Raw genomic sequence first — 57,671 nt, forward strand, 5'->3', positions numbered from 1 at the left:
TCGCCTGAACGCCATTATGTTTACCGTGGTGTTTATCGGCATGGCAGTAGGTGCAACGCTGGGTAGTAAAGCGCTGGAAACCTTCGGCTGGACGGGAATGGTTGGGCTGGCAACGTTCGCGGCACTGTGCGGATTGCTTATCCGCTTAATGGGGCGCTCCGCCAAATAAACAATCACCACCTCTACGGGAGGTGGTGATTCGCCAATGAGCTTCCAGCAATCACAATCGTCGCGGTAACAGGAATTATTGCGTCTCAGTCACCGCGTGAATTTGGCCAGTAAATCCTGTTTTAGCAATCGCCGATAGCAGTTGTTGATTATCAAAATTGTCCGGAACAATGACTTGTGCCTGATGCGTTTTTAATGACGCCTTTGCTTTGATAACCCCATCGGTACTGCGCAAAGCCTGATTTATCGAAATCACGCAGAGCGGGCAGTTCATCTGCCCTATATCTATAGTGACCATTTTATTGGCCGCCCAACTTAGAGGCGTCAACAAAAGCAGCCCCAGGCATAAAAATCTCTTCATTCCATACTTTCCCAAATCCAGGGTAAGACATACGGATAAGTGGTCAGGAACAGTACCAATGGCACTGATAACCAATACAACAAGACCAGCACGCGGCGGCTGACAACACTTGTGCATATTGGCTTAGGGGACAAATAGAGCCGCCAGAATCCACGAACCATCAATCCCAGGGAGACAATTACCATGGGAATTTGTAACCAGGGTAGCGTCGGGATCCCTGTGAGTCCTGCAGCTGAAATACCAAACAACAGATACAGCAACGGCCCAATGCAGCACAGTGTTGAAGCGCCAGCGGCAATTAATGCCGCCAGCAACGTGACTAAATTACCCTTAATGCTGTTCGGTGCTGACGTAGTCATAGCTAAATGCTGCCGGGTCGTAGAAGTTTAAAGGATCGCCATCTACTTCGGCATATGGGTAACCCAGATTGTTGACATCACCTTGTTCTGCTGCTGGATAAAGCGCGAAATCACGTGCATGATTAAAGCCCACCCAGTTCATTTCCCAATTGCCAAAGAGATAATCGCTAACCGCTTTTACAGCCGGATCACCATTCTCTTTCTTCTCGGTCAAACGCATTTTAGTGACATCTGCCGGGTCAGCCGGGATCCATCCAAAGCCCGCCAGCCAGAACATCGCGCGGCAATGCTGGCCACCATTTATTTTTGCAATACCCTGCTCATCTGCGCTGCCGAAAGCTTTCTTCGAATACTGCCCCAAGAGGCGGCTGGCACCAAGGCGAATACCGAACATTTCGCGCGCAGGAATCCCAACTGCGCGACACAGCGCGACAAAGACGGAGTTAATGTCGGTGCATTTACCACCCAATTTACCCGCTTTCAGTATTTCGCCCACATCACCTGTACCGCAACCAATCACAGCATCATCGCGATGCATGTGTGTGCTAACCCAGTCGTGAATCAAACGAGCTTGTTTTATCGGTGCTTTTTCGCCACCAACAATTTTCAGTGCAGTCTCTTTTACGATACCGTCGACAGGAATATGGGGAGTTGCCAGCAAGAAAGGTTTAATTTCGTCCGGGATGACTGCGTCTTGCTCAGGCAACAACCAGTCGGCTAGTTTATTGTCTTTTAGCACTTCCCAATCATGGGTTTCGACCGTCATATCAACGCGAATATCCAGCGAGCCTTCAGAGTCCGGCCAGGTAACAAATAACATTCTGGCACCATAACGGTTATTAGCCGTCAGGCTGGCTTTCTGGTAGTTACCGTTGAAGGAAAGGTCGAGCAAGGTCTGAAATGAAGTGTCTTCTGGTACAGGTATCCACAAATTAACTTTGCCCTGGGAACCTGCCGGCGCTTTGAGACTATACGTTTGTGTGACCACAAAACGGCGGGAGGTATCAGAAGATGCAATTGCCGGATCATCAACACGTTTGGTTCCTGAAAATGCCGGACGAACCAAACCAATAGTTGATAGTGCTGCAACGCTTTTCAGAAAGTTTCGCCTTTCCATTGAGATATACCTTCGGTCGCCAGAAAAAGCTGGCGCTTAACCCCGCACCTGCGGAGGTCGGCCAGTATTATGCAGTTTAGTATTCTGCTCAATTATAAACTGGATCAATTGGTCGGCTGTTTATTGCCTCTATTCCTGCTTTGGAATGGGCAGGCTTGCCACCCTCTTATGCCGCATCGGGTTTGCCGTTACGCCGAGGTCTCGCGTTTCCGGCAGCAACGACATCGCGCACAAGCTGACGGCTGCAGCAAACAATACATAATAGGCAGGGGCCACAGGATGATTAGTCCACGCAAGAAGTGCCGTCAGAATAAAATGTGTTGTCCCACCAAATAGTGCCGACCCGAGCGCATAGATAAGCGATGTGCCAGTGCTGCGATAACCGGCAGGCAAAATCTCCGGCACAATAACCAACACGGCGGTAGTCGGGAAAACAATCAGAGCCGATATGACGAAGGTCACCGTCAGCAAACGTGTCGCATCCGGTGCTTCATGCAGCCATGAAAACAGTGGCACGACTACGATGCACAACACAACTACCGGCAAGATTAGCACCTTCTTACGCCCATATTTATCGCACAACCTTCCCGCTGCCAACGCGCCAAAAAACGACATTAGCCCGGCAATAAGGATACTGGTTTGGGCAATACTCGGATCAAGATGAAGCGTTTTGATGGCATAAGATGTCATGTAGTTTATCAACTGCGATGTGACGTTGACGACGAGCATGACACCCAACCCGATAATCAGAAAACGGCGATGGTCACGCCACATGCCTTTGAGCATATCAACGGTTTTATCTTCCTTTTTATCCTCCGCATGCAGCGTCTCGGGAACATTGCGACGAATATAAATGGTCAGTGGAACCATCAGCAAACTAAAGATAAACGGAATACGCCAGCCATAACTTTGCAAATTCTCAGGCGACATCGCAAGCGTAATAATCACGCCGATCAGCCCCCCGGTAGTGACCGCAATACCCTGACTTGCTATCTGCCAACATGCATAGCGGCCACGTTTGTCTGCCGGGGCTGATTCGATTAGCAACGATGTCGCTGGGCCAATTTCGCCGCCCAGAGCAATCCCCTGTAACAGGCGACAGCACACAACAATCACCGGAGCAATCATACCGATACTGGCGTAACTGGGCGTGAGTGCTATACCCATCGTACCTAGCGTAATCAGCGATACGGTAAGAATCATCGCGGGTTTACGCCCGACACGGTCTGCGTAACTACCAATAAGTAGTGCGCCCAATGGACGCGTGAAGAATCCGACCCCGAAGGTCGCCGTTGCCACCAGCAGGCTGCCATAATCCCCGGTAATTGGGAAAAATGTCTGTCCAATATAAACAGCAAAATAGGCATAAATAACAAAATCATAAACTTCAAAAGCATTGCCTGCGACGGCGGCTACAATCACCCGCCAATGAACTGGCTGTGCTGGTACTGCGCCACCACCCTGCGCCAAACGCTCGGTATTGTGATTCATGCGACTCTCCAGGAATATGTCAGTCTTGATTACGATTAATACCCGCTACGGCTTGTTGGAACACCAGTTTCCCCTGGGCCCAGATAGCCTCCTGCCACCAGGGATCTTGCGGGTTAAAAGCATCTTTTAGCGTCTGACGGATAGCGGCACATTGTCGTGGGTCATCGCTACCATAACGTGTTAGCCAGTGTGCTCCGCGCATTGCCAGTACCGTTTGTGATTGCGGATAAGTGCCATATTCCAGACAAATATTGGTCTGTTGTGCCTGCTCACACTCACGAAACAGAGCGGCTTGAATCGGCCCCGTTAACGGAACGCTGGTAGAACTACCGGTATTCACCGAAGTAATAGTGTCGCCCCACCAGTCACGAGCCCGCTTAACAGAAATCCCTTCATCTTCACAACCAAAAATCCGCTCACCATAGCCATAAGGGCCAAGCCCAGTATGAATATCCAGTGAGCCTATCCGACGGCAGCGTGTTGCATAACGACGCAAAATCGCACGGAAGGTATCATTGCTCCAGGTCGGTTTATCTCCGCCATAGTGAAGCCCATCAGCAAAACGATATTGCCCAAGACTTACCGCACACTGGAAACCCTTAGCACCCCACAGTTTTGCCAATTCTCGAAGTTTATCTTCGCTATCTACCGGTGGAGGCCAACTTGCAGGTAGCAACAGATCGTGAATCTCGCTGTAACGTTCGTTAGCGGGTAGTGTTTGATTGAAATCGACAAAGTTGCGGTTCAAATCGACGTTTTCCTGAGTGGTACGATGCGACCAGGAAAATCCCCACGGATTGATTGCATGAACATGCAAAACAGCGGTATTGCGCTCGTTTAATGGCCCCATCTCCAACAACCCTTTTTGGATTGCCGAGCCAGGATATCCCTCTACACCATGAACACCGCTGATGGTAATAATCAAATTCTCCGCATCTTCCGGGCCATCAAGCACCACGTCTGTCGCCAGCGTTTCTCCCTCAACACCGGGCAAGTCCAAAATGTAGCTATCAACAGCGAGTCCTCGGGCTTGAGCAGCAGCAAGGAATGCCTGCCGTGACATCGCATAGTTCCTGCTAAACAGCGTATGCGCTAATGAACTCATCATTGTCTCCTGTCGATTTAGTGGAAAGTCTGGATTGCTGACGGTGGCGGCATGAGTCGCCAAATGTTGTGAAGAGTTGTTGTGCAAGCGGACTGTGTCCAAGCGACATTTCGGGATGCCACTGTAATCCGAGCACAAGACCAGGGGCCTCAGGTGCGGTAAACGCTTCTACCAGTCCATCAAGCGCAAAAGCCTCGATACACAATCCTTGCCCGAGGCGATCAACCCCCTGGTGGTGTAGTGAGTTCACCCTGACGGCCTGAGTTCCTGATAACGTTGCCAGCAACCCGCCCGGCGTAACGCTGACCAGATGACTGTCTCTGTACCATTCCTCAATGGCACGCGCGTGATCTCCCTCCCTGTGGTCTATCGCGTCCGGCCTTTCATGGACGGCACGATGCAAAGTGCCGCCATAAAAGACATTCAACTCCTGAAATCCTCGGCAAATCGCCATCAAGGGAATGCCCTGCGCAATAACCGACGGCAAGAGTGAGAAGACCGCCTCATCGCGATGCAGATCCGTGAGTGTTTCTACGGGAAGCGGCTCAGCTTTATAGCGTTCCGCCGCCACATTCGAGGGGCTTCCAGGCAGCAATACACCGTCAACAGTGGCTAGCAGTGTTGTTAAATCCAGCAGATCAGGACAGGCTGGAATAAGAACAGGCATAACTCCTGCTGCCTCATGCAAAGCGCGCAAATAGGTTTCAGGTACAGCATGAACATTGTGCTGGAAGTAGCTAATTCGATCGCAGATCACTGCTACCACGGGACGGGGTAATTCGGGTTTGACCGTTTGCATAGGGGATTCCCATTGAACAAAGATTAATTAAATGTTAATGGTTTGTTTTGATTGCGTGAAATGCAGAATCAGGACGGTTTCCATGCATAAACTGCAAGTGGAGGAAGTATGAATACCCGCCAGCTACAGCACTTTATTGCACTGATGGAGAACATCTCACTCAGTGCCGCGGCGGAGGCTGTACATCTAAGCCAACCCGCACTTTCACGCAGTATCAAAGCACTGGAAGAGCAGCTAAACGTGCCGCTTTTTATCCGTACTGACCGCCGGTTGCGCCCAACACCCTACGCGCAAGCATGGTTGGCGACGGCACGTCGGATGCTGATGAATGAGAAGGAGGGCAAACGTTTATTGAAGATGATGCAATCAGGGGAAACCGGGCGCGTTGCGTTGGGAATGGGATCGTCACTCATAGATGAATTACTTGGCCCGCTTATCGAGACGATGCTCAAGACGCTTCCGGAAGTACAGATTAAAGTCAGCGTGGAAACATCAGGCCCGTTGCTAAATTTGCTACGCGACCGACAAATTGACTTCTTCGTGGGGGATACAAGTATTGCGCGCCATCAACAAGACCTCGCCGTAGAAGCTCTTTTTACCTGCGGGTTTGCATGGTACGCCAGTCGCCAACATCCTATCGCGCAGCAGAAGAACATTGATATCGCCCAGCTCAAGTGCTGGCCAATGGTGATTGCTTCAGGGTATTTTGACCCTGCTGTAGTTGAACATATGGAAGAGCTGTACGGGTTATCATCGGGGCTTTACGACAATTTCGATGTGCAAAGTAACGACTTCCAAATTGTCAAATACTTGCTCAGTTCAAGTAACGCTATCCTCGCCGCCACTGATATCTCAATGATCAATGACGTGGGGGCAGGAAAAGTGGTGAAACTTCATGTTACTCCCCCACTTTCTCTGACATTGACGCTCGGAATACTTCGGCTTACGGATAGAGTTCTGCCACCGGTCACAGAACGCGTGATGACACTCATTCGTAACCGACTTAAACAGACGGAAATTCGCCGCACTCAGCTTTAGTTCGTCATCTTATTATGTATAAATGAAAACCCCGTCCCCACAGTGCCTGGTATCAAAACGAGCCTGGTAGCTGAAATGATTCCACTAAACTTTGGTTCACCCCAGATGTATTAACCTCTCTGCTCGGTTAAGGCTTCAGTGATTAAAGTTGATAGTTTTTCAAGTTTGAGAGCAAGTTGAAGGCTCAACCAGACATACCCGTGGATAGCATTTTCAACGAGTTCATCCCCGGAGTGGGCTACTAACAATTCATGCAATTCTTTCGTTATGTCATTCAAGCGCTCACTATTTGCCGTTGCGGGTGATGGATTTCCCTCATGCAGCGCCAAGGCCAGTGTTTGCAACGTTTGCTGAGTCATCTGCTGCACTTGTGCAAGAGTGTGCGAATTCAGAATAAGAAAGCGGCTGCTGCGCGAGGCCCAATGAGCGTTAGCCTGTAATCCTTGTGTAGCAATCATATCTCGGGCAATGGACTGAATCTCATTTAGAAGCGTTTTAGATATTCCTGCCTCTCGACTGACCGGCATAAGCAGGCTGCGCATTTTCACCACATTTCCGAGTATTCGTGAGTCCAGTTTCGTCAAATTCGGGCGGCTCAGAACATTCCAGGAGAAGCCCGTAGCACTTATTTTCGAAAAATCAGTCAAAAAGTCCGCTAGCTGAATACGCCAGTGAATAAAGGCCCGTTGCGGGTAGATACTGGTAAAAACCATCGCCAGAATGCAACCAAGGATAATATTTGTACTTCGCCATAACGCAGTTTGGAAATCACCAGCCGGAGCACTACTCACCACTGCCATTGTGATACCAATAAGTAAGGCGGCATATGGGCGCTTACTCATTGTTAAATAACCACATATAAATAGTGCACAACCACACCATGCCATCATTAAAGGCAAGGAGTACATTTCAATATGCAAGGCGATGATACCCAATATCGCACCGGTTAACGTACCTGCAATACGTTCAAATGCGCGAGGAATAACATTCCCCCAAAAGCTTATTGGCCCCATAACCACCACGAGTGTAATAAGTGGCCAGGAGTGGTCTGGTAAATTCGCCATCCTGATTATCAGGAATGTCAGTACGAATGCTACGGCGATCCGGATGCCATGAATTATGCGGTAATTGTGATGGATATATAATTCACGGGGAGTTAATGGCCTGTCACGACGCACTGCAAAGATAGATTTTTTCATTCACTCTTTACTCTGGATAAACAGTGCCCTGGCAATAAAAACTGACAAGCACATTGGGTTACCCTGCACTTAAGCTATTGCTTTATATTTCATAGATTGAACGACACCTGTCAGACATAAGACAGATACCGTTTTTATTGATATATATTATTAAGTTGATATTTTTATTTGCCAGCAATTATTTCAGCCTGTGTTGCAGCGACATTATTAATAAACTTTTTCACAATTGGCGAGCGCTCATGTACCCGGCTGACTATCGACAATGGAATATAAGCGCCCTCTTCCTCGATATCATAAAATGCAACACCGGAGGATGAATGACTCATGGCTTTCATTGAGGAGGGAACAATCGAGACCCCAATGCCTGCAGAAACCAGATTAATAATGGATGATAATTGTGGTGCAGTTTGCTTCACCGTAGGCACACAACCTGCTTTTTCAAACAACGCAACTATAGTGTCGTGCAGGTGCACACTGTAATCTCGCGGACACAAAATCATCTCTTCGTTTGCCAGCTGATTCAATGTGATATGGCTTTGCGCGATATACGAATGCTGCTCAGGTAACACAATGGTCAAAGGCTCCTGGAGAATTAAATGCAGCTCCAGTAGCTCACTATATAGATGGTCAGTACGAACAAAAGCCACATCAATAGCGCCATTTTCGACGGCTTTAATGAGATTATCGGTATGTGCCTCATCTAATTGCAGACTGACATTTTTGTAATCGCTTTTGAATTTCTTAATACTGCGCGTGACCACGGAATTAAATGCCGAAGATGAAGTAAAACCAACTTTAAGCACCCCCAGTTCGCCTCGCGAAGCGAGAAGTGCTGATGATTTTGCTTCTTCTACCAAACCCGGCAACACTTTTACCGCATCATAAAATGCGGTACCCGCGGAGGTTAATTCAACGCCTCGGGCGATGCGATGAAACAATTTGGTACCAATTTCATTTTCCAAATCTCGTATTTGTATACTGAGAGGCGGTTGGCCAATACCCAGCACTTCTGCTGCATAGGTAAAACTTTTGGCATCGGCAACGGCCAGAAAATAACGAATATGTCTTAACTCCATTCGCATGCCTATTGAATCAATATTAATTAAAGCGGATCAGATGCTTAAAGGTTCTATTGCAACCAGATGATGATAGTATATCTGAAACAAAATTATAGATGGCTCGAAGGCATATATTTAACCCAACACTCTTCGTGCTTATCGGTAGTAGGTTCTTTTTTGTAAACACGATAACCAATTGAAAACGCCCATTCTAATGCGGAATTATAATCATCAAATGTCGATAACTGTTTATCTTCTACACGAACGACAATGTTTCCTTCACTATTTTTTTCCACGAATGCATTTTTAATCATGAAAATTAACCTCGTTACATCTGCGTAATATAGTTAAAACCGCGTATTTATCACACCGGTAGGCGATGAGCTGAATATATATATCCCCCCATCCTCAAGCAATGATATGGCGCATAGCTTTGGTATATATATTTTATATGGATGGTATGATTTTGATACAGATCATGAATGCTCATTTGTTGTGATTCCGTGAATATAGAAAGCATTTTATGTTAACCACCTTTCACTTGAGCATTAAACAATGGCAGCCACATTACCTCCGTGCATGCCATATCTGGCAGAGTATACGGTTCGCTATGGATACGCTGCTTGTAACCCCCTCTTTGCAGAATTCAGGAATAATCCCAACGCCTGCGCCGTCTATGATTAATAGTTCGTTATAAAAATTTGAGCATCGCAGAGAGTTCCATTTTCCTGGTGCAATCTTTCGAACACTGGAGGCGGTATGAGCAACCATGACCATGAAGCGAATAAAAGGCACTTGTATAGTGCAAGCAGCAACAGGAGCGGTAATCACTACCTTAATATTGAATATTATGGCTTTCGCCTAACAAGGCGGGAGCTTCTCAAGGTCGGTGTTGTGTCGGCCGCAACCGTGGCGATGACGCCAACTCATGCTTTTGGAGCGGGCGCGAACGCCACCACTCCCTCGCCTGAATTAGCGCGCGTAACGTTAAATGTTAACGGCGAATCCCACCAACTGGACGTTGATACACGAACCACACTTTTGGATGCGCTGCGCGAAAACCTGCACCTTACCGGGACCAAAAAAGGGTGCGACCACGGCCAGTGTGGCGCATGTACGGTTATCGTTGACGGTCGCCGGATAAACGCCTGCTTGACCCTTGCCGTGATGCAGCAGGATGCCGAAATCACCACCATTGAAGGTCTCGGTAAACCGGATAACTTACACCCTATGCAGGCCGCCTTTGTCAAGCATGACAGTTTTCAATGTGGGTACTGCACACCAGGGCAAATTTGCTCCTCTGTTATGGTCCTCAAAGAGCTCGAAATGGGCATTCCAAGCCACGTCACCTGTGATTTGAATTCCCCCCCTCGGGCCACCGCCGAAGAAATACGTGAACGTATGAGCGGCAACATCTGCCGTTGCGGCGCTTATTCCAACATTCTTGCTGCCATTGAAGATGTCGCCGGGGGGCAAAAATCATGAAAGCTTTTACTTTTGAGCGAGTGAAAACCCCGGCCGAAGCGGCAGCGAGCGCCCAGCGTAATCCTGGTGCCAAATTTATTGCCGGGGGAACGAATCTTCTTGATTTGATGAAGTTTGAAATAGAGACGCCACCCCATTTGATTGATGTGAACGCTCTTACGCTCAACAAAATTGAGCCAACGGACGAAGGTGGCCTGCGCATTGGTGCGCTGGTACGCAATACAGATCTCGCGGCAGATTCGCGTATTCGTCGCGACTATGCGGTACTTTCCCGAGCGCTACTCGCGGGCGCGTCAGGCCAGCTGCGTAATCAGGCAACCACTGCCGGTAATTTGCTCCAGCGCACTCGCTGCCCCTACTTTTATGATACCAACCAACCTTGTAATAAGCGGCTTCCCGGCAGTGGATGTGCCGCTCTTGAGGGTTTTAGCCGCCAACATGCGGTGGTCGGGGCCAGTCGAGCCTGTATCGCAACCCATCCCAGCGATATGGCCGTCGCCATGCGCCTACTTGATGCGGTGGTAGAGACGGTCAGCCCGAACGGCCAGGTGCGCAAAATCCCGTTGGCAGATTTCTATCGTGCACCGGGTAACACGCCACATCTGGAGACGGCACTAACTTCAGGTGAATTGATCACCGCCGTTACCTTGCCTCCACCGCTGGGCGGCACTCATATCTACCGCAAAGTTCGAGACCGCGCCTCCTACGCTTTTGCTCTGGTTTCGGTTGCCGCCATTGTGCAGCCCGATGGAACCGGACGTGTCGCTCTTGGTGGTGTTGCACACAAACCGTGGCGGCTTGAAGAAGCTGACCGGCAATTGAGCAACGGTAGCCAGAGCGTTTATGAAAGGCTGTTCGCTGATGCGCGCCCTACTCCTGAAAACGAATTCAAGCTGATACTGGCGCAGCGCACGCTCGCCTCGGTATTAATGCAAGCACGGGGATAAACCAATGAAATTTGATACTCCGGAAAAAGATAACCCAATAGACCAGCTCACCGTTGTTGGGCAGCCCCATGACCGTATTGATGGCCACCTGAAAACGACCGGCACTGCTCACTATGCCTACGAATGGCATAACGAAGCAGCCAATGTGGCATATGGCTATGTGGTGGGCTCCGCCATTGCTAAAGGGCATATCAACTCAATTGATTTAGAAGCAGCGCGCAATGCCCCGGGCGTGATAACTATTGTGACGGCGGATAATGCCGGCCCGCTTGGAAAAGGTGAAAAAAACCCGGCAAAGCTACTCGCAGGCCCGACGATTGAACACTATCACCAGGCTATTGCCGTGGTGGTCGCAGAAACCTTCGAGCAAGCTCGTGCGGCGGCAGAATTGATTAAGGTCGATTATCGCCGCGAACAGGGTGCATACAATCTTGCCGAGGAAAAACCCCGCGTTACCACAGCAACTGAAGAAGAGCCTGACAAATCAACCGGTGATTTTGCCAGTGCCTTTGCCGCATGTGCGGTGCAGTTTGATGCCACCTACACCACCCCGGATCAAAGCCACATGGCGATGGAACCGCACGCCTCAATGGCTGCGTGGGATGGAAATAAACTAACCCTATGGACTTCCAATCAGATGATTGACTGGTGTCGTAGTGACCTGGCAAAAACCCTGAAGCTCGCCAAAGAAAATATACGGGTGTTTTCGCCCTATATTGGCGGTGGTTTTGGTGGGAAGCTGTTCTTACGTAGCGATGCGCTGCTGGCGGCCCTTGGTGCTCGCGCGGCAAAACGCCCCGTCAAAATTGCTTTGCAAAGACCCTTTATTCCCAATAACACCACTCACCGCCCGGCAACTATTCAACATCTTCGCATCGGCACGGATAACACCGGGCGGATTAGCGCAATCTCACATGAGAGTTGGTCAGGTAATCTTGCTGGAGGTCCATCGGAAACAGCCGTTCAGCAAAGCGAGTTGCTGTATGCCGGTGCCAACCGCCATACCGGGCTGCGTCTGGCAAAACTTGACCTGCCAGAAGGCAATGCCATGCGCGCACCAGGAGAAGCGCCGGGATTGATGGCACTGGAAATCGCTATTGATGAGGTGGCAGCAAAAGTGGGTATCGACCCGGTTGAGTTTCGCATTCTCAACGATACCCAGGTTGACCCTGCAAACCCTGAGCGATTCTTTTCACGCCGCCAGCTGGTTGAATGCCTGCGTACCGGAGCCGACCACTTTGGCTGGAAGCAGCGCAACGCTCAGCCTGCACAAATCCGCGATGGGCGTTGGCTTGTCGGCATGGGTGTTGCGGCAGGTTTTCGTAACAACCTGGTGATGAAATCGGGCGCGCGCGTTCATCTTGATGCACAAGGCATCGTCACCGTTGAAACCGATATGACGGATATCGGCACCGGCAGTTACACCATCATTGCCCAGACAGCCGCGGAAATGTTGGGCGTGCCGCTGGAAAAAGTCGTGGTGCGGTTGGGGGATTCAGATTTCCCGGTTTCGGCAGGTTCAGGCGGTCAATGGGGTGCCAATAGTTCAACGGCTGGGGTTTATGCTGCTTGTGTGAAGTTGCGCGAGGGCGTGGCAAACAAACTGGGCTTTGATCCGCAACACGCGGTGTTTAGTCATGAACAAATACGCGTAGGTGACCGCTCAGCCCCTCTTAATGAGGCTGCTGCAATAGGGACGCTGACGGTTGAGGATGACATAGAATTTGGTGAGCTCGAAAAAAAATTCCAGCAATCCACTTTTGCAGCGCATTTCGTTGAAGTCGGAGTGGATATTGCAACCGGGGAAACGCGCGTTCGCCGAATGTTAGCAGTGTGCGCTGCTGGCCGAATACTTAACCCTAAAACAGCCCGCAGCCAGGTTATTGGTGCGATGACGATGGGGGTCGGGGCTGCGCTAATGGAGGAGCTAGCCGTCGATACTAGACTAGGTTATTTCGTTAACCACGACCTTGCTGGCTACGAAGTACCGGTATATGCCGATATCCCCGTGCAGGAGGTGATTTTCCTCGACGATGCCGATCCGGTCTCCTCACCCATGAAAGCCAAAGGTGTCGGTGAGCTGGGGTTGTGTGGCGTGAGCGCTGCCATCGCCAATGCCGTCTATAACGCAACAGGTGTGCGGGTGAGAGATTATCCCGTTACGCTCGATAAACTCCTGAAAGGGTTGCCCGAGTTAATTTGATACGTCTTTCTGCCTCTAAAAACTGGCAACTGCGCGAAGGTGCAGTTGCCAGTTTTTCCTGCCATCTTGATTAATCACCGCTAACGCTATGAACTTCCGTCCAGTTGTAATTGGTAAATGCCAGTTGAACTTGCGCAGTAACATTGCCGTAATTATGGGATTGATGGGCAAGAAAATAGTCTCTGAAGCGTTGAGGAATAAACTCTGCCTGATAGCGTAAGAGTGTGCTGTGCCAGAACGGCGGGGGTAATGGGATGTCACCATGTCGGTCACGCAACTTCTCACGCCAGGGCGAATCCAGCAGTTGGCGCGCAAAGGCTGCTTTAGCCGACTGACTTTCGACGTCTGGTGTTCCTGCAATCAGCAATTGATTAGGTAACGCCACCAGCCGCAGATTGCTAATAGTGGCAACCAGGTTCTGCGCATGTTCGGCGAAAATAGCCGGTAATTGCTGATCGAGCATCGATATGTCGCGGAACTGATAAAGCGGCATTGTGATAGCAAAAAAAGTAAAATGCAGCCCGGTGTAAGGCATAACATCAGCGAGCGAGTCGTTATGTACAAGTTCATGTAACTCATGCAGAAGTTGGCTCAATGGCGGAGTCAGCGCGGGCTGTATTCCGCTCGTAATCGCAAGCTTATGTGGCTCGTAAAAAGCCTCTTCACGCACTCGCCCGATATCGGGATGCGTTGCCCACTTAGCGAGAGTTTTCTCACTGGCCCGAATATAAAGCTGTTGTAGTTCCTCAGAATTTGACAAGTTCACCTCCTGCACTGACTTTACACCCGTTCAAAATACCTCTTTTTTTCTCATTGTCTGAATTCTCGGTTTAAAACATTTCTCTCCGATTCTCTCAACTACACTTAGTTGCGCAATTAAATCTAAGGAGCTCAGTATGTTTGACAAAACAACAGACAAACTCAACGAAGCAGCAGGTACTGCCAGGGAGTTATATGGCAGACATACCAATAACCCTGATGATGAATTTAAGGGTGCGGCCAGAAAGTATGCGTCGCAAGCCAGTTACGCAGTAAGAGATGCAACAGATAATGTGCGGGATCAGGTGTCAACCAACCCTATTGCCGGTTTAGCGATTGCCGCGGCGGTTGGTGTGGTATTTGGCTTCTTGCTGGGTCGTAAATAACAAAATGGGCTGTTAGCAACAGCCCATCAACCTACTATTTTTCAATGATTTCAGTGATCACCAGCCAGGAACGGCCCCACCATTAAAGATAGTTTCAGCCGCTTTCGCGACCTCTGGTGACTGATAAGATTGCAGGAACTCTTTCACATTTTCCGCATCTTTGTTGTCTTCACGAGCAACCAGGATGTTCACATATGGCGAGTTTTTATCTTCGATAAAGACGCTATCGTGCACCGGCGACAAGCCTGTTTGCTGGATGTAAGTCGTACTAATAATCGCCACATCAACTTTCGCATCGTCTAACACGCGTGGTAGCTGTGCCCCTTCCAACTCCATAATGTTCAGATGGCGTGGGTTTTCAGTAATATCCAACGCGGTCGGCAGCAGTCCTTTACCCTCTTTCAGGGTGATAAGCTTTTCTTTTTGCAGCAGCAGAAGAGCACGCCCCAGATTGGTTGGGTCATTCGGGATTGCAACAGTGGCACCGTCTTGTAGCTGATCTACCGTCTTAATTTTTTTCGAATAACCGGCCATTGGGAACACGAAGGTATTACCCACGGCCACTAACTTGTAGTTATGCGCTTTGTTGTCTTGCTCGAGGAATGGGCGATGCTGGAAAACGTTGGCATCTAACTCACCATGGTTGGTGGAGTCATTTGGTAGCAATGAACCGCTGAACCCGACCAATTCCACATCCAGGCCATACTTCTCTTTAGCGACTTTTTTCGCGACTTCAGCCACATCCTGCTCTGCGCCGTTAATCACACCGACTTTAATATGTTTCGCATTACTGCTTTGTTGGTCACAGCCCGCCAGCATCAAACCTGCCAACAAGACAGCCCCAATCCGTAAGTGAGGTATCGTCAATCGCACGCTTTTTTCCTTAAAAAATAACTGCCAATGTGTAATGAAACGACTATAGCAGGATGCCTGTTGTGGTTTATAAAACCAAAAAGGTATCAATTAGAAGGAAAAAGCATATACGCGTAATCAATTTTTTTCTGGCAGACAAACCAACAACAATCCGAGGAAAATCACGCTCACGCCGACAAGTTTGCCCATACTGAAACTCTCGCCCAGCCACGGAACCCAAATGGCCGCAGCCCACACCAGAACATAACTTAGACTCAGTAGCGGGTAAGCTTTACTCAGCGCTATTTGCCGCAATGCAAAAAACCAACAAGCCATTGAAAAGACGTAGGCAAGTAACCCGACTAGCAACGCTTGCGCGCCAGGGGTTGCACTCATAAAAGCGGCAAACAGTTCGTCGTGCTTTTCAACCGGGGGCAGTGCCATCATCGCCCATTTCATGATGAGCTGCGCGCAACTAACTAACAGCACGCTCATCAATGCCCAGAAGTAGCCCATCAGGCAGTTCCTCCCAGAATGGAGATCCCAACGATAATCAACAAAATCCCCAACCAATGGCGAAGCGAAACAACCTCATGCCAGATAAAGCGCGCAGCAAGAGTGATAAATATGAAATTCAGGCTTAGCATCGGGTAGGCCACGCTGACGGGGATGCGCTGTAAGACCAGCAACCACAACAGCATAGCGCAACCGAGTAACGTAACGCTTAATGCCAGCCAGCCGAATAAGTGGCGGCGACCTGGCCGCCAGGTGGCCTGTTTTTGGCAAAGCTGGCCTCCACAACTCAATAGGCTGGCCAGCACAATCAGCAAATAACTCATGGCGTTTGTTCGTAGAAGAAGAGAACAAAGCGCCCTTTGCGATAGAGTTGGTCTGGCGCAGGTACATCATTATCTTCTGGCACTTTGTTTTTCGACAGCAACATAACCAAAGAAACATTCCCTTCTTTACGGTGAGTTGCCAGCCAGTTGGCAAAGTCTTCGCGAGAGACAAAGTTATCTTTGGCATCAGCGAAGTTTGTCAGGCCGTAGTTCAGCTCACCTGGTTTTGCATACATCGTAATGTCATCACGCTTTAGCTCCCAGGCAATGCCGGCACCAACGCCAACACTGTCGGCAAGAATGTAGCGGCTGTTTTCCAGTTCCGGGCGTACCACATCGATAAAGGGCTGCGGAAGTTTAGAATCGATAACTTTGTCTGGAACAACCCCGCCAACCAGTAGTGCCAGGCCAAGTGGACACAGTGCGGCCCACTGCCAGAGTTTCGCGTGGTTGCGCGTGGTGAAATACCCCACCAGTGCCCAAACCAGAAACGCGATGCTGGCCTGAATCACTTTGAGTACTTCATTGCTGGCATAGACCGGATGTTTCGCAAGCCCCCATGGTGCCAGCACCAACAGGATAACCAGCGTACAAATCCCACCAAAAACAGTGTTAATCCAGCCATTCACTTTTAGCGTTTTTGCAGATGCAGCCAGTTGTGTCGCGTGGCGTGCAAGCAAGATAGCCAGCGGTGCGAAGCACGGCAGAATATAGGTTGGCAGCTTACCTTTCGCGATACTGAAAAATAGCAGCGGCATGACCACCCAACCCAGGACATAAAGCGTTCCGCTCTCTATTTTGCGCTCTTGCCAGCCACGCGTTAACGCGCCTGGCAACAAAGCAACCCACGGCAAACATCCGGCAATCAGGAACGGGATGTAATACCAGAATGGCGCTTTATGCTGCGCATCTTTCTCAGCAAAGCGTTGGATATGCTCAACCCAGAAGAAATAGTGCCAGAAAGTTGGCTCCGCTTTAGCGATAGCCAGTGCCCATGGCAAGGTAATGACAGTCGCACTCAATACTGCAAGTGGCCCGAACAACAGCACCTCTTTCCAGCGTTTTTGTGCAATCACCCACGGCAACACGCCTAATACTGGGACGGCTAGCGCCAGAAAACCTTTTGTCATAACCCCCATGCCGCAAACGAGGCCAAGCAACAAATAGCCCCCTGCTTTTGCCGCCGTCGTTTGCGCATTTACCGCCCACCAGAAACTGCACATAGCAGCAGCCAGCCAGAGTGTGATCATCGGGTCAAGAACCGCATAGGTGCCGACACCGTAAACCAGCAGGCAGGTCATGAATATGACACCTGAGAGCACTGCGACTGTTTTATCTCGCCATAAACGAAATGCCAGCCAGGCCACCATTAGCGCACTGAGCGTAATGGAGAAAACGGACCCAAAACGTACCGCAAAGTTGTTATGGCCGAAGATCAGTTGGCTGAGGTTATTGATCCAGTATCCGGCAACAGGTTTCTCAAAATAACGTACATCCAGAAAATGCGGGACAATCCAGTTCCCCGCAGCCAGCATTTCCCGGCTTATCTCCGCATAGCGCGTTTCATCCGGTTGCCAGAGCGCGCGAAATTCCAATGGCAGCAGGTAAAGCAATGCAAAACCCAGGATCAGAAAAAGCGAATATTTGACTGATTTCATCCATCTATACCCAAATGTGCCCAAAATAATTCGAGTTGCAGCCAACACCCCGCAGCTTGAATTATGATGGGGATTGGCAACCCAGCCAGCCTTCGCGGCCAGAAATAACACCACGCACCACTTTGCCCAACGGCAATGTAGATAAATCTTCAGGTAACAGTTCGCTCAATGGGCAAAACTGAATACCTTCCTGCGCAGCCATGGTGAGCAACTCACTAAAATCCTTACGCATTACAATCCCTTCCACTTCAGCGTGGATGGTATACACCGGGGTTCCGGCATCTTGTTTAATGCGATCAAGGATAAAACGGTTATAGCCTTCACGACTGACACCCTCGCCAATCACTTCATCCCAGGTTGGGAGCGTTACCGGAATTTGCACCGTCCCCGTACTGCCATCAGGAAGTAACGGTAGAAAGGGTGTTGTTCCACGGCAATCGCTGTTGTAGCTGAAGCCGAATGGCTCTTTTGCCCGCACGACCCGCTGGTCTGCTCGCCAGCCAGCAACTGCTGAACATGTCACGGGTTGTTCGATAATTTGCGCCAGGGTGTCCATCCCGAGACGAATTTGCGTCTCGAGATGATTGTTGTCCCAGACACCCGCCCAGGTTTGCCACGCGAAGTGATCCCAGGCGTGCAAGCCGACTTCATGATGATCTGCCGCCGCCGAGATTATCTCTGCATTGCCTGCGCCAATTTTGCGCCCAGGCCATGCGGTTCCCGCCAGCAGAATATCCCAACCGTAGAGCGATGCCGCTTTAGAGCGCAGCATCTTCCACAAGAATTGCGGTTTCACCAGCCGCCACAAATGGCGGCCCATGTTATCCGGGCCGACGCTGAAGAAAAATGTGGCCTGAATACCGTGCAAACTTAAGATCTCAAGGAGATGCGGAACCCCTTGTTGGGTACCCCGCCATGTATCTACATCAATGCGCAGGCCAACTTTTCTCATGCCTGAGGTTCCGTCAGTTCAACTGTTTTAAGGAAGAAATCCAGGGTCTCATCAATGGTTTGTTCCATTTCAACCGTAGGTTTCCAATTCAATAAACGATGGGCATTGCGAATGCTTGGCTTGCGGTGTTCCACATCCTGGTAACCCTTGCCGTAATAAGTGCTGCTTTCCACTTCACGGAAACCGGAAAACGGCGGGAAATGGCTACGCAATGGGTGCTTTTCAAAGCTCTCCAGCAGCATTTGCGCCAGTTCTTTAATACTCGCTTCGTTATCCGGGTTACCAATGTTGATGATTTGCCCATCACAGTTGCTGTTTTTATTCTCGATAATGCGGAACAACGCTTCGATACCATCGCTGATATCAGTAAAGCAGCGTTTTTGTTTACCACCATCAATCAACTTAATCGGCGAGCCTTCGACCAGGTTAAGAATCAATTGGGTAATTGCGCGCGAGCTACCGATACGTGCGGCATTAAGGTTATCCAGGCGTGGACCCATCCAGTTAAACGGACGGAAAAGCGTGAAACGTAAGCCCTCTTTTTCGCCATATGCCCAGATAACGCGGTCAAGAAGCTGTTTAGAAACCGAGTAAATCCAGCGCTGTTTATTGATAGGTCCAACAATCAGGTTCGAGTTATCTTCATCGAACACTTTGTCGGTGCTCATACCATAAACTTCCGACGTAGATGGGAAGATAATGCGTTTTTGATACTTCACGCAGTCACGAATGATTTTGAGGTTTTCTTCAAAATCCAGCTCAAACACACGCAGCGGGTTACGGGTGTATTCAATTGGTGTGGCGATGGCAACCAGCGGCAGCACGACATCACATTTCTTAATGTGATACTCAATCCATTCGGAGTGAATACTGATATCACCTTCCACAAAGTGGAAACGCTCATTGCCGATGAAACGACTAATAGCATCAGAACCGATATCCAGGCCGTAAACTTCGAAGTTATCGTCCTGCAACAGGCGTTCGGTCAGGTGGTTGCCGATAAAACCATTCACTCCGAGGATCAGCACGCGAGTGCGACGTTTTATTGCGGATACCGGCTGGTTACTGAGCAAAGCACCCGCTACCAGGCCAAGGGTTTGCGCCAGTTGAGAACCCTGCATGTAGACGCCGTTTTCGGTTTGACCAGTAACGATTTCCAGTGCACCGCCACCGGTGGCAATAACAAGCGGACTTACAGATAACACTGTTCCCGCTTTCGCAGACTGAAGCCCTTCGAGCACACGCCCTTTCCAGACAACAAATTTAGCGCCACCCACATAGCTAAATGCACCCGGCCAAGGATCGGTCACCGCGCGAATCAGATTGTTAATTTCGTTCGCCGGAGATTGCCAGTTAATGCAGCCATCCTGTGGCGTGCGACGGCCAAAAACGGTCGCTTCGCTGTGGTCTTGCTCAACCTGTGGGAAATACCCAGTTTTGATAACCGGAAGAATACCTTCCAGCAGGTGGGACGCCGCGTTAGTTAATTTATGATGCAGCGTTAAGGCCGTTTCTTCCGGGGCAATAGCCACTCGATGTTGCGCAACAATGGCACCAGCATCTGCACGGCTAACCATACGATGCAGCGTGACGCCCGTTTCAGTTTCGCCTTTCACCAGCACCCAGTTCAGCGGTGCACGGCCACGGTAATGCGGCAGCAACGAACCATGCAGGTTAAAGGCCCCTACCGTCGCGCTATTGAGAATTTCATCGCACAGCAAATTGCGGTAGTAAAACGAGAAAATCACATCGGGCTGAGCGGATTTAATACGATCAACCCACAAAGGGTGATTCACATCATCCGGGGCATAAACTGGAATGCCATGTTCTGCGGCGGTGCGAGCCACTGACCCAAAAAAATGGTTTTCAGAAGGTGAATCAGGGTGGGTGTAAATAGCTGTAATGTCATAACCGGCAGCTACCAGTGCATTAATGCCTGCACACCCAATGTCGTGATAAGCAAATACAACAGCTTTCATTGATGATTTTCCTCTGAAGTTGAAACTGAGTCGCGGCTAACTACGCGCTGAATAAAATAACGAGGGCGGGCGCGGACATCGGTATAAATACGGCCGATGTATTCACCCAGCAGTCCCATGCCCACGAATTGCGCGCCGATAAACATAAACAGCACCGCAAATAGCATGAACACCCCTTCTGCCGCCCATTGCGGCCCGAAGGCAAGACGTAAAACAACCAGCAGAACTGAAAGCGTAAAGCCCAGTACCGCGATGATGCTGCCGAACACACTGAGCATGCGCAGTGGCGTGGTGGTCAGGCAGGTCACCAGGTCGTACATAAGGTTAATTAAACGCATAAAGCTGTATTTGGAATCGCCAAACTCACGCTCGGCGTGATGTACCGGGATCTCGGTCGCTTTACGGGCAAAGGTGTTTGCCAGAATAGGAATAAAAGTGCTGCGTTCATGGCAATTAAGCATCGCGTCGATGATATGGCGGCGATAGGCGCGCAACATGCAGCCATAATCCCCCATCGCTTTGCCGGTAGTGCTTTGAATCAGGCGGTTAATCAGGCGCGAAGCACGCTTACGGAACCAGGTATCCTGGCGGTTCTGGCGTACTGTCCCCACCACGTCGTAGCCTTCATCAGCTTTTGCCACCAGACGTGGGATCTCTTCCGGCGGGTTTTGCAAATCTGCGTCGAGGGTAACAATCAAATCCCCGGTGACGTGGCTAAACCCAGCCATTATCGCGTTGTGTTGGCCGTAATTACGGTTGAGCAACACCGCAACAATATGGCTACCGGGCAATTGGGCCGCATCATTCAACATGGAAGCGGATTCATCGCTGCTGCCGTCATCGACCAGCAAAATTTCGTAATCCTTACCCAAGGTTTCGCAGGCGGCCGTAGTGCGCCTGATAAGTTCGGGTATGCTTTCTTGCTCGTTATAAATCGGGATAACTACGGAGACTTTGTGGATCGGTAAAGGGGTCATCATATTATTTTCCTGCAACTTCACGTAATGCGTTGATTACGCGTGAGACGTCGTCATCTGACATCGTTGGAAATAACGGAATGGAGCAAATACGATCGCTGTTCCATTCGGTATCAGGTAAAGAGAGTGTTGGATAGCGTTCGCGGTAGTACTTCTGTGTATGCGCGGCTCGGAAATGCAGCCCAGTGCCAATACCCTTATCTTTTAAAGCCCCCATAAATTCATTACGGGTAATTCCACAACGAGATTCATCAATACGTAAAATAAAAAGATGCCAGGCGTGTTTATGTGCCCATTGAGGATGAATTAGCGGTAAATAAGGCGTGTTGACCAACTCAGCTAAATAACGTTCAGCTATTTCAGTACGCCGCGCGTTATGTTGTTCAAGTTTGTTTAACTGCACCAGGGCAATGGCTGCATTAATATCTGCGAGATTGTATTTGTACCCTGGAGTGATCACTTCTGCCTGTGGAGCGCGCCCCTGGGTCTGGCGGTCAAAAGCATCAACACCGAGTCCGTGAAACTTCAGACTACGCATCCGGTTTGCAAACTGATCGTCGTCAGTGACAATCAACCCGCCCTCAGCACAAGTCATGTTTTTAATGGCGTGGAAGGAGAAAATTGCCGTCCCACGGTCGCCTACATGCTTGCCTTTATAGTGGGTTCCAGCGGCATGTGCTGCATCTTCAATTACAGGAATTCCGTGACGTTCACCTACCGCGCGGATGGCGTCGATATCTGCTGGAGCCCCAGCGTAGTGCACAGGAATAATGGCTCGTGTGCGTGGTGTAATGGCCGCTTCAATGCTTTCAGGCGTTACCATCAGGGTATCGCGGTCAACATCGATCATCACCGGTTCGGCACCTAACAACACAATCATGTTCAGTGTGGAAACCCAGGTCAAAGAAGGAGTAATCACTTCATCACCAGCCTGGATACCCAATGCCATCAATGCGACATGCATGCCCGCCGTCGCAGAGCTGACTGCAATGGCGTGCTTATTGCCTGTTAACTCGCAAAATGCCTCTTCGAGAGCCTGATTTTTGGGGCCTGTTGTTATCCAACCAGACTGCAAAACTTCACTCACAGCAGCGAGTTCTTCTTGCCCCATAGCGGGGCGTGAGAAGGGCAGAAATTCACTCATTGGATATCCCTGTAATTAAGTAGAAACTGTATTAATCATGAAGCAGGTTAATTAAATAAAAGCACAACATGATTGATTCACAATGCTGCTATCTAAACCACTGTTAAATTAAAACCAACTTAGCAGAGATTTCTTAGGCCAATATTAAGATATGAATAATTTGAATAAATAAATCGAGATAAACACCCGGCAATTAAGTTCACAGAATTGCCACAAAAGCCGAAAACCAAAAAGTTCCCCACTTCTTTTCTTTATCTGAATTCATTGAATAGCCGTTTAGCTTTTATGATATGGAATACATTAAGGTTAAATTAAGGTTGGTCGTTAATAATCACACTCACACATACGCCGCTTGTGGTCTACAGTAGAAATGCCGATGGCAAACCCATCCTGCTCGCCTGTGTATCAATAGTATAAAAATGAACCTGTTGGAGATGTTAATGCCCGTACTTTTCAGGATGAAGGTCATCCCGCTGATTTTACTGCTGGCGGTAGTCTTTGCCTTCTTACTCAACTGGCCCGTGTTACTGCATTTTTACGATATTTTGACCCATCTTGAGCATGTAAAAATCGGTTTCGTTATCTCCATACCTTTCGTGTTAGTTGCGGCTCTCAATTTCGTCTTCATGCCCTTCTCTATTCGCTTTCTATTGAAGCCATTTTTTGCCTTTCTGCTAATTACTGGCTCAATGGTCAGTTACGCCACGCTGAAATATAAAGTGATGTTTGATCAATCAATGATTGAAAACATCATTGAAACGAACCCGCAAGAAGCTCATTCCTATCTGAATGGTTCGATAATTTTATGGATTCTTTTGACCGGTGTACTGCCTGCTATCTTATTGTTTTTAATTAAAATTGAATATCCAGCAAGATGGTACAAGGGCATTGCCTATCGCTTGTTGTCGATGGTGGCATCGCTGGCGCTTATTGCAGGTGTTGCAGCGCTTTACTACCAGGATTACGCCTCGGTTGGGCGTAACAACTCAACGCTTAACAAAGAAATTATTCCGGCTAACTACGTCTACAGCACCGTTCGCTATCTGAAGGATACGTACTTTACGACCAAAGAACCCTTCCAGTCGCTGGGCGATGACGCCAAACGTGTTGCCAATAAAGAAAAACCAACGCTGATGTTTCTGGTGATTGGTGAAACGGCCCGTAGCCAGAATTTCTCGATGAACGGTTACTCGCGTGATACCAACGCCTTTACCAGCCAATCCGGCGGCGTTATCTCATTTAAAGATGTTCACTCCTGTGGCACCGCCACCGCAGTTTCCGTACCGTGCATGTTCTCGAATATGAACCGCACCGAGTACGACGGCAAGAAAGCGTACAACAGCGATAACTTCCTCGATATTGTGCATAAAACGGGGGTTGCTGTGCTCTGGAAAGAGAATGATGGAGGCTGTAAAGGTGTGTGTAGCCGCATTCCGACTATCGAAATCAAGCCAACCGATAACCCGAAACTGTGTGATGGCAAAACCTGTTATGACGATGTGATGCTGGAAAATCTTGATGCTGAAGTGGCCAAAATGGCCGGAGACAAACTGGTCGCCTTCCATATGATTGGCAGCCATGGGCCGACCTATTACCAGCGTTACCCAGCAGAGCATCGTCACTTCATGCCGGAGTGTTCACGCAGCGATATTGAAAACTGTACCCAAGAGCAGTTGGTCAATACCTACGACAACACCATTCGCCACACCGACTATGTGTTAGCGCAAATGATTGAGAAGCTGAAAAAATACAGTGACCAGTACAACACCGTGCTGCTGTACGTTTCCGATCACGGTGAGTCATTAGGGGAAAGTGGCCTGTATCTACATGGTACGCCGTACAAACTGGCCCCGGATCAGCAAACGCATATCCCGATGCAGGTGTGGATGTCACCGGGCTTTATCGCCGAGAAACACATCAACATCTCTTGTTTACAAGATAACGCGGCGAAAAAACCGTACTCCCATGACAACCTGTTCTCATCGGTTCTCGGGCTTTGGGACATCAGCACCAGTGTCTACCAGTCGGGCAGCGATTTATTCCGCGAATGCCGGGGTTAACTCACCGCGGGTAGAGGCATAACGCTTTGCGGCAACCGCAATCAGGGTTGCCGCATAACTTTATAAAGGCCTATATGAAACAGATTACTTTCAGTGATATGCAACAGCAAAGTGAGCTGGCGGCAAACTCCCCTCGCTTACGCACTCACCGTAATTTTCATCCCGAATTGAGCGACCCGGTGCAGCGACTGGCTGTTGCCATGGAGCCGGGAACCTATGTTCGTCCCCACCGCCATCCCCACACGTTTGAACTGTTGATATCACTCAGCGGCCGCTTTCTGGTATTGAATTTTGATGATCACGGCGCAGTGACTCGCCGCGTTGTTTTAGGCGAAGAGTGCAAGGCGCTGGAGATGGACGCCGGAACCTGGCACACAGTGTTGTCACTGGATAAGGGCGGTGTAATTTTTGAAGTGAAACACGGTGGCTATCAGCCCATTGCAGAACAAGACGCTGCCACCTGGGCACCCACCGAAGGTGAAGTGGGCACCGCTCAATTAATGAAATGGTGTGCGCAAGCCCAGGTGGGTGACGGCGGTTTTACGCGGTAATTGCCAACTTTAATCCGCCAGAACGCAGGCATGACCGTTGACTGCAAGTTTCACCGCCATCCCAACTTGCCAGTTTTGCTGGCTGATAGTTTTCACCTGCAAAGGTATGGGCCAACCCGGTGAGGACAGCGTCAGCGTCTAAAGATAACCAGTAAAATCCACATCAATGATCGTCACAACAGGCTGAGGTTCTGAATCGCCCTTAAGTGGCGAAATAACCACTTGTTCCGGGCGCAGCATAATACGCCTCTCGCCGCTAAAGTGAGGATTATCCGCCGACTGTCAAAAGAGTTGAAGTACCACACCAGGCAACTCAACCCTGGCGCAATATCAGCAACACGCTGGCGTTTAACACACAGCCTTTGCCTGCCGAACCAGAAGCAGAATCGGAAGCCGTTCCAGAGGAGGAGTCACCAGAGGTCAAAGAACCAGGTAATGTCGTGTCGGATGAAAAAATGGCGAATGAAGATACCTATCCAGGCCTTGAGCAGTTATCAGAAGACGCGCGGCGGCGAACCCTACTGCTACTCAGGTGACAACGTACGGTATGCCGCGCCTGGCGCGCTTGCTTTCACATAGTGCTGTAATACTTTACTCATTGGCATATGCAAATTTTTCTGCAATGGCGGAACGGGCGACATAAACCATTTGTTATATAGTTCGACGTACCTTCCACTGTTGATTATTTCGCCTAATGACTTATTAACCAGATCGGTTAATTCAACGGAATCTTTTGCCATCATTAATCCATAAGCATCCGTAGCGCCGAAATCGACATAACTGATGGCATAATTTTCGGGGTCCCCGGCTTTAAATGCAGCGAGTAAAACCTCGTCGTTAGCTAACATTTTGACGGTTTCAGACTTAAGGAGTTCTAAAGCCGATGCAAAATCTGGCGTCGTTACCATCAGAAGCGAATAATCCAGTTTATGGTTCAGGTTGTTAATACGCTCAATGGCGGAACCACCAGAAACAGCCGCTATTGTTTTGCCGCGTAGCTGACTTGCTTGCTGTACAGATTCACTTTTCTTAGAAAGTAATACAGTCGTAGTAATAAAATAGGGATTAGAGAAATTATAAGTTTTAAGCCGAACATCTGTACGGGTAATTGCCGAACATGTCATATCAACAGCATGCCCCTTTACTTTTTGTAAAGTTACGTTCTGTTTTTCCCCGACCCAATTAATCTCAATGTGAGGGATATTTAACTCTTTTTCTAACTGACCAATAACATCACGACATATATCAATTACCATGCCAACTGGCTTGGCATTATCAATATATGAGAAAGGGAAATCATTATACGAATAGCTTAATGTTATTTTGTGATTTTTCTTTATATTCACAAGGCTATCATTAGCATGAGTATAAAATGCTGGAAATGTGCACATAATAAAGAACAGAGGTAAATATTTTTTCATTTGAAATGCCAATATAGAGCCTATATACCCAATACCTTGAACTTTGCCATCATTGATGATGAGCCACACAACCTTATGCGCGCTGAAGATGACACATAAGCCAGCAAGATTAAAGAATTATCCATAAATAAAACTTTGGCTGATGTAGATGTCAATATCTTCCCTGCCATTAGTTAAGGTGAGGAAGGTTATTCGTTAATAGTTGGTTGCTATGGTGATCTGTTTGCCAGAGTGGATAAGCAATTACACCACCCACTCTAGCAATAAATAATTATTTCTGCGCTTCTTTGACTCTCACAACATCATCCTTACTGATAGGCGCTGTACCACTTCCCCAACTCCCTCTTACATAATTAACCACATTAGCCATTTCATCAGCTGACATTGAATCTTTATATGCTGGCATTCTAAAGGAAATATTACCCTTGGTTTGCGGTGTTTGCGCACCTTGATAAATAACCGAGATCAATGACGCTGGATCTTTCGCCGTGACTATTGAGTTATTCACTAAAGAAGGTACGGTAAAATCTTTACCTTTACCGTCATCACCATGGCAGGTCGAACAATACATTGAATAGAGTGTTTTCCCATCCGTCGGTGAATAATTTATTGAACCATCCTTTGCAACAGGCGTTGAATTTTTATGGTTGAAATTCAGCAAATAAAAGGAAATAGCATCTAAATCACCATCGGTAAGATATTGCGTACTTTGCGTAACGACTTCACTCATTGGCCCCGAAATTGCTCCATGCTGGCTTCTTCCCACCCGCAGAAGATCTTTTAATTCCTCCGATGGCATCGAGATATTTCGTAGTGATGGCGCATACCAGCCATCAATCGTTGCACCACTAAGATAAATATCGCTGGCCCCATTATAGGCTTTTTCCTCCATTGAGACGCCTCTTGGGGTATGACAGGCACCGCAATGGCCTGGACCTTCAACCAAATATGCACCTCGGGCCAGTAATTCTTTATCCTGCTCCGTAGTTTTTGGCGCTGTATTATCAGGATGAGCATCCTCAACATATAACCAATTCCAGATATGCAGTGGCCACCTGGCGGAGAGCAGCCATGGAATATCATTCTCTTTATTTTTCACGTCAGCGGCGGGAACCTCTTTCATGAAATAGTCATAGAGATCGTGGATGTCTTTATCGGACATTCTGGCATACGACGGATAAGGCATTGCGGGATAGAGTGGATGACCATCTTTCGCAATCCCCTGCCTTACTGCCTTCTCAAAATCTTCATACGAATACTGACCAATGCCGGTGGTTTTATCTGGCGTAATGTTAGTAGCGTAAATATTCCCAAGCGGCGTGGAAAATTGTTTCCCTCCCGCCATCGGTTGGCCACCTTCGGCGGTATGGCAAGCCACACAGTCCGAGACCTTTGCCATATATTCACCCGTTGAGATAGCCGCTGCATGGCCGGTATATAAAATGCATCCGATAGCTAATAAAGTCTGTTTCATGTCAGCTCATCCCATCGCCTTGAGTTCATTGACCGCGCGCCACGCCTGGTCAATCGCAGTATGCGCATAGGCGTCCCAATCTGAATCGGAGTTAGCAATCGCGATTCGCCCGATAGGCTTACGCGCCCGCTTAATAATTTCCGGCATCTTATCCATATCATCGAACAACGCGCTGGCGTAATAAGCGTAGCCATGAGCCCAGCGGTTCACGGTTATAGCGGTGATATCCCGTTCATGATCAAACCCGGTTTGCCCCAACATTTCCTGAAGCTGTTCGCGGATCATCTTTTCATGAGCATCAAAAGTGGTGCCAAGTAAATAAGCTCGCCCCTGGCGGAACTGTTCACGGGCACTCATTTTGCTGCCCGGGTATGTGGGCACATAAACCATGTGCAGGCACATAGGTTCATCCGGATTTTGCGGGTGGTGATAACTTCCCATGCTCACCGGATAGTCGAGCTTCACGCGGCTGTAAGGGGCCGCAGGAGAATAGAATTCGTGGATACCGAGTTTGGTAAAAGCATGCCAGTTCTTGACCACCACATTGGTGTATACCAGCGGCGCTTTGACGTTCAGGCGCAAGTCAGCCTTTTGCTCTTCCGGGGTTTCAGGCACCAGATACGGGATCATCATGTTGTAGCCCGCCATGATGGCCTTACGCCCTTTGACGCGATGCGCTTTGCCGTCATTAACGTAGGTCACGACCACGCCATCATCGGTATTAGCCGCATTAATCACAATGCTGCTCAGGCGAATGCGGGTGCTGTTCTCTTTGTTGTCGAGTTTTTGATAATTCAGCCTGGAGGTGATGGAGTCTTCCATCGTGTTGCCAGGTAGCGCTTCGGGCACCAGGTGCCTGACTATCAAACGAGCCAGGCCCGCATTACCATCCGGTAAATGATAAACATAAGGCTCTTCCAAATCGGCAAGGGATTCTTCATCAAGAGGAGGCAGGCCCATCTTGTCCATTCCCGGCAATGCGCAAGTGCGCGCATCACCACAACTCACGCCTTCAATGCCGATAGCAAAGAAGTCATTGGTGCGCTGTTGGAAATACATGATGGCCATTTTGCTCAGACCCACTTTCTCCACCAGGAAATCGCGGTAGCTATGGGTGTCCATCCATTCGGTTTTCTCGTCTACCGACATCCCTTTCAGGTAATCCTGCGGATTGACGTACAAATCCAGAATGGCTTTGCGGTCGTTCTCACTTAACGGGAAATCATTGATAAATGCCTCAAGGCTGCGGCCATTGAGTCTGTCTGGCGGGATATCATCGGCGACTGCGCGCCCAGGATCGCCGCCGACAATTTTGGTTTCACCGAAGTTCTTTTTGTCGAAGAAAACCCCACGACTCAGATTTAAGTCGGGGTAAAAATTGACCTCAAAGCTCTGCTTCATGCGCGCTATGCTAACGCCAACCTTGGACATCAGGCCATTTACCACCGGGCTAAAGTTACGCGTTGGCGACTGAAAAGCTTCGCTACCGCCGTAACCAATGATTTTTTTGCCACCGGCGTTAAATTCATTGCGCTTCGCGTGGCCGCCAAAATCATCATGATTATCAAGCACCAGCACTTTGCTCTCTTTACCCATCAGGTCGTGCCAGAAACTGGCTGCCGCAAGGCCGCTTAACCCGCCGCCGACAATAACCAGATCGTACTCTTCTTCAATCGGAAGATGGTCTGTGCTGAATTTTTCATGGTCACGGCCAATTGCGTGCGCCATCTCGAATGAACCGGGATGGTTACCGCGCAATCCGGTAAGTTGGGGCGGATAGTAATCCTCCCCGATAACCGCGCGAGCATTACCGGCAGCTTTGGCAAGGTCAAGAGGTGTTAACCCTGCAGCAATAGTGATGGCAACTCCGTTGAGAAAATCACGTCTGGTTATGGACATAAAAGACCTTACTTATTTAGCCTGTGGTTTTAATTCTTCATCCAGTTTCCTGGAGTCGTAGTAATCGCCTTGCCATGTAATCTTGCCGTTATTGACGGTGATATAGCTGACGCCTTCAAATTTAATCGGGTTATTGGTAGCCGGGCTGCCAGCCCACTCACCACTATTTTTACCGCTAAACTCCCAGCGGAAGGCGATGGTGTCGTGGTCATAGACCGGCTTGCTGGTCATTTTCCATGTCAGGTCCGGCACGGCTTTAATAAAAGCACCTATAACGTCTTTTTCCGCGTTTGCCTTCCCGTTAACCGGCGTGCCATTTGCTGCATCGTAATAAACCACGTCTGAGGCTAAATATTGTGCAGCTTTTGCCGAATCATGGGCGTTCCAGGCGGACATATAATCTTTAACCACCGTCAACGGGGAAACATCCGCCAGCGCCAGATTTGAGAATAGAGCGAAGGAGAGTACGGCAACTTTTATTGCTTTCATTTCATCACCTTAATATTAAGAGTCAGAGGTATCGCACATAATGTGTTTCACACGGGTGTACTCATCCAGCGAGTAGGATGACAAGTCCTTCCCGTAACCGGATTTCTTGAAGCCGCCATGGGGCATTTCAGCGCACAGCGGAATATGGTTGTTAATCCACACCGTGCCAAAATCGAGACGCATGCTGAAGCGTTGGGCGCGGCCGTGATTACTGGTCCAGACACTGGATGCCAGGCCATATTCCACGTCGTTGGCCTTATCCAGCGCCTCTTCTTCTGAGGAGAATCTCTGTACGGTCATCACCGGGCCAAAGACTTCGTGCTGGATAGCCTCGTCGCGTTGTTCAAGGCCGGAAATAATCGTCGGTTCAAAATAAAAACCAGGGCCAGCACCAGGCTTACCGCCAGTTTCGATTTTGGCGTGCGCCGGCAGTCGACTAATAAAGCCTTTGACCTGCTCTAACTGATTGCGGCTGTTCAGTGCGCCGTACAGCGCATCCTTATCTTCCGGCACGCCGAATTTGATTTCGCGGGTTTTGCTTACCAGCTTTTCGAGGAATGATTCATAAATCGAATCTTCAATCAGAATGCGCGTCGCCGATGTGCAATCCTGGCCTGCGTTGAAGAAGCCCGCGGTGGTGATGATATCGACCGCTTTATTAATATCGGCATCGGCAAAAACGATAACCGGTGCTTTGCCGCCAAGTTCGAGGTGAGCCTTGGTAAGGTTTGCTGCAGCAGATGCCGCTACCTGTAAACCTGCGCGAACCGAGCCGGTAATTGAAACCAACGACGCTTCTGTGCTCGATACCACGAGAGAGCCGGTTTCTGCTTTGCCAAGCAACACGTTAAACGCGCCCTGTGGGAAAATTGGTGCGGCAAGTTCTGCCAGAATTAACGTACTAATAGGCGTGGTATCGCTAGGTTTAAGCACTACGGTGTTCCCCGCGGCCAATGCCGGGGCAATTTTCCACACCGCCATCATAAACGGGTAGTTCCACGGCGTGACCTGGCCGACAATCCCTAACGGCTCGCGGCGAATAGTTGAAGTTAAACCGGGGGTATATTCGTATGAGGCTTTGCCTTCAAGACATCGCGCCGCACCAGCAAAGAAACGCAGTGCATCGCAGGATGCTGCGATCTCTTCCTTTTCGATAAAGTGGCGTAACTGCCCTGTTTCCTGACTTTGCGCTTGCGCGAGTCGGTCCACATTGTGTTCAATCGCGTCGGCCAGTTTTAACAGTGCCAGCTGTCTTTGGGACGGGGTGGAATGTTTCCAGACGGCAAACGCGCTTTTCGCTGCGCTATAGGCCTGATCTACCTCGCTACGGCCTGCACTTGGCGACAGTGCGTAGGTCTCTCCGTTGACCGGGCTGACCAGCTCAAAGAGGTTATCCTCAGAACCTGCTACATATTGCCCATTGATAAAATGCTTCAGGATGTTCATTACGCTCTCCGCTCGTTAAAACATAAACTATATTATGTAATATGTTTTATATGGCGCGAGTTCAATAACATTTTACTAACAATATGATATACATCCCATTTCGAAGTGATATTTTAATGTGCAATTGCGCAGCGTTCATAAAGCGCGATGGAAAGGTTCAAAACGAGCGACACATGTTGCATGTGGACCAGCATCAACACTTAAGCATTCCTTCATTAACAAGGGGTTGTATGCTATGTTCAGTGAACTATTTAAAGGATTATCTCACCAGGGAAAATTATGATTACTCATGCGGTGATATTCGCGCCAATAGGCCAGGCCAGCCGTTCCGATCAGATAGTTCAGCGTCTTTCAAATGCCATTATTACCGGGTTGCTTGAGGCAAATGAGCAATTACCGAATGAAGCCGACCTTGCAAAAATGATGGGGGTTTCGCACATCACCATCCGCGAAGCGTTAAATACGCTGCGTGCCAACAACTTAATTCACACTGTTCGTGGGCGTAATGGCGGCAGTTTTGTTTGCGAGCAAGTCTGGGAATTCAGTAATACTCTTAATCCATTTAAGACCCTAAGTACCGATTACTTGTCGGATTTAGGTGAAATGCATTGCGCTATTATTAGCCACAGTACACGTCTGGCATCGCGTCGTATGACGAACGCAGATATCACTCGCCTACGTGAATTTGTTGAAGTACTCAATTCTGCGACATCACCTGAAGCACGCACTCAGGCTGATATGCGTTGTTTGTTAGCTATAGCCGCCTGTTCTCAGTCAGCGCGTCTCGCTAACCAAGAGCTCATTTTGCAGTCCGAATGGTCGTCACTGGTGGCTATTTTATTCCGTTCAGAAAACATCCACCGTGAGATTGTTGAGCTATACACCACGTTAATTAACACGCTGTCTTCACACAATGAATCCGAGTCAGTTAACATCGCCAAAAAGCTAATCGATACGTTTACTTTCTATCTGATAGAAAATAAATTGAAATATAGTGCAACCTGACAAACTATAAAAATAGGCATAAATATGCTATTAACAACATCACTCCATGCCCTAACCCAAAAAATTGATAGCATCATTAACTCCACCATTGAATCCACCGGTTTGCTTGCCCGCAATATTGAAACTTCGCTGGCAGAAATTGAGGATGTTAATCTGGAGCATTTGCTTGAGCCTTCCGTCAGAAAAACCATTCAGGATCACATCAAAGCGACCTTAAACAGTAATGTTTACTGCTCCGGCGCTGGCTTCGCCAGCCATATCGAAGGCTCAGGAAGTAATAAAGAGTTTTGGCTGCTCGAGTGGTGGTATAAGAAAGCTGATGGTGTAAAACAGGTGAATCTTGATTTAGACCAGGCCACGCAACAGCGTCTGGATTTCAGAACCTTTGAGTGGTTTAAGCAAGCCCCAGCTGTCGGTAACGCATTTATTCATGGCCCCTACGTCGACTATATTTGTAATACTTCTTACACCATCACCAGTGCTGTACCAGTTTATTTTAATCAGCAATTCTTAGGAGTGGCTGCAATAGATTTGCTGGTCAGTCGTGTTGAGGATGAGTTATTACCTTACGCCGCTGATAATAAAGTCATTCTGACCAACAAAGACAGCAGGATTGTTTTTTCAACACATCCTCGTTTCCGGGTGGGCGATTTGCTGGATATCAGTGTGGCGAAGATTGTCTTTGAGAATGATTACTTTAATTTGTATCAGGCTAAATAAATTTAGGGAGGATTAGCATGTAGCGTTAATCCTCCCTAAAATACGCATGTGTTAGTTCTGTTCAGCGCTTAGCTTTCGCGCATACTCAATCGCATCATTTTCTGGTGCGTTCGAACGGCCAAACGGCTTAGTGATGAACATGTAAAGCAGTCCTGAGATGATGACAATCGCAAGCCCCACCAATACCGTCCAGCGGTCAATAAAGCTTTCACCTGCGGCCGGTTGTGCCAGTAACCAAATACCGCACAGGCCATAGGCTAATGCCAGAACGTTTACGATTAACCCCCATGAACCCACAGTCCACTCACCTGCTGGTTTCCAGCCTTTCAGGCGTTGACGCAGTGCCGCCAGTACAACCATCTGGAATGAAATATAGATTCCAATAACAGCGAAGGCCGTGATACGCGCCAGGCTATCCGGCTGGAAGTAGACCCAGACACAGATAATCACTGGTAATAAACAACTCACCATCATGGCGTTATCCGGCACGCTATGTTTAGAGATTTTGGACATCCACTCGCTACCCGGCAGCATCTTATCGCGGGAGAAGGAGAATATCAGACGGCTTAATGCAGCCTGAAGGGACAGAATACAAGAGAGCATGGCAATAATAGCGACAACAATAAAGATGGTTGCACCTGTCTCACCCAGCGCCTGGTTCAGAATCATTGGAATTGGGTCAGCAATTTTACCGTTCACAATATTAATCAAGTCCGGGGATGAGAGCAGATAACCCAGAATCGAAATCACCGCGGAAATTGCGCCAAAGACAATACTCAGAATCATGGCGATTGGAATCTTCTTACCTGGGTTTTTAACCTCTTCAGCCACGTTACCGCAAGCTTCAAAGCCAAAGAACATAAACAAACCCATCAGCGATGCAGACATAAATGCAGTGGTGTAATTACCATCGGATGCCAGAACACCCATTGAGTCAAATACCACAGAGAATGGCTGTGAACGGTGGAAGATTAACAGATAGATACCTAACGCAATGACGCTGACTATTTCACACCAGAAGCCAATTTTGGCGACGCGGGCTAAATTCTTCGTCCCGGACATATTCACGCCCATCATTATCAGCAGCAGCACGACAGATGTGAGCATCATGTTGCCTGCACTGGTTGCGTAGTGAAATAACGACGCAACAAAGGTGGAGGTGTATTCAGCGATAGAGGTAATGGTGACGACTAAAGCCCACAGGTAAATCCAGGCTGCAATCCATGCATATTTTTTCCCCCATAACCTTCTTGCCCATGGGTATAACCCGCCGGTAATTGGATATTGGGATGCAACTTCACCGAATACCAGTGCCACCAGCAGCTGGCCACAGGCAACGATAAGAATCCACCAGATCGCCGGTGGCCCGGCAAGCGTTACCGCCAGCGCAAACAGCGAGTAAACCGCTGTCAGTGGTGAGAGGTAGGTAAATCCCAGCGCGAAGTTAGACATCAGCCCTATCGAGCGGTTGAATTGCTCGCCTTTAACTGGCTGATGTTGCAGATTTTCTTTGTCTGTCGTCTGTTCCATATCTTTTCTCTTTATGTGGCATAAGGGCAGGCAGTGTTCATATTTTATAAAACATAATATGTTATATGTATATGGCTAATGTCACATAATTGTTAAGATCGTGAGCATGACTGCAACATTCGCAGGTGAGCAGTTTTTTGGGGCAATCTGGGGTGAACAGATCAGAGGAAAAGTCGGCTGTCTCTTGCGCTAATCCGATCTATGGTGCGCAGAAGTAACCCAAAATAATTCGTGTTAAAACAAACCCCAGTCACTTACACAAGTAAGTGACTGGGGTTGTGAGTGCAACCAACGCTACTGCGGCGCGAACTATGAAGGGTTTAGAGTTTCACACAGACGTATTTCATTTCTAAGTATTCATCAATACCAAAGCGGGAACCCTCACGGCCGAGACCTGATTGTTTAATCCCGCCAAATGGCGCCACTTCATTGGAAATCAACCCGGTATTCACTCCCACCATGCCATATTCCAGTGCTTCCGGAATTTGCCACTGGCGTTTCGCATCACGGGTAAAGATATAAGCAGCCAGGCCAAATTCCGTGTCATTGGCGTAATTCACTGCTTCATCATCAGTTTCAAATTTAAATAGCGGAGCAACCGGGCCGAATGTCTCTTCTCTGGCAAAACGCATCTCTTGCGTGACATTTGCCACGACCGTTGGCGAGAAGAAATTCCCACCGGAAGCATGTTTTTGCCCACCCGTTAACACCGTGGCCCCTTTATCCAGAGCATCGCTAATATGAAGCTCAACCTTCTCAATCGCTTTAGCATTAATGAGTGGCCCCTGAGTGACCCCATCATCCATGCCGTTACCGACTTTCAGTGCCTCAACCGCTTTGACCAACTCAACACTCAGCGCCTGGTAAATTCCGCTCTGTACGTAGATACGGTTAGCGCAAACGCAGGTCTGGCCGCTATTACGGAACTTGGACGCCATGATGCCTTTAACGGCAAGATCGATATCAGCATCATCGAAAATGATAACCGGTGCGTTCCCACCCAGTTCAAGCGACAGTTTCTTAATCGTTGGTGCACATTGCGCCATCAATAAGCGCCCTGTCTCGGTTGAACCCGTGAAGCTGAGTTTACGAACCGTGGCGTTGCGACATAGCTCGCCACCAATCTCTTTTGCATCACCCGTGATGACCTGCAATAACCCTGCCGGTAGACCCGCTATTTCTGCCAGTTTCGCCAGTGCCAGTGCGGTTAACGGTGTTTGCTCGGCCGGTTTGACGATAATTGCACAACCCGCCGCGAGTGCCGGAGCTACTTTGCGGGTAATCATCGCCGCCGGGAAGTTCCATGGCGTAATGGCTGCACAAACGCCAATCGGCTGTTTGGAAACGATAAAACGCTGATCGGCACTGGTAGGCTGCAACAAGACGCCATCCACCCTTTTGGCTTCTTCAGCAAACCAGGTAATAAACGAAGCAGCATAGTTAATTTCACCCCGCGCTTCAGCAAGCGGTTTGCCGCCTTCGAGGGTAATCAATCGGGCTAGATCTTCGCTATTTTCGTGAATCAGGCTCACCCAACTGTGCAGAATTTTGGCCCGACTTGCCGCAGTCTGTTTTTTCCACTCTTTTTGCGCGACTTCAGCCGCAGTAATTGCCTGCGCAGTCTCGGCCTGCCCCATAAAAGGAACCTCGGCGATTTTCTCGCCTGTCGCAGCATTCAAAACTGGAGCTGTTTTACCAGACAGTGCATTACTCCACTCACCATCAAGCGGACAGGTAGTTAGCAGCAAGTCTGCATTGTTTAATTCAATCATCTGTAGTCTCACAATTGCGTCGCGTTCTTAATAATATCTAATGCCTGGTCAAACTGAGCATCCGGAATAGTAAGCGGATAGAGGAAACGAATCACGTTGCCATTTTGACCGCAGGTCAGTAGCAGTAACCCCTGCTCTAATGCTCGTTTTTGAATCTGCTGGGCAATAGCGGCAGATGGCTCACCTGTTGATGGGTCATAAAACTCAGCGGCAATCATCGAACCCAACCCGCGAATTTCAGCTAATGCTGGGCAATTCTCTTTAATATCAAGCAAGGTTTTTGTCAGACGCTCACCTAATGTGTCAGCACGCTGGCACAGTTTTTCTTCCGCAATCACATCCAGCACCGCATGAGCCGAAGCAATCGATAGCGGGTTACCTGCGTAAGTACCACCCAGACCGCCAGGTGCTGGTGCATCCATGATTTCCGCTCTACCCACCACACCTGATAGTGGCATACCACCAGCCAGGCTTTTCGCCATGGTCATGAGATCGGCTTGATGCGCGTAATGGTCCATGGCAAACATTTTACCGGTACGGGCAAATCCGCTTTGTACTTCATCGGCAATCATCACAATGCCGTGGGTATTACAAATCTGGCGAATCGCAGCCACAAATTCAGGTGGCGCTACATTAAAGCCCCCTTCTCCCTGCACTGGCTCGAAGATAATCGCTGCAACCTGGGTGGCTTCGATATCGGACTTGAACAGTCGCTCAATGGCTTTCACCGCATCATCAGTCGAAGTACCGTTCAGCTGCGACGGATACGGCACATGATAAATGGAGCCAGGGAATGGCCCGAAGCCGATTTTATAGGGAGCCACTTTGCCGGTTAACGCCATAGTCATATAGGTACGACCGTGGAAGCCACCGCTAAAAGCAATCACGCCAGGGCGGCCAGTATGGGCACGGGCGATTTTTACGGCGTTCTCAACTGCTTCAGCGCCGGTGGTGAAAAATGTCGTTTTCTTAGGCCCAAAAATCGGAGCCACTTTGTTAATTTTTTCCGCCAGTGACACATAACTTTCGTAAGGGACAATCTGATAAGCGGTATGCGTAAATGAATGGAGTTGCTGCTCAATGGCCTGTACCAGGCGCGGGTGGCGATGGCCGGTGTTCAACACAGCGATACCCGCTGCAAAATCGATATATTGCTTCCCTTCTACATCCGTGATGGTGCTATTTTCTGCCGTCTGGGCAAAGAAATTACACATCACACCTACTCCACGTGGAGTAGCAGCCAGACGACGTTGATGGAGTTCGTTATTACTCATTTTTTTATCCCTCGCACACAAAACAGATTTACAGGTTGAATTACGAGATCCATTTAGACAGTATCTGGTACCTGAATCGAGTGCCAAATCGTTTTATTATTAGGATCCAAATGCGTTCACTTGCCGTAGATGTGATTAAGCAGGCATTTAGCCAGACACCTGCCGAGAAACTTCATAAGAAACTTTATGTTGCGATATGTAATTGCATTCTTGAGGGGAGTCTTCGTCCGGCCACGCGGATGCCGCCTTCGCGCGATTTGGCCAGCGAATTGGTGCTGTCGCGTAATACGGTTTTGCGGGTCTACGAGCAGTTGCAGGCTGAAGGCTATATCTCGACGCGCACCAGCAGCGGCACTTTTGTCACCGAAAGTGTGCTGGATAACCTCAACACACAAGTTGCGAGAACAATCCAAACCTCCCAACCTGAAGACCGCTCGAGCCTGTCGCTACGCGGCCTTGAACTGCTTGAGAACGCCAGTGCCAGCCCTGCACAATGGGGGGACTTTATTCCTGGCGTGCCCGATGTAAACAGCTTCCCGCATCGGACTTTTAAGAAGATTTATGACCGTATCTCCAGGCGCTTAAACCCCGAATACCTGACTTACGATGCTGTTGGTGGGCTGGAGGATTTAAAGGCTGCGCTATCAGATTATCTGCGTACCGCGCGCGGTGTGAAATGCTCAACCGATCAAATATTGATAACCGAAGGTATTCATCAGGCGCTGGATTTAGTCACTCGTACGTTGTGTAACCCAGGTGATCATGCCTGGATTGAAGAACCCGGTTATTGGGGAATTAAAAATATCTTACGCATGAACGCAGTGAGTATTTCAGCACTTGAGGTCGATGACCAGGGCCTGGTTCCGCAAGCATCGCCGGCTGAAAAGCCGAAATTGATTTTCGTCACCCCTTCGCATCAATACCCACTGGGTTCAGTAATGAGTTTACCGCGTCGCCAGTTATTACTTTCCCAGGCGCGGGAGTTCCACAGTTGGATTGTAGAAGACGATTATGACAGCGAGTTTCGTTTCTCAGGCCAGCCCATTCCTTCGCTTCAGGGGCTCGAAGAAGATAGCCCGGTTATTTACATCGGCACCTTCAGTAAAACTCTATATCCTGCGCTACGACTGGGTTACGTGGTGTTACCCAAACCCTTAGCCGCCCCGTTGAAAAAGGTACATAACGAGCTATACCGTAGTGGCCATCAGGTCATACAGGCAGCCCTGGCTGAATTCATCAAAGAAGGATATTACGCCGCGCACATTCGCAAAATGCGTCAGTTATATAGCAAACGCCGCAACCAACTGGTTGAGCTAATTAAGCAGCATTTGGGTGAAGAGTATCTGGGTTATTTCAACAGCAATGCCGGGCTGCATCTGATTATTCAACTTCCGCCCGACGCAGATGACATGCAGATTGCAAAACAGGCGAATGCAGAAGGCATTTTAGTCAGACCGTTGTCCCGCTATTACTTTAATCAACAGAAATCCAAAGGGTTATTAGTTGGGTTTGCCAGCATCAAAGATATCGATATGCTCCCGTCATTTGTACGTCTGGCAAATATCATTAAGCAAAAGTACTGACCTGCCACTCCGGTTTTATGTGCAAAGATATTGAATCTCGATATTGTTATGTTATAACATCCCCTCATTATCTGAAACACCAACGGAGAGACTGATGACCGCACGGATTACCACCATGGTTCTTAGCATGGGCATGTTACTGAGTAGCGCAAATGCATTTGCACACAGCCATACGCATGGCACCCCACTATCTGAAGCAGAGCGCAAAGCCAGTGAAGGCGTATTTGAAAATAAACAGGTGAAGGACCGCGCATTAAGCGATTGGGATGGGGTGTGGCAGTCAGTCAATCCTTATCTGTTAAACGGCGACTTAGATGTGGTGATGGAGAAAAAAGCGCGCAACGACAGCAGCAAAACTGCGGCGCAATATAAAGAGTATTACAAGAAAGGCTATGCCACTGATATTGATATGATTGGCATCGAGAATAACGTCATCGAATTCCATCGCGGTGACACGGTAAACTCCTGCCAGTACACTTACGCAGGTCATAAAATCCTGACTTACACTTCAGGGAAAAAAGGTGTGCGCTATCTGTTTGAATGCAAAGACAGCCAATCAAAAGCACCTAAATACGTGCAATTTAGCGACCATATTATCTCCCCGCGTAAATCCGAACATTTCCATATATTCATGGGTAATGATTCACAACAATCCTTACTTAATGAGATGGATAACTGGCCGACGTTTTACCAATACAACTTGTCCAAAGAACAGGTTGTCCATGAGATGCTTGAGCACTGATTGTTATCAATTTCACACCACCTCGCATATTGATTTACCTGCGGCCATCATCTCCAGATGGTCGCAAACCCTTTCCCCGAACGATGATTGTACGTAATTAAAACAACAGTTCAGTAATGCGACATAATCGGCTTTCACAATCTCTCGTTCCGCTACAATTAATGCCATTCACAGATTCAAGCAATGAGCTTTTCACGGACAATAAACTCAAAAACCTGCAGGAGTAGCTAATGAAGCAACCTCGTTTTAGTGGTGTTATCCCCCCGGTTCCCACATTGTTTGATGCGCATGGTGAATTTGATGGTGTCGCACAGGCAATGTTAATTGAACACCTGGTCTCATCGCCTGTTAATGGCCTGTTCTTTCTCGGCAGCGCCGGGGAATTTGCCCATATGTCTGAAGCACAGCGGGCACAGGTTGCAGAGTTTTGTATAAAAAAGGTTGCAGGTAGAAAACCCGTTTTGATAGGGATTGCCCACTGTGGCACGCAACAGACTATTGATGCTGGGCTTCATGCCCAAAAACTGGGTGCCAGTGGCGTGGTAGTGGTCAACCCGTGGTACAACCCATTAAGTGATGCAAATCTGCTGAGTCATTACAAAACCATCGCCAGCGCGCTTGAGTTGCCAATTATTCTGTATAACTTCCCCGCCCTGACAGGCCAGGCTATCCCGGTGCATGTTATTCGCGAGCTGGCGCTAAGCTGCCCAAATATTGTCGGGCTAAAAGATACCGTTGATACCTTGTCCCATATTCGTGAAACCATCCACGCAGTGAAAGCGGACAGACCCGACTTTGCGATATTCGCCGGTTACGATGAATACCTGCTGGGAACATTGATCCTTGGTGGTGATGGCTGCATCCCTGCCAGCGCGAACTTCGCCCCGCAACTGACCTGTGGGATCCTTGATGCATGGCGCAAACAAGATCTTTCCCGGGCCATTGAATTGCAACAATCGCTGTCATGGATACCACCGCTTTATAGTATGGACTTGCCGTTTTACAACGCGGTGAAATATGCCCTGCGCCTGGTAGGCCTGAATATCCCGGTGTATTCGTTGCCACCGGCCACGCCGTTAACTGAAGATATGAAGGTTGAAATAGAAAATATTCTTAATCGGGCGGGAGTCATTAACACTCAGGGAAAAGCGCTGAAGTAACGCTTATAGAATCGAGTCTTCACCATTCCAATCACGATACCCATCACAAGCCAGGTAAAGCCTGGCTTCAGTCCAGATTTTACTTCAATCGCACAAAAACGCTTTCAACGGCAAATCATGGCTATGCGAGCGCGCACGGATCTGGGCCAGTAGTACTTCTGCTGTCGCCACCGCGTCGCACAATGCATGATGTGCCGGATAGTCAGGAAGATGGTAATCACGGCGAATACTCGATAGCCGCAAGTCATTCTGCATGCGTCTTGCCGCTTGCTGATGACGTCGTTCAAGCTCCAGCGTATCAATCCACAATAAGGGCAGCCCTTCCCGCCCGTAACGCGTAAATAGCCAGGCGTTAATAAATGCCCGCTCAACCATTCGGCCATGAACCACTGCCACTCGCCCCGTAAGGCTCGCGAACAAAGCCTCCATTGCTTCATCCTGGGCAATGCCCTCGCGCAGCATTTCCGGGGTGATGTGATTGATAATCGCGCTACACGCATTCACTGGATTACCGGTGGAAATATAGTGGTGCTGGGCGCTCGCAAGCCCGATTTGCCCTTTTTCGGCAACCACACTGCCAATCGACAAAATACAATCCGTAGTGGCATCAAGCCCGCTGGTTTCAAAATCAAACACCAACCAGGGAACATCAGTTACGGTCGCGTTGAAATCCGGCAATGGGGTTTCTAATAGGCGTTTCAATGCATGACTCAGGCCTGGCACACGCAGCCATTGCTCGCGCTCGGTCTGCAAACGATTTTCTCGTGAAGGCGGAAAAATACGCGATAGAAAACTCATTATTACCCCTTCACAAAAAGCATACGGGCCAGCTCTTGTTGGCGGGCAATAATTCGAAAGGCATCTTTCAGATGCTTGCGCTCAAAGCTGCCAAACTCACGCGGGTCAATCTGGTTATCGGGGGTAATACCTTTACGCAGCTGCGACAACTGGTGGTTAAAACGCAGCCGGGTTAAAAAATGAAAAGCATCAATGATGTCAGTACACCCACCGGGTGACATTAATCCTTTATCGCGTGCGGCACGGAAACGCGCTTCGGTGTTGGTTTCACTGCTACCTGCTGCCAGCGCGTATATCCGCGACAAGTCGATGATAAGCGTTAGTGCAAAGCGTTTGATGTTAAGTGTCTTACTGTCGTTGCCACTTTTTTCCAGCACCAGATTGTTAAAGATACCAAGTGGCGGCGAAGTATTGGCCGAATCACGGGTGAGTGAACGTAAGAAGCCAGGATGAGCCGCAATATCGTTCAGCAAGGATTGCTGGAATGCATCATGCAGCCAGGTGTTGCCGTAAAATGCGCGCGTTTCCAGAAATACTGTGGCATTCAATAGCTGCGTATATTCCGGGTTAGTGACCCATTTGCGAATACAGGCTTGCCATACCGACAGCGGCTGGCACCAACGGCTCTCAGAAGCCATAAAATGGCCTGTGCATAATGGATAGCCACACTCATCAAGCCCCAGGCAAACAAATCGGGCAAAGCGTAAAAACCACATTTGCTCTTCAATACCTGCACTGTCGGGCAAAATAATCGCGCTATCCTGGTCGGAATGAACATGAACTTCATTTCGGGAGTGCGAGCCTGCAACTATCCATGAGAATTCACAAGGTGGCTCGCCAAACTCGCTGAGGGCAAGTTCAATTAACCTGCGGGTGAAGGCATCCATCAGCATCGACATCACCATTTCAACCACGCCACTGCGCAAATTCCCCTCCACCAACGCTTCGAATATTGCCTGGCGTTCAACTTTAAGAACGGCTAGTTCATCGACAGATTGGCAGTGGTTAATACGCTCGATCAGGAAAATGGCCTGCACGCGATGATGCTGCACCAAATGCGAAGCCGTCAGTAGGCCAACTGGTTTTTCACAATCAACTACCGGCAAGCTACTGACACCGTGGCGCATCATCAGCGCCACCGCATGCATCACCAGATCACCAGATGAAACAGTTATCGGTGCAGCGGTCATCACATCCCTAACCGGGCGTGAAATATCAAAACCTTCCGCCACTACGCGTCGCGTCATGTCCCGGTCACTGATGATGCCAATGATTTTATCATCATCCATTATCACTGCCGTTGAGCAGCGATCGACCCAGCGCATCTGCCTGGCCGTTTCTTGTATGGACGTTATAGCATCAACGACGGAAATCGTGTTGCTCGCCAGATCCGCAACCTTACGCACAAACATACCTTTGTCTTCATCGCTCCATACGACGTCCATCGCGCAATTCAGGCGTTCATGAGCGTTAATCGAAAAGTGTGTCGCGTATTGGGGATATTTTTGCAGCATCGATTTCAACACGCTGTGTGGGATTTGATAGAGCAGCGTGTTTTCGATAGCAGTGACGTTGTAACAATCTTCAGGGTTACCCGGAATCCCTTCAAGGAAGGTGAAACCAAACAGGTCTTCTGGCCCCAGACGGGCACGTAGCACCCCATCGCTCCAGCGTTGCTCAAGCGAACCGGTACGTACGATGTAGAGATAGCGCTCAACAGCCGCAATATCGAAAGGCAGCGTCTCGCCAACCGCCAGATAGCTAATGCTGATGGAGCGCGCGATTTCATTTTGCGCCTCCACCGGGAGCGTGTTAAGTGGCGAAACATGTGCAATAAAATCGCAGATATTAGGCAATAACGGTTCCATCGTCATACTCAGTCCTAAAATTGAAATCATGTTTTATAATATATGCTACTGGTTAGCTTTAAGCATATAACATTCAGCTTGTGAATTATCATTGCAGACCCTGTTCTTGACCCACTTAACACTTAATGATGTCAATCAGTTACATCAGCATTGAATTGTGAATCAAGCGATGTAAAATTGAAGTTACTATGTATAAGCAGTGTGAATAATTCTTCAGATTCCTGGATTTCTTCTTCGCCATTTTTACCTCCTCCCGGCGACCAGGTTTGAATCATATTTTCAGGGAAAGTTACGATGAAATTGCGAAGCCTGTTGATCCTTGCTGTTATTGCCACTGTAGTGGGTTGTAAAGCACCGCCGCCAAAAATGACGGACGATACTATCGTGACTAGTGAAATCAATGGCGTCACCCTCACACACCGTTACGCTGTAGCCGCGCCACAAGAGTTTACCCCAGTTAACGCCAGTTATCGGGCACTCTATTCGGGCTCTATTTTGAGCAAGCCGGATTTTGGTGGGAAAGTGATAAGTACCCTTGAAAACGGACAAAGTTATACCGTGCTTGGCGAGGTCGAGAACAAATGGCTCGCGATTGCAGAGCAAGATAAACAAGAAATGTTGGGCTATGTTCCTGCACGCGCTCTGGTCAAAAGTGAATTGTATGCCCAGGCGCTAAAAAAAGATCGCCCACGTCCGCGTAAGGCTTCTAAGAAAACGACTTGTGTTGCCGTCGATGACGCTAGCAAAGCCTGTCAGAACGCTAACAGCGGCACCTGGATTATTGATTAATCAAAGGCATTTTGTGTCACGGCCTTTTATTTAATATTGCTCGGCTAACAAGGATTTCTATGAAACTCTGGCTTTCGGGTCTGGCGCTGTTGCTGGCATCTACAACCGTATGGGCTGGGAACTATCGTATCGTTCAGTCTCCTTCGCAAAAGCTGGATGTCTGGATAGATGATGTGCAAAACAACACGCCACAGAGCTGGTGTGCTACTGAACTCCCCTTACGAATCGTAGCCAATGGTGATAAAAATCCGTCTGTGCTCAACGTTTTTATGCCGCGTCTTGGCACCTTGCTGGAAAGCCAGTGTAACTCTGTTCAACTGGTGAGCTGGAAACTGGAAGATCCGCAAGGCCAGACGCTTGCCGTCGGCACTGCGACCAAAAACAGTGATTGGGCAGTCATTGTTGCGCCGGTAGTTTCAGGTGAACCAAACACACTGCCACTTTCCAATGAGAGCTCGCCATTAGCAGACCGCACGCCATGGCAAGAGTTTACGTTGCAGGATGGCTGCCATCTGCGCACCTTCTGGCAAGGTGACGCCAATGCTTCGGCAATGTTTATCCCCAACGGGAAATGTGAAAACGGCGGCTGGCTGAATGGACGTAGTGAAATCATTCAAAGCGGTATTCACGGTGAAAAACGCAATGAGATGACCTTCGTGCATGGTTTCCCGGTCAGTGGACTGAGCGCCGATGCGGGTTCTGACAGCCTGCTTATCACAAGCTTGAACAATGAACGCATGGTCGTCAGTAATGAACACGCGCCGCAGAGCTGGATGATTTTGCCCTATAACTCCGAGCTAAATGGCTGGCAAGCCACCGGAACCGTGGCTGTTGAAGTTCCGCGTGAAATGACGGTTGATGAGGCTGGAATTCAGGCGCGATTAAACCAAGTACGCAAAGTATGGTCGGCATGGCTTGCGCCAGATACGCCTATTACCTTGCTGTTGATTGACTCCCTGCGTCCGCAATTGCGTGATCCGGCCGTGGGCGCATGGCGCGCCCAGAAATAACCTGTGAACATTCGTCGATTTCGTGCAGAGAAAGGCCATCATGACTGATAAAGATTACGAACAAGAGCTTCCCGACGCTCTGCCACCAGGTTTCCGTTTCGACGAGTTTGAAATTCAGAAAGTGACTGAGTCCACCAACACCAGCGTGGTTTATAAAGCGTGGGATCATCAACTCGAACGACCGGTAACTATCAATGAGTTTATGCCGCGTGCGCTGACCATACGTAGCGACAATATGCAGCTGGTTTTGCGCAGTAAACAAGATAGCCAGGCATTCAGCTCGGGTATGAATCGTTTTGTGCAGTCGGCTCGTCAGCTTGCGCAATTCAACCACCCAAACCTGCTTCAGGTTTTAAGCTTCTGGACGCAAAACGAAACCGCTTATGCGGCAACACGTTACTCCAGCGGTATGACGCTTGCCGAACTTCATCAACAACATCCTGAAATCATCAACGATGCCTGGTTACGCAGGATATTGCCGATGCTGTGCGGGGCGCTGGCAACATTGCACGACGAAGGATTTATTCATCGTGATTTGTCCCTGCGCAGTATTCAAATTCAGGACAACGGAGCGCCGCTGCTACTTAATGCAGGTGCTCCACTACGTGCCAATTCAGAAAACAGCGACGAGATTAAAACGCCGCTTAATCCTGGTTTTGCCCCGTTGGAACAGTACGCTGACGATCTCGAAAACCAACTAGGGCCGTGGACTGATATCTATGCACTCGGCGCCATTCTATATACTTTGATAACAGGCACCTGCCCTCCAGCCAGTGTCACCCGCACGATTCAGGACCCTTGCGTTAAGCTCGCGAAGAATCGCCCTGAAGGCTATTCCCAGAGTTTGTTGCAGGCCGTCGATCACGCCCTGGCGCTAAAACCTGAAGACCGCCCGCAATCTATTGCTGAATTTGCAGCCCTTGCCGAGATTCCGATGAGCGGCATCAATGGCCTCGCATCGCTAAAACAACCAGGGACCATGTTGGTTGCTCTGGAAGATGCAGAGATTACCCCGCTGTCTCCTTTACGCAAACGCTACAAATTGCCACTACAGATAGCGGCTAGTTTGTTGGTCGGCGTGGCTATAGGTGCGGTTATTTTTGGTGGCCATTTCTCGACAACACCGACTTCCGAGACAGCGAAACTTGAGTCACCCGCGGTACAAAAAGTCCAGGCGGTGGCAACTCCAGCTGCTCTACCCGCCACTGACGGTATGCTGGCGCGCGTTTATGTCCGCATGAATGACGGTGAAGAGTTGAATGTGAATGGCAAAACAGAAAAAATCACACCGGGGGCCAATGGTTATGGTTTCCTGCAACTGCCTGCCGGAAAATATCAGATTACCCTGCGTGATAATAAACAGACGCGAAACATGACGTTGTCTGTGGAAAAAGCAGGAACATGGTTGATTAATCCGCAAGGGTAAGAGCCAGTGCCACCGGTAAATTATCTGCTTTCCTTTAATATGCGACATGGCACCTGGTACTGCCCGCAAATTCGTCTAAGGTTTTCATAGGGTTGATCGCTAAAACTTCACGCGATCATGAAAAGGAGAACAATAGATGATAAATCCTGCTTTGCGCCGTCCTCGTAGTTTATTGCTTGCGATTCAAATAGCTATCGGTTGTGCGTTCGTCGCTTTTACCTTGCCCGCTTCGGCGGCTGACGAACAACAACCGCAGCCCCAGCCACCAGATGTGCTCCTTGGCCCGTTATTTACCGATGTCCAGACTGCAAAATTATTCCCTGACCAAAAGACATTTGCAGATGCGGTTCCTAATAACGATCCGTTAATGATCCTTGCGGACTACCGCATGCAGCGCAATCAATCTGGCTTCGATTTACGTCATTTTGTGAATGTGAACTTCACCTTGCCGCGCGAGGGTGAAAAATATGTTCCACCTGAAGGACAGACGCTGCGTGAACATATTGATAGCCTGTGGCCGGTGCTAACGCGCACCACAGATAGCGTTGATAAATGGGACTCGTTGCTGCCGCTACCTAAGCCGTATGTCGTACCCGGCGGGCGTTTCCGCGAAGTTTATTATTGGGACAGCTATTTCACCATGCTTGGGCTTGCAGAAAGCGGTCACTGGGACAAAGTGCAGGATATGGTGGACAACTTTGCCCATGAAATTGATGCCTGGGGGCATATTCCCAATGGCAACCGCAGTTATTATCTGAGCCGTTCGCAACCACCGTTCTTTGCCTTTATGGTCAAACTGTTGGCCAGCCATAACGGTGATGAAACCTACACCACTTACCTGCCCCAATTGAAAAAAGAGTACGCCTACTGGATGCAGGGCAGCGATACGCTGCAACCGGGTTCTGAAAACCTGCGCGTGGTGAAACTTAAAGATGGTTCAGTCCTGAACCGCTATTGGGATGACAGAGATACGCCACGTACTGAATCTTATCTGGATGATGTGACTACCGCGAAGAACAACCCGAATCGCCCGGCAACAGAAATCTATCGTGATTTGCGTGCCGCTGCCGCCTCGGGCTGGGATTTCAGCTCTCGCTGGATGGATAACCCAGAACAACTTGGTTCGATTCGCACCACCTCAATCGTGCCAGTGGATTTAAACGCCCTGTTATTCCAGATGGAGAAAACGCTGGCGCACGCCAGCACTGTAGCGAAAGACACCAGTGCAGCAACGCAATACCAGCAACTGGCAGATGCTCGCCAGAAAGCTATGGAAGCGCATTTGTGGAATAGCAAACAGGACTGGTATGCCGATTACGATCTCAAAACTAACGCTGTTCGTTCTCAGTTGACCGCCGCCGCACTGTTCCCACTTTATGTGCATGCGGCCTCGAAAGAGCGCGCGGACAAAATGGCAACCATCACCCGTGCGCAATTGCTTAAAGCTGGTGGACTTGCAACAACCAATCTGAACACGGGCCAGCAGTGGGATGCCCCAAATGGCTGGGCTCCCTTGCAATGGGTGGCCACCGAAGGGCTGCAGAACTATGGGCATAAAGATTTAGCCATGGAAGTCACCTGGCGCTTCCTCACCAATGTGCAGCATACCTACAACCGCGAGCAGAAACTGGTTGAAAAGTATGATGTATCCAGCACGGGTACGGGCGGTGGTGGCGGAGAATATCCTCTCCAGGATGGTTTTGGTTGGACCAACGGCGTGACGCTGAAAATGCTCGATTTGTTATGCGGTAAAGAGAAGCCCTGCGATTCCACACCGGATAAATTGCCTTCTGCAACACCGGGGCCTGTGACTGAAACTACAAAACCTACGGCGGCTTCAACCCAGTAACGTCGTTCCAACGGCCTCATCCCCTCCTTCTCCTTTTCTCCAGGAGAAGGAGTAAAAATCCCCCCCTCAACCGACTCCCGTTAGACCTTCTCCCATGGAGAGGGTCGTACTCCTCTGTAAAAACACTAATATTTTCATGGGTTTTAATTCTCTACCTGCCAATATTTGCACTTGCTTACACAAACAATAACAATAATAATTCGCATTCCTATTCGTTATAAGATCGCCTGAATTTATACCAACCTCTCCGACACAGATCGGCCCTTCAGGTGATAACAAAAAAGACATTCTCGGGAAAATAATTAAATGAAACTGGCATTTACCGTAAAGCGTTCCGCTTTACTCTGCGCGCTTGCTCTTGCTGCTCCAACCTACGCGATGGCGGAAGATACCGTTATTGTGACCGATACACTGACAGAAACCTCCACCAGCCCAACTCAGGGTTACAGCGCGACGGTCAGTCGTGGTGCTACCAAAACTGATGAGCCGTTAATCACTACCGGTCAGTCGGTGTCTGTCGTGACTCGTCAACAAATTGATGATCAGGGTGCATTATCTGTAAACAGCGCGCTCAACTACACCCCGGGTGCTTTCACTGGTTTTGCTGGTGGTGCAACTCGTTATGACACTGTCGCACTGCGCGGTTTCCACGGAGGTGATGTGAATAACATCTTCCTTGATGGCTTGCGCCTGATGAGTGACGGCGGGAGCTACAACGTGGTGCAGGTTGATCCATGGTTCCTTGAGCGTATTGACGTTATCAAAGGGCCTTCTTCAGCTCTTTACGGACAAACCATTCCTGGCGGACTGGTAATGGAGACCTCAAAGCGACCGCAGTTCATTGAGGAAGGCCACGTTCGTGCCATGTACGGTAACAACAATACCACCGGCACCGCATTCGACTATACCAATGCGATTAACGATGAATGGGCCTGGCGCCTCATCGGTATGACAAAAAATACTGATACCCAGTATGAGAAAACCCGTGAAGAACGCTATGCCATCTCCCCGTCTGTGTTATGGCAGCCGAGCGAAAATACCTCATTGGTGATGCGTGCATACCTGGAAAAAGATCCTTCAGGTGGCTTCCACGGATCGGTTCCGGCAGATGGTAGTCTCTATTCGTCTACTGGCCGTAAACTCAGCACCGGCTTCTCTGATGTAGAACCGGGCAATGACGAATTCAAACGCCACCAGCAGATTTACAGTTACGAGTTCGCTCATAGCTTTAATGACACTTGGGCGTTCCGCTCCAACGCCAGCTACACCCACTCAAACGTGGGCCTCAAGCAGGCTTACCAGATTGGCTGGGCAGATGCCGCGCACGACGAATTGATGCGTTATTACAGCGGTGAAACCTCGTCTCTCGACGCTTACGCCATCGATAACCAACTGGAAGCAGATTTCGCAACCGGCGAACTGGACCACAAAGTGGTGCTTGGCGGGGAATTCCATAAATACACCAATAACCTGTCTGACGATTCTGCTTATACCACCAACCTAAACCCATGGACGGGCGAGTCCGGTGGACCTGGCGGTTTCTACTATTACGATCCGCGTGACCCGACTTACTCCACTATCAACCAGGGTCTGTTGACCAAAGCAGGTAAGCGTCAGTACGAACAAACAGGCGTCTATTTACAAGATGATATGAAGTGGAATCAGTGGCATATGACGCTGTCTGGTCGTTACGACCATATGGTGACCAAAAGCCATATCGTGGCTGAAGCCATTGATAGTGACGTGACAGATAACCGCACTGATGATCATTTCAGCGGACGTGCCTCCCTGCTTTATGCGTTCAACAACGGGGTTTCTCCTTACGTCAGTTACAGCCAGGCAATTACACCGCAGGTTCTGCCTGATGCAGAAGGCAAATTGCTGAAGCCGACCACTGCCGAACAGTACGAAGCGGGTGTGAAATATCAGCCAGCTGGCACAGTAGATATGTATACCGTTGCGCTGTACGACCTGACACAAAAAGATGTCGGTAACCGTGTAGTTCAGGGCAGCTACTTTGAGCCAGCAGGTAAAGTTCACTCGCAGGGCGTTGAGCTGGAAGCGCGTTCACAGTGGAATCAGCGTTTCTCAACCATCGCTGGTTACACATACAACAAAGTACGCTTTAAAGATGCAATCGACGGTAACGATGGCAACACGCCGTATGTTACACCTGACCAAATGGCAAGCTTGTGGGGAATGTTCAAAGCCGACTTAGGTATCAGTCTGGGTGCGGGCGTACGCTACATTGGCAAGCAATGGGCAGATAACGAGAATACCCTGCGTGTACCTTCTGTCACTCTGCTTGATGCGATGGTACGTGCCGATATGGGTGCGTGGACGCCATCTTTGAAAGGGGCTTTCGTGCAAGTTAATGCCACCAACCTGACAGGCCGTGATTACGTTGCGGGCTGTTACGGTACCGGCTATTGCTACTGGGGTGCAGAGCGTTCTGTTATTGCGACCGTGGGATATGATTTTTAAGTTTTGTTAACGCTAGTGTCGGATGTCGCCTCGCTAATCCGACCTGCGAAACATAGATACGGCCCCGTTTGGGGCCGTTTTTCTATGGCTGACGTGTTATCGCGACCTCACCTGCTAGCGGTGAAGCTGGCTTTCCCTGCTGCTGTTCCAGCGCAATTTGTGCAAGCGGTGTATCCGCTTCGTAACGCGCTCTGGCATCCAGCCCTTTCTCGTATTTATTGTATTTCCACCAGGCGTAGCCCAGGAAGATAACCAACCCACCGACGTTATAAAACACGATAGTCATAATGCTGGCACCCGTCGGGAATGTGGATGCAATAAACCCGACGGTGAAAATGACTATCAACACGCTCACAATGGTGATCCCCTGCATCCGTGTGCCCATACGGAAATCACGATTGACCTCATCGTATTTCATACGCAGGTTCAGATAGGCAAGCATGATAAACAGCGGCGGCAACATTGACGCGGCAGCGGTCATGTTAATAAGCGTGTTCATCAACTCCTGTACGCTACCCGAACCCACGGTTGGGATAAGCATCAATGGGATAACAATCAGGAACTGAATCCACGCTGCACGAGTCGGTACGCCATGCTGGTTAAGACGCACGGTTTTCTCACCAAAAATACCTTTTGGAATTTCGGTAAAGAAGATTTTCACAGGAGCAGCAGTCCACATCAGCAGTGAGCCAAACATCGCAGTAAAGGAGACAATCCCGACAAAGCGGTTCATCAGCGACGTTGGCAAGCCAAAGTGATTCGCCAGCCCTTCAAATACCTGCACCGTACCGCCGGTGTAATGCAAATCAGCTTTATGAACAAAGACGTTAATCAGCAGTGAGGAGACGGTATAAAGGCCACCGATGAATAAACCAGACAAAATGATCACTTTAACAAAGGCTTTGCTGCCGCCTTTTACGTCATTGACGTACACCGCAACCGACTCAGCACCACCTGCGGCCTGGAAAATCCACGCGATAATACCGAGGAATGCCCAGCTAAACTGCGGTGTAATCGCCTGCACGTTGATTGGGTCAGCCGGTTCGACGCCACCAATCACGGCAGCCCCTGCAAGAATGATGTAGGAGAACGTAAGGAGAAGCATCAGCGTGGAGGTGACTGAGGTCATCGGCCCCAACAATTTTGCCCCGTGGTTTGAAATCCAGGTGGAAAAAGCAAACAGGCAAATGCTGATTATTGCCGTCGTTATCGGCGTGAAAATATAGTCATAGCCAAGAAACGCATATGAGGCGTAGGCAATAACTCGCGGTAGTAACGAGGTAAAGAAAAACAGGTTAACAAACCAGTAGGTATAGGCGGTGATAAATGCCCAGCGGCCACCTAACGCACTCTTCACCCAGGCATAAACACCCGCTTCGGAATTACGGTTCAGTGAGACGAATTCCGCGATGATTAAACAGAACGGAATAAAATAAATGAGTGTCGCCACCAGGAAAACCGGTGCCGATGCGATACCTAACTGAATATTGTTATTAATGACGTTATTGAAGCTAAACACCGCCGCAAATGTCATCGCTAATAACCCGAACTTGCCAATAGTATTTCTGTTTGTTGAAGCCATACGAACTCCACACTGTAGGGTAAATTTTAATAATTTTTTTTCGTAGGTCGGATAGCACTTGTGCCATCCGACACCAGTCAGGCGTTTAACACCCTATTTATTTAGAAAATACGTTTCTTCAATCGTGACTTTTAAAATCACTTTTTTGACGTCATTCCCCTGCGAAAACCGGTGTGCTTCGTGGTTTTCACAGATGATGACGTTTCCGGCGTTAAGCTGATGTTTAACACCCTGCCCGCGCAAAAACTCACGGTCAGTTTCATCGCTGTAAGCAATTTCTGGGGTTAACTCGTTTTTCGCTGCAACCTCAACGGTTTCTTGTCCCGCAAGGTAATAATGAACATCGAAATAACGGCGATTCCCTTCGAATAAATCCATGTTATTTACTGGGCCTTCTGCAAGGCGATAAACCAAAGAATCACCAATTGAATAAAAAATATTAGGCTGAATATTTTCGAGGTTATTAATAGCTTCGATACAACGCTGCCATTTTTTCCCCGCACGATAAATCTGCTTAAAATCTTCTAAGGTATTTAAAATAATCATTACGTTTGCCCTATCAAGAAAGTGCGCGGTTGGTTTGCGGTTGGAAATCGTATTTCGCGAGATCAACCGTCTCCACCTGCGCTTTACTGAACGGCACCATAGTGAAACCGTAGTGGAATGGTTTGAGGTAAACGCGGAATGAATCCAGCACTTCGGAACCCCATGAGTTGGAGCCAAGTCCGAGGATTTGATCATCGAGGTTTAATGTCAGGTAATCGCCCTTTTCCAGCTCATTAATGTGCTGCGCCTGTTGCAACATTTCTGCGCTATATGGCCATAGGCTGAAGTTAATCGGCTTAGATGGCTGGATGAAAATACCGTTACCCTTTTCATCTTCAACACTCAACCAACGCACATCCTGGCGGTTGCCGTTATCCTGTGGGAACGGGTAGTTTTCAAAAAGGCTTTCTACCGGCTGGCGGTAATGGCCAATCAGATTGCTTTGGCAGCTGTCAGCATAGTTTTCACCTGGCCCACGGCCATAATACTCAACCTGTTTAAAGCGTGTGCTGATGCCGAAATCGAGGCCAATTTTTGGAACAATGGCCTGATAGTTTCCATATGGTGTACCTGACAAATCCAGGCTGACATGGCCTGCCGGAGTTATGCGCCACTGATAAGTACAGCGCATACCGAAATCAAACACTGGTGGTGCAATCGTGCTGGTAACCTCAACAACCGTATCTTCACCTTGCGAGAAATGACGCATGGTGCGGAAATTATGCTGCATCAGGTGCACGTGATACGGCTGCCACAAACCCTCAAATTCCTGCTTGTGGTTATCGATAGTCGGTTTAAAGAAGGTTAGATGCGGCGCGCGCCCAACAATTTCCTCACCGTCTACCAACCATGAAACCAACTCACCACTCAGGCGGCAGAAAGTCAGAGAAAATTGATTGCCGCTGATAACCAGGCTGTTTTGCTGTGTTTCACAGCGTAATGTGCTGTGCTGATTGAGTGGCAAAGACTCGCGAGAAACCGCCTGCTGGCGCAAGATCTGGAACTGACCAAGCGAGTGCATCGCATCACTCCAGCTTGTCGCACTGCGCTTAACAACTTCAACATTGATAAACACTTCACCTGCTGGCACCACAGGTGCAGTCAATTGCAGCTCTTCGGCTTCACCTGGCAGCAAATGCGGCAGCGACAATGTTTGCTGTGCGATGGTTTTACCATCGACCTGATATGCGACCTTGAACTCGATGTCACCAAGTGTGCTGAACCAGTAGCGGTTCTCCACCAGCAACACATCACACTGTTGCGTCGGGCGAATATTGACCGGGCAAAGCACCTGCTTGTACTCACGCAAGCCTGGGCCTGGACGTTGATCCGGATAGATAAGCCCATCCATGCAGAAGTTATAGTTGTTTGGGTAGTCGCCGTAGTCACCGCCATACTGATAGCGCTCACGCCCCTGCTCGTCATGCACCAGCAGGCCATGGTCGCACCACTCCCAGACGTAATGCCCTTGCAAACTTTTATGCTGATTAAATACGGACTGGTATTGCGCTAACCCGCCAGGCCCGTTGCCCATTGCATGGGCGTATTCGCAGATAATGCGTGGTTTAGGATGAGGGTATTCACCAAAGGCATTCATCATTGAGACGCGTGAATACATTGTGCTAATCACGTCCACGACTTCGGCGTCACGATCTTCTTCGTAATGCACCAGACGAGTGGGATCAAGTTGCTTACAGCGTGCTGCCATCGCACGTATATTGCAGCCGTAGCCTGACTCGTTACCCAGGGACCAGATGATGACAGAAGGATGGTTTTTCTGCGCCAGAACGTGGCGTTCAATACGCTCGACGTAGGCTTGTTCCCACGTTGGATCGTCAGTGATGCGGCTAATATTGCCGACGTTTGCAAAACCGTGACTCTCGACATCAGTTTCCGCCATCACAAACAGGCCGTACTGGTCGCACAATGCATAGAAACGCGGATCGTTCGGATAATGGGCTGTACGTACTGAGTTGATGTTGTGTTGCTTCATCAGGACGATGTCACGCTCAACACGCGCCATAGCGACTGCACGGCCTTTCTGGCAATCGTGATCATGGCGGTTCACACCATGCAATTTCAGGTAACGACCATTAACGTAAAATAGGCCGTCGCGCACTTTGATGTCGCGGAACCCGACTTGCTGCGGCACTACTTCGATGATTTCACCGTGGTTATTGCGCAGCGTCAGCAGCAGTAAATAAAGATTGGGGTGCTCAGCATTCCACTGCTTCGGTTGTTTTACAGGTATCAGGAACTGATAGGTGGCACTGTTCTGTACGCTAAGTGCATCAAGGATTTGCTCAGCGATACATTTTTCACCATCAAACAATTGCGCATGCAGTTGCAAACCCGCGACAGGTGCGGCCGATATATTGTTTAAGTCGCACGATACCTGGAGCTCAGCATCACAGTAGTTTTCATCAAATTCCGTCACCACGGTTAAGTCATGTACATGAACTTTCGGCTGACCAATAAGATAAACATCACGGAAAATACCCGCCATCCACCACATATCCTGATCTTCAATATAGGTGGAGTCAGCCCATTGCATCACCCGCACACTCAGCAAGTTTTCTCCGGCCTTCACATACGGGCTGAGATCAAACTCGGCGCTCAGACGGCTGCCTTTGCTAAAGCCTACATAGTGGCCATTTACATAAACTTCAAAGTAGGTTTCTACGCCGTCGAATTTAATAATGACCTGGCGTTGTAACCAGTCTGACGGTAGCGAAAACTGGCGCTGATAAGCACCGGTTGGGTTGTTGGTAGGAACAAAAGGCACATCAATAGGGAAAGGATAACCTTCATCGGTATATTGCAGTTTACCGTGGCCTTCCATTTGCCACATTCCCGGGACAGTGATTTCACCCCATTCAGCCATAGGCTGGTGGTAAAACTCGGCCGGTACTTTTTGCGGATGGTCGAAATAGTTAAACGCCCATTTTCCGCTTAGCAATGAAAAGCCCAGGCTTTGCTCGCGGTTTAGCTCTTTTGCCTTTTCAACACTGTCATAACCGTGGAACCAGGCGCGCGGTGGCAGTCGGTTCTCAGATTGTTTTTCTATGTTTTCCCAATTGTTCACGCCAACATCCTCATTACGTGGGTATGGGCAAACAATAGTAAATATTTAGTAAAACTAAAAATTAAAGTTTACTAAATGCCGTGGCGATCACAATAAATCAACACGCGGTATAAAACAAAAAGCCCTGCTGATGTAAGAAACCAGCAGGGCTTATGGGATGAGTTGTTGATTTTATTCAGATGTTGTCGAGTCACGCAATTGCAAAGAGCTGGGGACAAATACCGATAGCGGG

50 protein-coding genes (2 of these 50 running past the window's edge) are annotated in these 57,671 nt (G+C 49.0%); 18 read left to right on the plus strand and 32 right to left on the minus strand.

The window, feature by feature from the left end:
* Positions 1-169, plus strand: the final stretch of a protein-coding gene (locus M977_RS01525; protein ID WP_064511784.1) for an MFS transporter. 1,040 nt of this gene lie to the left of the window's left edge; only the last 169 of its 1,209 coding nucleotides appear in the window; its start codon lies beyond the left edge, outside the window; its stop codon occupies positions 167-169.
* Positions 170-244: 75 nt separating this feature from the next.
* Here M977_RS01525 and M977_RS01530 read toward each other — a convergent pair whose 3' ends face one another.
* The 6 genes from M977_RS01530 to M977_RS01555 form a co-directional block, all read right to left on the minus strand.
* The gene (locus M977_RS01530) at positions 245-529 is read right to left on the minus strand and encodes a heavy-metal-associated domain-containing protein (protein WP_064511785.1); all 285 of its coding nucleotides are present in this window, start codon (positions 527-529) and stop codon (positions 245-247) included.
* On the minus strand, positions 526-888 hold the full coding sequence (locus M977_RS01535) for a mercuric transporter MerT family protein (protein ID WP_134182255.1): 363 nt from the start codon (positions 886-888) through the stop codon (positions 526-528). The genes M977_RS01530 and M977_RS01535 overlap by 4 nt, the downstream gene beginning before the upstream one ends.
* Positions 860-2,005, minus strand: coding sequence for a transglutaminase-like domain-containing protein (locus M977_RS01540; protein ID WP_064511786.1), 1,146 nt, complete (start codon positions 2,003-2,005; stop codon positions 860-862). Before M977_RS01540 ends, M977_RS01535 begins: the two co-directional genes overlap by 29 nt.
* A gap of 129 nt (positions 2,006-2,134) precedes the next feature.
* Positions 2,135-3,496 carry an MFS transporter gene (locus M977_RS01545; protein WP_064511787.1) on the minus strand — a complete coding sequence of 454 codons (1,362 nt, stop codon included), beginning with the start codon at positions 3,494-3,496 and terminating at the stop codon, positions 2,135-2,137.
* A 19-nt stretch (positions 3,497-3,515) separates the two neighbouring features.
* Positions 3,516-4,604 carry a M14 family metallopeptidase gene (locus M977_RS01550; RefSeq protein ID WP_083962891.1) on the minus strand — a complete coding sequence of 363 codons (1,089 nt, stop codon included), beginning with the start codon at positions 4,602-4,604 and terminating at the stop codon, positions 3,516-3,518.
* Positions 4,573-5,400, minus strand: coding sequence for a gamma-glutamyl-gamma-aminobutyrate hydrolase family protein (locus M977_RS01555; protein WP_064511789.1), 828 nt, complete (start codon positions 5,398-5,400; stop codon positions 4,573-4,575). The genes M977_RS01550 and M977_RS01555 overlap by 32 nt, the downstream gene beginning before the upstream one ends.
* Positions 5,401-5,508: 108 nt before the next feature.
* Between M977_RS01555 and M977_RS01560 the strand changes: the two genes are divergently transcribed.
* Positions 5,509-6,438, plus strand: a complete 930-nt coding sequence (locus tag M977_RS01560) for a LysR family transcriptional regulator (protein WP_064511790.1) — start codon at positions 5,509-5,511, stop codon at positions 6,436-6,438.
* A 110-nt stretch (positions 6,439-6,548) separates the two neighbouring features.
* Here the strand turns inward: M977_RS01560 and M977_RS01565 are convergent, their stop codons facing one another.
* The 3 genes from M977_RS01565 to M977_RS01575 form a co-directional block, all read right to left on the minus strand.
* The gene (locus M977_RS01565) at positions 6,549-7,616 is read right to left on the minus strand and encodes an FUSC family protein (RefSeq protein ID WP_064511887.1); all 1,068 of its coding nucleotides are present in this window, start codon (positions 7,614-7,616) and stop codon (positions 6,549-6,551) included.
* Between the two features lie 185 nt (positions 7,617-7,801).
* Complete coding sequence (locus M977_RS01570) at positions 7,802-8,713, minus strand: LysR family transcriptional regulator (RefSeq protein ID WP_064511791.1); 912 nt, start codon at positions 8,711-8,713, stop codon at positions 7,802-7,804.
* Between the two features lie 92 nt (positions 8,714-8,805).
* Complete coding sequence (locus M977_RS01575) at positions 8,806-9,009, minus strand: hypothetical protein (protein ID WP_064511792.1); 204 nt, start codon at positions 9,007-9,009, stop codon at positions 8,806-8,808.
* A 445-nt stretch (positions 9,010-9,454) separates the two neighbouring features.
* Here M977_RS01575 and paoA point away from each other — a divergent pair, with 445 nt between their 5' ends.
* From paoA to paoC, 3 genes are read left to right on the plus strand one after another with little or no spacing between them, the layout of a single operon-like run.
* A complete protein-coding gene (gene paoA / locus M977_RS01580; RefSeq protein ID WP_083962893.1) occupies positions 9,455-10,180 on the plus strand; it encodes an aldehyde dehydrogenase iron-sulfur subunit PaoA in 726 nt (241 codons plus the stop codon).
* Positions 10,177-11,127 carry an FAD binding domain-containing protein gene (locus M977_RS01585; RefSeq protein WP_064511793.1) on the plus strand — a complete coding sequence of 317 codons (951 nt, stop codon included), beginning with the start codon at positions 10,177-10,179 and terminating at the stop codon, positions 11,125-11,127. Before paoA ends, M977_RS01585 begins: the two co-directional genes overlap by 4 nt.
* Before the next feature lie 4 nt (positions 11,128-11,131).
* Positions 11,132-13,330 carry an aldehyde oxidoreductase molybdenum-binding subunit PaoC gene (gene paoC / locus M977_RS01590; RefSeq protein ID WP_064511794.1) on the plus strand — a complete coding sequence of 733 codons (2,199 nt, stop codon included), beginning with the start codon at positions 11,132-11,134 and terminating at the stop codon, positions 13,328-13,330.
* Between the two features lie 70 nt (positions 13,331-13,400).
* On the opposite strand, the gene M977_RS01595 is transcribed toward paoC, so the two are convergent.
* Positions 13,401-14,090, minus strand: a complete 690-nt coding sequence (locus M977_RS01595) for a hypothetical protein (RefSeq protein WP_064511795.1) — start codon at positions 14,088-14,090, stop codon at positions 13,401-13,403.
* A 136-nt stretch (positions 14,091-14,226) separates the two neighbouring features.
* Here M977_RS01595 and M977_RS01600 point away from each other — a divergent pair, with 136 nt between their 5' ends.
* Complete coding sequence (locus M977_RS01600; protein ID WP_064511796.1) at positions 14,227-14,475, plus strand: ElaB/YgaM/YqjD family protein; 249 nt, start codon at positions 14,227-14,229, stop codon at positions 14,473-14,475.
* Between the two features lie 57 nt (positions 14,476-14,532).
* Here the strand turns inward: M977_RS01600 and nlpA are convergent, their stop codons facing one another.
* The 8 genes from nlpA to arnB form a co-directional block, all read right to left on the minus strand.
* The gene (gene nlpA / locus M977_RS01605) at positions 14,533-15,348 is read right to left on the minus strand and encodes a lipoprotein NlpA (protein WP_064511797.1); all 816 of its coding nucleotides are present in this window, start codon (positions 15,346-15,348) and stop codon (positions 14,533-14,535) included.
* A gap of 117 nt (positions 15,349-15,465) precedes the next feature.
* Positions 15,466-15,846, minus strand: coding sequence for a 4-amino-4-deoxy-L-arabinose-phosphoundecaprenol flippase subunit ArnF (gene arnF / locus M977_RS01610; RefSeq protein WP_074391969.1), 381 nt, complete (start codon positions 15,844-15,846; stop codon positions 15,466-15,468).
* Positions 15,843-16,166 (minus strand): 4-amino-4-deoxy-L-arabinose-phosphoundecaprenol flippase subunit ArnE, encoded by a 324-nt coding sequence (gene arnE, locus M977_RS01615; RefSeq protein ID WP_064511799.1) that lies wholly within the window; start codon positions 16,164-16,166, stop codon positions 15,843-15,845. Before arnE ends, arnF begins: the two co-directional genes overlap by 4 nt.
* Positions 16,163-17,824 carry a lipid IV(A) 4-amino-4-deoxy-L-arabinosyltransferase gene (gene arnT, locus M977_RS01620; protein ID WP_064511800.1) on the minus strand — a complete coding sequence of 554 codons (1,662 nt, stop codon included), beginning with the start codon at positions 17,822-17,824 and terminating at the stop codon, positions 16,163-16,165. Before arnT ends, arnE begins: the two co-directional genes overlap by 4 nt.
* Before the next feature lie 61 nt (positions 17,825-17,885).
* Positions 17,886-18,776, minus strand: a complete 891-nt coding sequence (gene arnD, locus M977_RS01625) for a 4-deoxy-4-formamido-L-arabinose-phosphoundecaprenol deformylase (RefSeq protein WP_064511801.1) — start codon at positions 18,774-18,776, stop codon at positions 17,886-17,888.
* Complete coding sequence (arnA, locus tag M977_RS01630; protein ID WP_064511802.1) at positions 18,773-20,755, minus strand: bifunctional UDP-4-amino-4-deoxy-L-arabinose formyltransferase/UDP-glucuronic acid oxidase ArnA; 1,983 nt, start codon at positions 20,753-20,755, stop codon at positions 18,773-18,775. The genes arnD and arnA overlap by 4 nt, the downstream gene beginning before the upstream one ends.
* Positions 20,752-21,735: an undecaprenyl-phosphate 4-deoxy-4-formamido-L-arabinose transferase gene (gene arnC, locus M977_RS01635; RefSeq protein ID WP_064511803.1), complete on the minus strand. Its 984-nt coding sequence runs from the start codon at positions 21,733-21,735 to the stop codon at positions 20,752-20,754. The genes arnA and arnC overlap by 4 nt, the downstream gene beginning before the upstream one ends.
* 1 nt (position 21,736) lies before the next feature.
* Complete coding sequence (gene arnB, locus M977_RS01640; RefSeq protein ID WP_064511804.1) at positions 21,737-22,876, minus strand: UDP-4-amino-4-deoxy-L-arabinose aminotransferase; 1,140 nt, start codon at positions 22,874-22,876, stop codon at positions 21,737-21,739.
* Positions 22,877-23,316: 440 nt separating this feature from the next.
* Between arnB and M977_RS01645 the strand changes: the two genes are divergently transcribed.
* Together M977_RS01645 and M977_RS01650 are read left to right on the plus strand one after the other, a co-directional pair.
* The gene (locus tag M977_RS01645) at positions 23,317-24,936 is read left to right on the plus strand and encodes a phosphoethanolamine transferase (RefSeq protein ID WP_064511805.1); all 1,620 of its coding nucleotides are present in this window, start codon (positions 23,317-23,319) and stop codon (positions 24,934-24,936) included.
* 74 nt (positions 24,937-25,010) lie between these two features.
* Positions 25,011-25,487: a WbuC family cupin fold metalloprotein gene (locus M977_RS01650; RefSeq protein WP_064511806.1), complete on the plus strand. Its 477-nt coding sequence runs from the start codon at positions 25,011-25,013 to the stop codon at positions 25,485-25,487.
* 524 nt (positions 25,488-26,011) lie between these two features.
* On the opposite strand, the gene M977_RS01655 is transcribed toward M977_RS01650, so the two are convergent.
* The 5 genes from M977_RS01655 to M977_RS01675 form a co-directional block, all read right to left on the minus strand.
* The gene (locus tag M977_RS01655) at positions 26,012-26,977 is read right to left on the minus strand and encodes a transporter substrate-binding domain-containing protein (protein ID WP_157092021.1); all 966 of its coding nucleotides are present in this window, start codon (positions 26,975-26,977) and stop codon (positions 26,012-26,014) included.
* A gap of 202 nt (positions 26,978-27,179) precedes the next feature.
* Complete coding sequence (locus M977_RS01660; protein ID WP_064511808.1) at positions 27,180-28,382, minus strand: cytochrome c; 1,203 nt, start codon at positions 28,380-28,382, stop codon at positions 27,180-27,182.
* A gap of 6 nt (positions 28,383-28,388) precedes the next feature.
* Entirely contained in the window at positions 28,389-30,281 is a 1,893-nt protein-coding gene (locus M977_RS01665) for an NAD(P)/FAD-dependent oxidoreductase (protein WP_064511809.1), read from the minus strand.
* A gap of 12 nt (positions 30,282-30,293) precedes the next feature.
* Entirely contained in the window at positions 30,294-30,770 is a 477-nt protein-coding gene (locus tag M977_RS01670) for an ester cyclase (RefSeq protein WP_064511810.1), read from the minus strand.
* A 15-nt stretch (positions 30,771-30,785) separates the two neighbouring features.
* Positions 30,786-32,216, minus strand: coding sequence for a gamma-aminobutyraldehyde dehydrogenase (locus tag M977_RS01675; protein WP_064511811.1), 1,431 nt, complete (start codon positions 32,214-32,216; stop codon positions 30,786-30,788).
* A gap of 279 nt (positions 32,217-32,495) precedes the next feature.
* Here M977_RS01675 and M977_RS01680 point away from each other — a divergent pair, with 279 nt between their 5' ends.
* Both M977_RS01680 and M977_RS01685 read left to right on the plus strand, forming a co-directional pair.
* A complete protein-coding gene (locus tag M977_RS01680; protein ID WP_064511812.1) occupies positions 32,496-33,221 on the plus strand; it encodes a FadR/GntR family transcriptional regulator in 726 nt (241 codons plus the stop codon).
* Positions 33,222-33,245: 24 nt separating this feature from the next.
* Positions 33,246-33,941 (plus strand): cache domain-containing protein, encoded by a 696-nt coding sequence (locus tag M977_RS01685; protein WP_064511813.1) that lies wholly within the window; start codon positions 33,246-33,248, stop codon positions 33,939-33,941.
* Between the two features lie 51 nt (positions 33,942-33,992).
* Here the strand turns inward: M977_RS01685 and M977_RS01690 are convergent, their stop codons facing one another.
* The 3 genes from M977_RS01690 to puuE form a co-directional block, all read right to left on the minus strand.
* The gene (locus tag M977_RS01690; RefSeq protein WP_064511814.1) at positions 33,993-35,471 is read right to left on the minus strand and encodes an APC family permease; all 1,479 of its coding nucleotides are present in this window, start codon (positions 35,469-35,471) and stop codon (positions 33,993-33,995) included.
* Between the two features lie 320 nt (positions 35,472-35,791).
* Positions 35,792-37,240: an NAD-dependent succinate-semialdehyde dehydrogenase gene (locus tag M977_RS01695; protein WP_064511889.1), complete on the minus strand. Its 1,449-nt coding sequence runs from the start codon at positions 37,238-37,240 to the stop codon at positions 35,792-35,794.
* Positions 37,241-37,251: 11 nt separating this feature from the next.
* On the minus strand, positions 37,252-38,517 hold the full coding sequence (gene puuE, locus M977_RS01700) for a 4-aminobutyrate transaminase (protein WP_064511815.1): 1,266 nt from the start codon (positions 38,515-38,517) through the stop codon (positions 37,252-37,254).
* 110 nt (positions 38,518-38,627) lie between these two features.
* Between puuE and pdxR the strand changes: the two genes are divergently transcribed.
* The 3 genes from pdxR (at position 38,628) to M977_RS01715 (ending at position 42,002) form a co-directional block, all read left to right on the plus strand.
* Positions 38,628-40,100 carry a MocR-like pyridoxine biosynthesis transcription factor PdxR gene (gene pdxR / locus M977_RS01705; protein ID WP_064511816.1) on the plus strand — a complete coding sequence of 491 codons (1,473 nt, stop codon included), beginning with the start codon at positions 38,628-38,630 and terminating at the stop codon, positions 40,098-40,100.
* A gap of 94 nt (positions 40,101-40,194) precedes the next feature.
* Complete coding sequence (zinT, locus tag M977_RS01710) at positions 40,195-40,842, plus strand: metal-binding protein ZinT (protein WP_064511817.1); 648 nt, start codon at positions 40,195-40,197, stop codon at positions 40,840-40,842.
* Between the two features lie 230 nt (positions 40,843-41,072).
* On the plus strand, positions 41,073-42,002 hold the full coding sequence (locus M977_RS01715) for a dihydrodipicolinate synthase family protein (protein ID WP_064511818.1): 930 nt from the start codon (positions 41,073-41,075) through the stop codon (positions 42,000-42,002).
* Between the two features lie 84 nt (positions 42,003-42,086).
* Here the strand turns inward: M977_RS01715 and M977_RS01720 are convergent, their stop codons facing one another.
* Positions 42,087-42,800 (minus strand): exonuclease domain-containing protein, encoded by a 714-nt coding sequence (locus tag M977_RS01720; protein ID WP_064511819.1) that lies wholly within the window; start codon positions 42,798-42,800, stop codon positions 42,087-42,089.
* 2 nt (positions 42,801-42,802) lie between these two features.
* Positions 42,803-44,674: a putative nucleotidyltransferase substrate binding domain-containing protein gene (locus M977_RS01725; protein WP_064511820.1), complete on the minus strand. Its 1,872-nt coding sequence runs from the start codon at positions 44,672-44,674 to the stop codon at positions 42,803-42,805.
* A gap of 288 nt (positions 44,675-44,962) precedes the next feature.
* On the opposite strand from M977_RS01725, the gene M977_RS01730 reads away from it, so the two are divergent.
* The 5 genes from M977_RS01730 (at position 44,963) to M977_RS01750 (ending at position 52,226) form a co-directional block, all read left to right on the plus strand.
* Positions 44,963-45,457, plus strand: a complete 495-nt coding sequence (locus M977_RS01730; protein WP_064511821.1) for an SH3 domain-containing protein — start codon at positions 44,963-44,965, stop codon at positions 45,455-45,457.
* A 59-nt stretch (positions 45,458-45,516) separates the two neighbouring features.
* Positions 45,517-46,467: a hypothetical protein gene (locus M977_RS01735; RefSeq protein WP_064511822.1), complete on the plus strand. Its 951-nt coding sequence runs from the start codon at positions 45,517-45,519 to the stop codon at positions 46,465-46,467.
* Positions 46,468-46,507: 40 nt separating this feature from the next.
* On the plus strand, positions 46,508-47,893 hold the full coding sequence (locus tag M977_RS01740; RefSeq protein WP_064511823.1) for a serine/threonine protein kinase: 1,386 nt from the start codon (positions 46,508-46,510) through the stop codon (positions 47,891-47,893).
* 136 nt (positions 47,894-48,029) lie between these two features.
* Positions 48,030-49,742 carry an alpha,alpha-trehalase gene (locus tag M977_RS01745; RefSeq protein WP_064511824.1) on the plus strand — a complete coding sequence of 571 codons (1,713 nt, stop codon included), beginning with the start codon at positions 48,030-48,032 and terminating at the stop codon, positions 49,740-49,742.
* A 306-nt stretch (positions 49,743-50,048) separates the two neighbouring features.
* Entirely contained in the window at positions 50,049-52,226 is a 2,178-nt protein-coding gene (locus M977_RS01750) for a TonB-dependent siderophore receptor (protein WP_064511825.1), read from the plus strand.
* 82 nt (positions 52,227-52,308) lie between these two features.
* Here the strand turns inward: M977_RS01750 and M977_RS01755 are convergent, their stop codons facing one another.
* From M977_RS01755 to ebgR, 4 genes are all read right to left on the minus strand, one after another.
* Positions 52,309-53,808, minus strand: a complete 1,500-nt coding sequence (locus M977_RS01755; RefSeq protein WP_064511826.1) for an amino acid permease — start codon at positions 53,806-53,808, stop codon at positions 52,309-52,311.
* Positions 53,809-53,901: 93 nt separating this feature from the next.
* Positions 53,902-54,354 carry a beta-galactosidase subunit beta gene (locus tag M977_RS01760; protein WP_064511827.1) on the minus strand — a complete coding sequence of 151 codons (453 nt, stop codon included), beginning with the start codon at positions 54,352-54,354 and terminating at the stop codon, positions 53,902-53,904.
* Positions 54,355-54,367: 13 nt separating this feature from the next.
* Positions 54,368-57,439, minus strand: coding sequence for a beta-galactosidase subunit alpha (ebgA, locus tag M977_RS01765; protein ID WP_064511828.1), 3,072 nt, complete (start codon positions 57,437-57,439; stop codon positions 54,368-54,370).
* 171 nt (positions 57,440-57,610) lie between these two features.
* Positions 57,611-57,671, minus strand: the 3' portion of a protein-coding gene (gene ebgR, locus M977_RS01770) for a transcriptional regulator EbgR (RefSeq protein WP_064511829.1). Its footprint extends 923 nt past the window's final position; 61 of the gene's 984 nt are visible here — the last part of the coding sequence; its start codon lies off the right edge, out of view; the stop codon is at positions 57,611-57,613.

The organism is Buttiauxella gaviniae ATCC 51604 (assembly GCF_001654835.1).
GTDB lineage: Bacteria > Pseudomonadota > Gammaproteobacteria > Enterobacterales > Enterobacteriaceae > Buttiauxella > Buttiauxella gaviniae.

Coding starts and splice junctions, on each gene's coding strand:
- M977_RS01745 (WP_064511824.1), top strand. CDS start 48,030: ATGATAAATCCTGCTTTGCGCCGTCCTCGTAGTTTATTGCTTGCGATT.
- M977_RS01720 (WP_064511819.1), bottom strand. CDS start 42,800: ATGAGTTTTCTATCGCGTATTTTTCCGCCTTCACGAGAAAATCGTTTG.
- M977_RS01685 (WP_064511813.1), top strand. CDS start 33,246: ATGCTATTAACAACATCACTCCATGCCCTAACCCAAAAAATTGATAGC.
- M977_RS01645 (WP_064511805.1), top strand. CDS start 23,317: ATGCCCGTACTTTTCAGGATGAAGGTCATCCCGCTGATTTTACTGCTG.
- M977_RS01570 (WP_064511791.1), bottom strand. CDS start 8,713: ATGGAGTTAAGACATATTCGTTATTTTCTGGCCGTTGCCGATGCCAAA.
- paoA (WP_083962893.1), top strand. CDS start 9,455: ATGAGCAACCATGACCATGAAGCGAATAAAAGGCACTTGTATAGTGCA.
- M977_RS01725 (WP_064511820.1), bottom strand. CDS start 44,674: ATGACGATGGAACCGTTATTGCCTAATATCTGCGATTTTATTGCACAT.
- zinT (WP_064511817.1), top strand. CDS start 40,195: ATGACCGCACGGATTACCACCATGGTTCTTAGCATGGGCATGTTACTG.
- M977_RS01535 (WP_134182255.1), bottom strand. CDS start 888: ATGACTACGTCAGCACCGAACAGCATTAAGGGTAATTTAGTCACGTTG.
- pdxR (WP_064511816.1), top strand. CDS start 38,628: ATGCGTTCACTTGCCGTAGATGTGATTAAGCAGGCATTTAGCCAGACA.
- M977_RS01670 (WP_064511810.1), bottom strand. CDS start 30,770: ATGAAAGCAATAAAAGTTGCCGTACTCTCCTTCGCTCTATTCTCAAAT.
- arnE (WP_064511799.1), bottom strand. CDS start 16,166: ATGAGTTATTTGCTGATTGTGCTGGCCAGCCTATTGAGTTGTGGAGGC.
- M977_RS01760 (WP_064511827.1), bottom strand. CDS start 54,354: ATGATTATTTTAAATACCTTAGAAGATTTTAAGCAGATTTATCGTGCG.
- M977_RS01585 (WP_064511793.1), top strand. CDS start 10,177: ATGAAAGCTTTTACTTTTGAGCGAGTGAAAACCCCGGCCGAAGCGGCA.
- M977_RS01735 (WP_064511822.1), top strand. CDS start 45,517: ATGAAACTCTGGCTTTCGGGTCTGGCGCTGTTGCTGGCATCTACAACC.
- M977_RS01575 (WP_064511792.1), bottom strand. CDS start 9,009: ATGATTAAAAATGCATTCGTGGAAAAAAATAGTGAAGGAAACATTGTC.
- M977_RS01600 (WP_064511796.1), top strand. CDS start 14,227: ATGTTTGACAAAACAACAGACAAACTCAACGAAGCAGCAGGTACTGCC.
- M977_RS01650 (WP_064511806.1), top strand. CDS start 25,011: ATGAAACAGATTACTTTCAGTGATATGCAACAGCAAAGTGAGCTGGCG.
- M977_RS01545 (WP_064511787.1), bottom strand. CDS start 3,496: ATGAATCACAATACCGAGCGTTTGGCGCAGGGTGGTGGCGCAGTACCA.
- M977_RS01660 (WP_064511808.1), bottom strand. CDS start 28,382: ATGAAACAGACTTTATTAGCTATCGGATGCATTTTATATACCGGCCAT.
- M977_RS01530 (WP_064511785.1), bottom strand. CDS start 529: ATGAAGAGATTTTTATGCCTGGGGCTGCTTTTGTTGACGCCTCTAAGT.
- paoC (WP_064511794.1), top strand. CDS start 11,132: ATGAAATTTGATACTCCGGAAAAAGATAACCCAATAGACCAGCTCACC.
- M977_RS01730 (WP_064511821.1), top strand. CDS start 44,963: ATGAAATTGCGAAGCCTGTTGATCCTTGCTGTTATTGCCACTGTAGTG.
- M977_RS01740 (WP_064511823.1), top strand. CDS start 46,508: ATGACTGATAAAGATTACGAACAAGAGCTTCCCGACGCTCTGCCACCA.
- M977_RS01690 (WP_064511814.1), bottom strand. CDS start 35,471: ATGGAACAGACGACAGACAAAGAAAATCTGCAACATCAGCCAGTTAAA.
- arnA (WP_064511802.1), bottom strand. CDS start 20,755: ATGAAAGCTGTTGTATTTGCTTATCACGACATTGGGTGTGCAGGCATT.
- M977_RS01540 (WP_064511786.1), bottom strand. CDS start 2,005: ATGGAAAGGCGAAACTTTCTGAAAAGCGTTGCAGCACTATCAACTATT.
- M977_RS01750 (WP_064511825.1), top strand. CDS start 50,049: ATGAAACTGGCATTTACCGTAAAGCGTTCCGCTTTACTCTGCGCGCTT.
- arnC (WP_064511803.1), bottom strand. CDS start 21,735: ATGATGACCCCTTTACCGATCCACAAAGTCTCCGTAGTTATCCCGATT.
- M977_RS01665 (WP_064511809.1), bottom strand. CDS start 30,281: ATGTCCATAACCAGACGTGATTTTCTCAACGGAGTTGCCATCACTATT.
- arnT (WP_064511800.1), bottom strand. CDS start 17,824: ATGAAATCAGTCAAATATTCGCTTTTTCTGATCCTGGGTTTTGCATTG.
- M977_RS01755 (WP_064511826.1), bottom strand. CDS start 53,808: ATGGCTTCAACAAACAGAAATACTATTGGCAAGTTCGGGTTATTAGCG.
- arnD (WP_064511801.1), bottom strand. CDS start 18,776: ATGAGAAAAGTTGGCCTGCGCATTGATGTAGATACATGGCGGGGTACC.
- M977_RS01675 (WP_064511811.1), bottom strand. CDS start 32,216: ATGAACATCCTGAAGCATTTTATCAATGGGCAATATGTAGCAGGTTCT.
- M977_RS01555 (WP_064511789.1), bottom strand. CDS start 5,400: ATGCAAACGGTCAAACCCGAATTACCCCGTCCCGTGGTAGCAGTGATC.
- M977_RS01715 (WP_064511818.1), top strand. CDS start 41,073: ATGAAGCAACCTCGTTTTAGTGGTGTTATCCCCCCGGTTCCCACATTG.
- M977_RS01560 (WP_064511790.1), top strand. CDS start 5,509: ATGAATACCCGCCAGCTACAGCACTTTATTGCACTGATGGAGAACATC.
- M977_RS01680 (WP_064511812.1), top strand. CDS start 32,496: ATGATTACTCATGCGGTGATATTCGCGCCAATAGGCCAGGCCAGCCGT.
- M977_RS01550 (WP_083962891.1), bottom strand. CDS start 4,604: ATGATGAGTTCATTAGCGCATACGCTGTTTAGCAGGAACTATGCGATG.
- arnB (WP_064511804.1), bottom strand. CDS start 22,876: ATGAGTGAATTTCTGCCCTTCTCACGCCCCGCTATGGGGCAAGAAGAA.
- puuE (WP_064511815.1), bottom strand. CDS start 38,517: ATGAGTAATAACGAACTCCATCAACGTCGTCTGGCTGCTACTCCACGT.